Genomic DNA, 57,671 nt, shown 5'->3' with positions numbered 1-57,671 from the left:
GCAGCACCAAAAAAGTCAGTAACTTTGATGTTAGCTGGAGTTGTTGCTGAAACTATACCTCCATTAATGTCATATAAATTGTATGATTCTGGTTGACCTTCATTAATAGAAAAATTTTCATGACGGTATTCTGCACCAAAGGCAACATTTAATCCTTCTAAAACATCAAATTTTCTGTTCATGTCAAAATTAGTTGTGTTTTGGGCAAAAGCCAATCCACCCGCGTCAAATTCAGTAGGAGAGTTTTCTCTTAAAGAAGCATTAACGGTGTTTTCAACTCCATAATCAAAAGCATTTCTTCCGAAAGTGTTGCTTAAGTCAAAATTCCAATTTTCGAAAATAATACCTCTAAGACCAGCTGCTACAGAGACATCGTTGATTGTAGAATGTATTTCTGGCAAAAAACCATTTGGATACAATCCTGTATATGATCTGGATTGATTTGGTCTTCTGTAGAAACCGGCAGCTTCTCCATTTCTGTAACTAGTACCACCAAAAGCATACGCTTCCAGTTTATCATTAATAGGATAAGCCGCATTCAAAAAGAATTGAGCGCTTTTTAACGAAGATTGTCCCACTCTCATGTTGAAATCTTTTCTTTCAAGACCTCTATATGCTAATTCTCCTGCAGTTGCGTCTCCGATACCACTTAGGATACTTTGCATTCCAGGAACTGTAACTCCGGCAACAACAGTATTATACAAAGATGTAGCATTTGCAATGTCATTTTGTTGGGCAGGTGTAAAATAACCTACTTGAGGAGCATACATTTTAATGGTTGAAAGTATTTGGTTCGCTGTATTGGCTTCTAAAGGATCATTAATAGCGTATGGATTATTAATATTTCCAAAAAGCGCATTGATATTTGTTCCAGCTTCAGCTGCCCTTTGCTCAACTGCATTGAAAGCATTAAATAGAGTTCCTGTTGCATCTTTTGCTCTGCTGGTCGCATCTCTAAGCTGGAAACTTGCAGTTGCATTGATAAAGCTTTTCTCTTTACCTAGGCTTGTCCCGTAGTTTAAATCCAATTGATAATTTCCACCATCATAACCGCCGGAATGATCATTAGCACCTTTCGAAAGATTGCCTCCGCCAAAAATATTTACGTCTAATTTGTTCGTGTTTTTCTTAACATTAATATTAATAACTCCAGCAATAGCATCAGAACCATATTGCGCAGAAGCACCGTCTCTTAACACTTCTATTTTTTCTATTGCAAAAGCGGGAAGCGCATTTAAATCTGTTCCGACAGACCCTCTTCCTGGTGATCCGTTAATATTCACTAAAGAAGATGTGTGTCTTCTTTTTCCGTTTACCAAAACTAAAACTTGGTCTGGTCCTAAACCTCTTAATTGTGCTGGATCAATATGGTCTGTTCCATCAGCAACAGTTTGTGTATTTGACGTAAATGATGGCGCAACCATGTTCAAAATCTGGTTCAAATTGACTTGTGCTCCCTGAGAAGCAATTTCTTTCATAGAAATAACATCAATAGGAACCGCAGACTCGGTAACTGTTCTAGTAGGATTACGAGAACCTATTATGACAACATCCTGCAATGTTTCACCGCTTCCTGTTAAAGTGACGTTTAATGTACTTCCGGTTATTTTAACTGATTTTGTCTCCAATCCTACATAAGAGAATTGTAGAATATCTCCTATATTTGCAGTTATTGTATACTTACCATCTATATCTGAAGTAGTGCCTTTTGCAATTCCTTTTACCATAATGGTTGTTCCAGGTAAAGTGGCTTTGGAGTCGTCAGTAACAACACCCGATACTCTAATTTCCTGAGCAGTTATTCCTGCTGAAAAAATTAAAGTCAAAATAAAGAAAAGTTTTTTCATTTTTGGTTATTTAAAGTTAGAATCGTAAAAATACTACTTAAACAACGTTAATTTCAATAAAAACGATCAATATTTTTGTTAAATGACGAATAATTATCTATCTGCAGTTTTTTTTATACAAAAGCTTATTTGTGTTCTTTCCACTGATAATACAATAATTTGTTCGACCGCATTATTTTCTTCCCAATATGGTTGTGAAGGAATCTGTTTGCTTTAATCGAATTTCCAGGCTTGCTGTTGTGCTTCACTTAGGAAAGTCCATGCTACGATTCGGCTTGTTTTTTGGCCTTGAGCCATATCAATTGTTTTAATTTCGACTGCACTAACCTTGTTTAATGTTTTGTAAAGACTAGAAAGATTTTCTCTTTTAGAGACTAAAGTTGTGAACCATAAACACTGCATTGGATATTTGGCACTTTCATAAATCATCTGGGTAATAAAACCTAATTCGCCGCCTTCACACCATAGTTCCGCATTATGACCACCAAAATTTAAAACAGGTTTAGTTACCTTGTTGCTGGCGCTTCGGGATTCTAAATTATTGATTTTTCTAACCGTACTTTTAGTGGCTTCCTCTTGCGAGGCGTGAAAAGGAGGATTACAAATGGTGAAGGTAAATTTGTCTTCGGGAGTAATAATATTTTTAAAAATAAAACGCGATTCCGTTTGTTGTTGCAAACTTATGACGTCAATTAGTTTTGGATTATCTTCAATGATCGCACTACAATTTTTTATAGCTTTCACATCGGTATCAGTTCCTACAAAGCTCCATCCGTAGGCTGAATTACCAATTATTGGATAGATACAATTGGCCCCAACTCCTATGTCTAAACCTTGAACGGTTTCACCATCAGGAATGATTCCGTTGTTTCTTGAAGCTAATAAATCTGCTAAATAGTGAATATAATCAGCTCTTCCGGGAATGGGCGGGCAAAGATAATTTTTAGGAATGTCCCAGTTTTGAATGTCGTAATGGGATAACAATAATGCTTTGTTAAGTGCCTTTACAGCATCAGGATTACTAAAATCAATTGTGTTTCCCGCGACCTCAGGATTATGTTCATTCGCAGAAACAAACTGTTGTAATTCAGGAGATTTTTCTATTAACTGTTCAAAATTATATCCAAATCTATCTAGATTTCGGGGATGTAATTTGGTCTTTTCGGTAATCGTTTTCGCTTTCATTTTCTTTATTTCGATGCAAATATAAGCATAACTATTTTGTAAATGGATAAAGACAATTTTGACTCATGTAACAGATTGTAAATAAATCAGAAAAATAGATTACTACGGTTTTTTAAAATCATAAAAACGGTTACTTTTATAAAAAATACACATTGGATGACTTTTATGCCCGCTTCATTTCATTTTAAAAAAAGATATATTGCTTACAGTTTGCTGGTTTTGTATATCGTAATATGTCAGTCCTGTATGACGTTACGATTTTCTAATAAGGAAACAAAGAAATATTTTGAAGCTTCAAACACTGAATTTCAGGATAAAACAATTGTTTTTGAAGGGTTTAAAATACATTATTTAGAAACAGGTGCTACTCAAAATCCGACATTACTTTTTGTACATGGCTCGCCCGGAAGTTGGAATGCCTTCAAAGAGTATCTAAAAGACAGTTTATTGCTAAAAAAGTATCGAATGATTGCTATTGATCGACCCGGTTTTGGGTACAGTGATTTTGGTAAAGCTCAAAATTTACGTGTACAATCAAAAAGAATATCTGCATTTATTAAAATAATTGATAATAAAAAGCCGCTAATTCTAGTTGGACATTCCGTTGGTGGACCAGTTGTAGCTCAGTTAGCCGTTGATAATCCGTCTTGCTACAAGAACTTGGTGATACTGGCTGGATCATTGGATCCAAAAGCTGAAAAACCAGAAAAATGGAGAACTGTAATTAAGGTGTCTCCTTTGCGGTACTTGATTCCCGGAGCTTTGCGCCCTTCTAATGACGAATTGTGGTGGCTGAAGCAAGATTTAGTAGAATTAGAACCAAAATTGAAAAATATTACTTGTGATGTAACTATTATTCACGGAACAAAAGATGTTTTGGTGCCGTACAGCAATGTTGCTTTTATGAAAAAAATGTTTGTTAATGCAAAATCTATTGATACCATAACGATCGAAAAAGCGAATCATTTTATACCTTGGAGTCATTATGATATTGTGAGAAATGCATTGTTGACGATTCAATAAATGCTAATCCAGACATTCCATCATCAGTAAATCGCCGTCGTTATGTTCTATTGTTACGATGCCGTCTTTGATGACATGATTGCTACTTCCTGTTCTGTAACCAATAGTCAGACTATCATCTTTTAATGGGTAATGTAAATTATCAGAATGTATTCCTGTAACATGACCAACAGGAATTAATGAAATAGGAGTATTTGCTGTATACCATTTTTCGAATTTCTTGGGTAGTAAAAATACTTTAGAATGATCGTCCAGAATAACAATTTTTAATAAATTCCGGTAGCGGGTGATATTGGTCAAATTAGTAATTGTGTGGTCAGCTCTGCGTCCGGTTGCCCAAATTACATTTACAGCAGGAATTTTTCTTTCAATTAAATAGTCAAAAGCCTTTTCTAAATCGGTTTTATTTTGGTCTGGTGCATGAATAATTTCGATTGGGTATTGTGATGTTTTATAAATTTCAGGATCAAACCCTCTATCGAAATCTCCTAAAAGCACATCGACTTTAATGTCTAATTCCATGACGCGAACCATAGCAGAATCTAATACAACGACAAGTGGTGACCATTCCAGTAATTGACCTAATAGTTCTGGGTTGCAGGAAGCGCCATTGGCAATGATTAAAGCAGGTTCTTGGTCATCGCGAACGATATGATGTGAAGACATGATAGGTTATGAATTATAAATTTTGCTGTAAAAATAGATAAAAGTTCTCGTTTTATTTCTTGTGTATTAGCCCAGATGGCAATGTAAACCAAAACAAGTTGTAAACTTTAGTTTTCCGTCAGTAGAAGAGCGACCAAAGGAAGCTCCTTATACGGACTGGAAAACTGTTTAGAACCTGTTTTGGTTGCAATGAACAGCTGGATTAGCTCCTAATTATTCGATAGTATAATTTTTAACATCAACTTCACTGAGCGAGAAATATCCTAAAGGATAATTTGCCGCATCTGTGGCGTTGACAATGTTTCCTCTTACGGTTGCCGGTGGAGATTGGAAAGGCCCACCGCCATTATTACCTGCAATACTTACTAAAACGCTCATGTAATTGTAGTAGGCTTTCGAAATTCCAAAGTGGCTCACTTCAATTTTATCGTCTTTTTTTAAATCATCATTTTGCGAGATGCTAAAGAATTCGTTTCCGTTGAAGAACTCATCTTGGTCTACATAAAAATTAGATTTTACTTGGTTCGAATACACATATTTATAAAGATAATAATTAGGTTCATCGGCAGGATCTTGGTAAAATGTTTTAATTTCGACGTCAGTTCCAGTGAAACCACCTTCGTTATTTTGTACAATTTTTGTTATTGGCGTAACAGGTTTTAATGTTTCAGTTGCCGTGTAAGTACTACCGTTACTGACAATGGTTAAAATGTACGTTTCATTGTATACCGGAATAAAAGTAGAGCAAGTATATTCACCTGTGTTTTGAATTTCAGAAAAATTGAAAACTACATTAGCACTATTTTTTATGAAAACTGTAGCTCCGGAAACTTTTGGTATTTCAGTACTGTAAAAACCGGTTGTAGTGGTAAGTTTTATTTTTTGTTGATTTCCTGTAGTTCCTTTTTGCCAATTAATTGCTGCTTCAATAACCAGTTTTGGGGGTGCATTGTCTAGATCTACTTCGATTACATCTTCACAGCTTATCGAGAAGAGGGACATAAAAAGTACCAGATATAGTGTTGTTTTTTTCATGATTTCATGTTTTTATTTGTGCTCTTATCGAACGCTACCATTAAAATTTAAAGTTATAACTCACTGCTGGAACAACCCCGAAAATCGAAGTTTTTACAGCTTCGTTGCTGCCAGTATCTATATTTTGTCTAAAATTGATGGAAGCGGCATTTTTCCGATTGTATAAATTGTAAATACTAAAAACCCATTCCCCTTTCCATTGGCGATCTTTATTGCTTTTTGGTGTCAATGTAGCTGCAATATCTAGGTGATGGTAGGAAGGAAGTCTATTTTCATTTCGTAGTCCATAACTGGGTACATTGATTCCTAAATAATCATATTGTCCCACGGGATAGGTCACCGGTTGTCCGGTTTGTAGGGCAAAATTAGCTCCAAAAGACCATTTTTCATTCAAGTTATAAGAGGACGTTATAGCAATATTATGCAGTTTATCATATACGGAATTGTACCATTGGCCGTTGTTTATCCCAGTTTCTAGTGGTGTTCTTCCGGGAGTTTGCTGCTCTGATTTGGATAAGGTGTAGGAAATCCAGCCGTTAAATTTCCCTTCGTTTTTTCGGAACATGATTTCTAAACCGTAGGATCTTAATTGTCCATTCAGGATAATTTGTTCAATGGCTTTGTTGGCAATCAAATCAGCACCGTCAATATAATCTAGTCGATTTTGCACTTCTTTATAATAGGTTTCTACTTCAAGAGAATACATGTCGTTTTCAAAATTTTTAAAATAACCTAATGCTACTTGATCTGCAATTTGAGGTTTGATAAAACGATCGCTTGGTGTCCAAACATCAAGTGGAGTAGGTGATGAGGTATTCGAAATTAGTTGAAGATACTGTACCATTCTGTTATAACTCGCTTTTATGGATTGGTCATCATTGATTTGGTACGCCAATGAAAAACGAGGTTCTAAGTAATTATAACTTTGCATGACTTTGTTCTTGTTGTAAAACTTGCTGCCAATAGGAGTTGCTTTTTCATAAATCTGTAACTCGGAATTGAACGTTACAGGATTGTCATTTTCATAAATATTTACTGTAGATTGTCCCAAGCGGTAGAACATGCTATAACGTAATCCGTAGGAAAGGGCTATTTTATCTGATATTTCATGATCAGCATTAATATAAAGTGCCGGTTCAAAAGCATATTTTCTATCCAATTGGGCGAAATTTATTCCCGAATCTGAGTTAGAGGGTTTGATAGTTCCCGGATTAAACTCGTAATAAATTCCATTTACTCCATAATTTAATTTAAATCGATCTGAAATATAATTCTTGAAATCGTATTTTATATTGTAATTCTTGATTCCAGAATCCCATTTGAAACCTACAAAATCCAAATCTAAACCGTAATAATAATCGCTATAAATCAGTGATAGATTCGAAAATAATTTTTCAGAAAACAAGTGATTCCATCGCAGGTTCACGGTTGCATTTCCATAAATATTGGTAAAGCTTTTATTTAAACTAAAAACATCGCGGCCAAAATAACCCGATAAATAAAGGCTGTTGTTTGTATCTAATTTATAACTCAACTTAGTATTCAAATCATAAAAATAGGCCTTGTTATCTTTTTGCTCTTCGGAAAGTTTTAAAAATAGATGTGCGTAAGAACTTCTTCCGCCAATGAGAAAAGAACCTTTGTCTTTTACTAGTGGTCCTTCGGCCAAAATCCTACTTGAAATTAATCCGATTCCTCCATTGACATGAAAACTTTTACTGTTACCGTCTTTTTGATAAATATCTAAAACAGAAGAGGCTCTCCCTCCATAACGAGCTGGAATTCCGCCTTTGTACAGCTTTAAATCTTTGATGGCATCCGGATTAAAAACGGAGAAAAACCCAAAAACATGTGATGAATTAAAGATAGTAGCCTCGTCTAGTAAAATCAAATTCTGGTCCGCACCGCCACCACGAACATTGAATCCTGAAGCCCCTTCGCCAGCATTAGTGACGCCGGGAAGTAATAAAATGGATTTTAAAACATCAACTTCACCTAGGACTACCGGCATTTTCTTGATGGCTGAAATAGAGAGTTTGTTGACGCTCATTTCGGGTTTTTTGATATCTATTTTTGTTTTATTATCCGTAATAATAACCTCTTTCAAAGCGGTTTCATTACTGAATAAATTGAAATTGTTTTTTACGTTTTGGTTTAGATTGATTGACTCCTCCATTGTTTGAAATCCCAAATAGCTAATTTGTATGCTATAGATTCCTTTTGGGACAGTGATGGAGTAAAATCCATACTCATTGGTAGTTACGCCGGTTTTGAGTGCAGGAATTACAACATTGACACCTATTAAAGTTTCATTGCTGTTGGCATCAATAATAGTTCCGCTTAGCGTAAATTTTTCCTGGGAGAAGCCCGAGAATGAGAATAGTAATACAACTAAAAAGGTAATGATTTTCTTTGGAGTCATTGTTTATATTTTATCGAAATGAAAAAAAGCAAAGTACATTAAATAGAATAGCATTTGTCATATAACAACTGTTAAGGTATTGCTAAGGTAAAAAAAAAAGACAACCGTTTAGGGTTGTCTTTATTCTATAATCTAGAAAAATAATTAAACTAGTTTAGCATCTAAATTTTCTTTTATTGCTGCTAAGAAAGCTTCGGTAGTAAGATAATCTGCGGCAGTTAATCCTTCTGATTTTACTAACATCGCTAAATCTTTAGTCATTTTTCCGCTTTCAACTGTATCAATACATACTTGTTCTAGCGTATGACAAAAATCAATTAATGCTTGGTTTTCATCAAGTTTACCTCTGTGTTCCAATCCTCTTGTCCATGCAAAAATAGAGGCAATTGGGTTAGTGGAAGTTGCTTTTCCTTGTTGATGTTGTCTGTAGTGGCGTGTTACTGTTCCGTGAGCTGCTTCTGCTTCTACTGTTTTTCCATCAGGTGTTACCAGTACTGAAGTCATCAGTCCTAATGACCCAAAACCTTGTGCAACGGTATCTGACTGAACATCACCATCATAATTTTTACAAGCCCAAACAAATCGACCACTCCATTTCATTACAGATGCAACCATGTCATCGATCAAACGGTGCTCGTAGGTAATTCCTGCTTCAACGAATTTTGCTTTGTAAGTGGACTGATATACTTCTTCAAAAATATCTTTGAAACGTCCGTCATAAGCTTTCAAAATAGTGTTTTTTGTAGAAAGATACAAAGGCCATTTTTTTGTCAATGCCATTTGGAAAGAGGAATGTGCAAAACCATAAATACTTTCGTCCGTATTATACATTGCCATTGCAACTCCGTCTCCGTTATAATCGTATACTTCCCAAGTTTGAGTTTCTCCTTCTTCAGGAACAAAAGTCATCGTTAGTTTTCCTTTTCCTTTAATGACAGTATCTGTCGCTTTGTATTGGTCTCCAAAAGCATGACGGCCAATAACGATAGGTTGTGTCCATCCTGGAACTAATCGAGGAACATTTTTCATGATAATTGGTTCACGAAAAACGGTTCCGCCTACAATATTACGGATGGTTCCGTTTGGAGATTTCCACATTTTTTTTAGACCAAATTCCGTAACGCGGTCTTCATCTGGGGTAATGGTGGCACATTTAATACCAACATTGTATTTTTTTATTGCTTCAGCAGAATCAATAGTGATTTGGTCATTTGTAGCATCTCTGCTTTCCATTCCTAAATCGTAATATTTAATGTCTAAATCTAAATAAGGAAGAATTAATTTTTCTTTAATAAAAGACCAAATAATTCGTGTCATTTCATCGCCATCCAATTCAACCACTGGATTGACTACTTTAATTTTTGTCATAATGTATTGATATATGTAATTCTTGTTTTTAAAAGTGTCCACAAATGTAATAAAACGTTATCGTAAAAGAAAATTCGTTTTCATTTGTTTAAAATGAATTGTCAGATTGTTGTTTTAATATGGTCATAATAAGAATATGAGAAAAATAGTCCTTATTTGTTGTCAAAAAAAAGCCGATAAGGGCCCTGTAATAGTACTGAATTACTTGACTTTAAGCCAAAAAAAAAGTCCTAACATTGTCAGGACTTTTATGATAAAGAGATATTTGACTATCTTCTTTTGTCTTTAATTTTAGCTTTTTTACCGGTAAGTTCTCTAAAGTAGAAAATTCTAGCTCTACGAACTGCTCCTTTTTTGTTGATTTCAACTTTTTGTAAAGCAGGTAAGTTTACTGGAAAGATACGTTCTACCCCAATAGCACCCGACATTTTACGAATTGTAAAAGTTTCTGTATTAGCAGAACCTCTTCTTTGAATAACAACTCCTTTAAAAAACTGAGTTCTGGTTTTTTCACCCTCTCTAATTTCGTAGTAAACAGTAATTGTATCTCCAGCTGCAAAAACAGGGAAATCTTTTCTTGTTACGAATTCGTCTTGAACGAATTTCATTAAATCTGCCATGATAATTTTTTTAATTATGGTTGTATCAAATCAACATTCACGGATCTCGCCAGAGGTTGAATTAATCTGGGCGCAAAAGTAAATAAAAAAGTTTAAAGTTTAAAGTTTTTCTCGTTTAAAGTTCAGAAGTTCTTGAATGCCAACTTTAAACCTTAAACTTTAAACAAATTTTTAATCTTCCAGTAAATCAGGTCTTCTATTCTTAGTATGTTCGTACGCCATATCTTCACGCCACTTGTCAATTTTAGCAAAGTTTCCGCTGGTCAGCACCTCCGGAACTTTCCATCCTTTGTAATCTGCAGGACGGGTATATATGGGGCCTGACAATAATCCATCCTGAAAACTATCCGTCAATGCTGAAGTTTCATCACTTAGAACTCCTGGAATTAATCGGATTAATGCATCTGATAATACTAGTGCTCCTAATTCACCACCACTCAAAACGTAATCACCAATTGATATTTCTTTGGTAACAAAATGATCGCGAACGCGTTGATCTACCCCTTTATAATGGCCGCAAAGGATAATGATATTTTGATACATAGACATTGTATTTGCCATTTTCTGGTTCAAAGTTTCCCCGTCTGGCGACATATAAATGATTTCGTCGTAGGTCCTTTCGCTTTTCAAATGCGTAATGCAGGCGTCAATAGGCTGCACCGTCATTACCATTCCAGCACCACCACCGTACGGATAATCATCAACACTTTTTTGTCGGTTGGTTGTATAATCCCGTAAATTATGAAAATGTACTTCCACTATACCTTTGTCAATAGCACGTTTCATGATCGATGCCTCAAAAGGACTTCGCAATAATTCTGGTAGAACGGTAACGATATCAATACGCATAATTTTAAATCTTAGTTTGAAAGATGCAAAGGTACAAAGATGCTGAGGTTTTCAAATATGCAATTAATCAATTCAAGCATTAAACTTTTATTTAGGAGCTATTTCCAGCTTTACACTCTATCTTTCCTTGCTTAAAGAAAGCAAGAAAAGGATACCGTTTCAATCTGGGCTGGGCTTTTTCCGAATCGCGAAATTTAGAAAAACCAACAAAAATTTCTTTGATAGCGTGCTTTTCATATTAATTAAGCAATAAGAATAAAACAATGTTGCCTTTTTTTACCATATAAGTCATGTAAGTTTAAGTTTAGATTGTGTTAGCCTTATGTAACTTAAACAATAATAAGGTCATTTAAGGTTTAATTCTTATATGACTTATATGTTAAATATTATTTCACTCATTTTTTAGTATGACATTAAATACGTCCAACTATTTAAACCCGATTTATGATCCAAATAGTGTGCTTTTTTCTTTTAATATGATAGGTTGTCAAACATACAAATGATGCCAAAAGAAATAGTAGGAAAATAAATTGCGATTGCCAAAAACAAATGTTGCTCACAACAAGCAGAAGTCGGTTTTGTGTCGGAGTTGTTAAAACAAGTCCTAAAGTATTCTAAATTGTGTTGATTTAGAGTTTTTTAATGTTGAATTTTGATCCTCAAAGATAGATCATGAAAAAGAAAATTCAGGCTCTAGGAAGTCTAACACTGCTCTCGGTAACACTATTCGCAATCAATTCTTGTAGCTCTGCACCCAAAGGATTACAGGTTGTTCAAAATTTTAATAAAGAAAAATATTTAGGAAGCTGGTACGAAATTGCGCGACTTGACTTTGTTTTTGAAAAAAACTTAAACAACACTACTGCAGAATATTCACAAAATAAAGATGGAAGTATAAAAGTGATCAATCGAGGATACAATTTTTTAAAGAACAAATATGTAACCGCTACGGGCAAGGTGAAGTTTGCAGGAGATACAAACAACGGCAAATTGAAAGTGTCCTTTTTTGGTCCTTTTTATTCTGGATACAATATTGTAGCTCTTGATTCTGATTACAAATATGCGTTGATTGCAGGACAAAATCTAAAATGTCTTTGGCTTCTTTCACGAGAAAAATCAATGCCTCAAAATATAAAAGAAGCTTATTTGAAAACAGCCAAACAGCTTGGTTACGATGTTTCTCAACTCATTTGGGTACAACACGATTAATTCTCTACATTCTACAGCATTGCTCTAAACGGTATTTTGGCAGCAAAAGATATATGAAATCCATACAATTTAGTACATGTTTAGTCTGGTTTTAAAAATTTTTACTACGAATTTTACCAATTAATTCATACTATTTTGTCAAACTTGAAGCAAATAAGTAAATGATACCTCCGCAAATATTATAAGGTTGCTGTTAAAAGTGCGAACTTTTACTGGATTGTGTTTGCTTGATCTTGAAAATCGTATAGGATAGAAGGAGAAAAATATGTTTTTTAGTTTTTCGTAAAAAGTAGAGTAGTATTTTTGTCGCATGAATTTACCCAAATCGAGTGTTTTATTTATGGCTGCCTGTACGGGACTTATTGTAGCCAACTTATATTATTGTCAACCCCTAATTATTCTAATTGCAGCTGAATTTCAAATTCCCGAAACAGATTCTGGCACAATAACCTATTTTACACAAGCCGGCTACGCCATTGGGCTTTTTTTTATGGTTCCTCTTGGTGATAAAATTGAGCGCAAAAAACAAATTCTAATCACCACGTTTGCCTCCGTAATTGCATTGCTTATTGCAGCTACTGCGCAAAGTTTTTTAATATTAAAAATTGCGTCACTGTTAATCGGGATTACTTCCATTGTGCCGCAATTGATTTTGCCTTTAGCGGCCTCTTTAAGCAAGCCCGAAGAACGGGGCAAAGTAGTCGGTACAATTATGAGTGGTTTGCTTGTAGGTATTTTATTATCCAGAACTCTAAGCGGATTTATTGGCAATCTGTTGGGTTGGCGTGCCATGTTTTGGATAGCCGCCGGAATATGTCTTTTTATCTTTTTTGTGATCTACAAACAATTCCCCTACAACAAACCCGTTTTTCAAGGGACTTATGGTCAGTTAATTCAATCACTTTTTTCTTTGATAAAAACGCAACCGTTATTGCGGGAAGCAACCCTTATGAATGTATTTTGCTTTGCTCAATTTGGAGCTTTTTGGACTACAATGGTCTTGCTGCTTTCTGATGATCCCTTTAATTTTAACAGTGCAACAATAGGTCTTTTTGGAGTGGTAGGTGCTTCTGGTGCCTTAGCAGCTCCATTGGTAGGGAAAATAGGAGACAAAGGCAGTTCTAGAGTTGTTGTTGGATATGGCAGTTTATTAATGTTAATCAGTTTTGTAATTTTTTATTTTTCGGGACAAAGTGTTTTCGGAATAATCATAGGCATTATCTGTATTGATATTGGTTTACAAAGTGTTCATATTTCAAATCAAACACGAGTATATTCAATACTTCCTGAGGCACGCAATCGCATGAATACCGTTTATATGTCATTTAGTTTTTTAGGAACTGCGGCAGGTTCAGCTTATGGTTTGATGTTATGGAAATATGGAGGCTGGCATGCGGTTACTTTAGGATGTATTGTCCTATCCTTATTAGCATTGAGCGTTTATGCTGTTACTTACAAACGCAAATCCAAAGAGCAAAAAGTTTAAATGAAGTAAACAATAGCAAAAAAAGCGCAAAGTATTTCGACCTTGCGCTTTTCTTTTAGGATATTTTAAATGCTTTTTAAATAAAAAAGAATAGTTGTGTTACATTAGTTTGCCAAAGAAAACAGCATTCCAAAACAATTTTTCTGTTCCCAGCCAGAAGGCTCTAAAATTGGTGTTGTCTGTAAAAACTAAAATAGCTCCGTCTCCTTTTCTAAAAGCTTGAAACGGCACAGTTTCTTTTAATAATTCCAGTTTTGATTTCGAAATGTAACCGCTTAGCAAAGGGTTTTTTGTGTATTGTATTGGATTGCTAAAGCTGTTTTTATTGGGTTCAATAAATATTGAGGAATTTCTGAAAATGGGCATTGTACTTCGAGGCATTCCATAATTAATGGGATGTGACAAGTCTAATTTAGTTTCAAATATAGCTCCGCCAATTTCTTGTGCGCCCCTGAAGTCAGCGGTTTGCTCAAATGAAATCTCTTGAGCTTCATTTTTGTTAGCTTTAAAAGTTACCTCAATTAATTTGTTGTCATTGAGCCATTTAATAGCGTCTTGATACGCAATTAATGTCCCTCCGCCTAGCGTCCATTGTTCTATTTTAGTCGCAGTGGCTGCTGAAAGGCCACTGTAATTTCCATTGACCATGATCAAAGTCGTATAACCGCTTAGATTTACTCGTTGTAGTTGTTCCATGTCTATTTTAGTCAACGGAATAGCCGTTTTTTGATCAAATAAATGCCATAATTCTCCAGCGTCTGATGGATCAACACCGCGTCCCACAATCATAGCTACTTTTGGTATGGTAAGATTTACTAGATTGGGATTTCCTAAATTGGCACCATCAGTAAAACCGGTTTCCACTGCGGTAACAGCAATAGCGTACTCTGGTATGATTTGGCTCAGGAGGGTATAAATTTCATCGGAACTCATCGTCTGATTTTGCACGGGTACTAACAAACTCCCATAGGAAAAAGTTTTTCCGTTGTGAACAAATGGTTTTTTAGTAGTTTTTATGCGCAGTCCTTTGGACTGCAATTGGTATAAAAGTTTGGGAGCATTGTAGTCAGTCCATTCGATCAGGTATCCCACCTCACTTTTTTGATTTACCAATCCGGGTTTCAATACATTTTCGTACCGCGCTCCAGCCTGTGAAAGGGAATTCATCGCTTCAAAATTTAAATTGAAAGCCAAATCAAAATTCCATGCTGAAATGTCATAAAAGATGCTGTCTTTAAACTTAGTTTGTCTATCAAAAATAGCATGTATCAGCTTTGAGTTTTTTTGTTCCAAAGGTATTATAACACTCAAATCTTTACTAAATTTCTTTTTGTTGATTGTGACATCTTCTTTTAATTGTACCATTTCAATTTTATGCTGACTAAGAATTTTAGCTAGTTCTTTAACTTTAGTGGCATCTTTTTCGTCCCCAAAAACATAGCCTTTTACTTTATCTTTTTTACTTTCGGCACTGGAATTAGTGAAAAAATCGCGCTGGTATTCTAGCAACTCTTTTCGCATTTCATACGAAGCCTGTAATGATGACAAGCTGGTTGTAAATTGATTTTTGATGGTAAAGGGAAACGTGATTATTCCGTTGACACTTTGTTGAGCATGTCCTCTTGAACTCGCTTGTTCAAATAAAATACCGATACCGCCATTGATGTCTGGATAGGTAGAGCCTTTGCCGTAATAAAAGTCATCAAAACCCTCTTCGACATAATAAAAACTGCCAATTTTATCCAATGCTTTTGCATGATAGCCTGCAATTTTTTTAGTAAGTTTTTGATTTAATTCTGGAGTGAGCGGGTTGGTGCGGCTTTGCACTCCCGGCTGAAAAAAGTAGGTCGAATTAGTTCCCATTTCATGAAAATCACACAATACATTAGGCATCCATTTTCTAAAAGTTCTAATGCGTGCCTGACTTTCCGGAAGTTGAACAGGAAGCCAATCTCTGTTCATATCAAACCAATAATGATTAAATCGTCCCCCTGGCCAAGCTTCGTTAAATTCACGGTCATTGGGATCGGTTACTAGATTTTTACTTTTATGGCTGTTTACCCAAGTAGAAAAACGATGTAATCCATCTGGATTTAGACTAGGATCCAATAAAATGATCGTAGTATCAAGCATTTTTTTTAATTCAGGACTTTCTGAAGCTGCAAGATAATAGGCCAATGCAATTGCGGCTCCGGTTCCGCTGGACTCATTTCCATGAATGGAATAGCCTAAATAAATCACAATTGGCAAGTCGGATACGTCTGCTGATTTGGTGTTTGAATCTGTTAAAGCAAGGTGTTTTTTATTAATTTCATCTAGTTTTGCTAAGTTTTCAGGGCTTGAAATCGTAAGTAATTGTAAAGGACGATTTTCATAAGTATATCCCGTTGTTTCTAGATGTACCCGGTCAGAAGTTTTTGCAATGGCTTCCATAAAACGAATTACTTGATTGTGATCCGAGTGCATTTCTCCCAATTCAAAATTAAAAATACTTTTAGGAGTTGGGATACTTGTGTTGTAAGTTTCATTTTGCGGCAAAAAATAGGATAATGGTTCCGGCCGCTGTTGCGCATTGATGATCAAGCTAAAAAAAAATAATAGGTGATAAATTGATTTCATAGATAAGTAGGTTTTTAGTAGTAACGCAATAAAAGGATGATTTGAAGTCCAATTGTATGAGCAATGCTTCAAATATTAGTGTTAAATGACTTCCAGCAAGATTTTTACAGTCAAAAAATGGAAGAAATTTCAATATGATTTATCAAATGTAACGTTTTAGTGAATAGGTTCAAATAAATTAATTTTGTAAATTTGCATTTCAATAAAAAATTAAAAAGCAATGGAAAACGGAATATATGCTAAATTTAATACCATAAAAGGTTCTATTTTAGTAAAACTAACACACGATTTGACTCCTGGTACAGTTGGAAATTTTGTTGGATTAGCGGAAGGTAATTTAGAAAATAAAGTAAAACCACAGGGGGTTAAATTCTATAATGGATTAAAATTTCACAGAGTAATTCCTGATTTTATGATTCAAGGTGGTTGTCCACAAGGAACAGGGACAGGGGATCCAGGGTACAAATTTGATGATGAGTTTCATCCAAGTTTGAAACATGATCGTCCAGGTGTTTTGGCTATGGCTAATTCAGGACCGGGAACTAATGGCTCTCAATTTTATATCACGCACATTCCTACGGAGTGGTTGGATAACAAACACACTGTTTTTGGTCATGTAGTCGAAGGTCAAGACGTTGTAGATACTATTGCTCAAGGTGATATTCTAGATACTTTAGAGATTGTTAGAGTAGGTGATGAGGCTAAAAATTGGAATGCAATTGAAGCTTTCATAACTTTTAAAGGTTCCCGTAACAAAAGAGATGCTGCTTTGAAAGCAGATGCTGAAGCGGCGATGGAAAAATTGGCAGCAGGTTTTGAAAAAACAGAAAGCGGGTTGCGTTACCAATTCATTCAAAGAGGAGAAGGTAAAAAAGCAGAAAGCGGAAAAACAGTTGCCGTTCACTATGAAGGTTCATTAGAGAATGGGAAAGTTTTTGATTCATCTTATCCAAGAAAAAAACCAATTGAATTTAAATTGGGTCAAGGTCAGGTAATTGAAGGTTGGGATGAAGGAATTGCCTTGTTGCGCGTAGGTGACAAAGTACGTTTCGTGATTCCATCTCATTTAGGATACGGATCTCGTGGAGCTGGAGGAGCAATTCCGCCAGATGCTACGCTGATTTTTGATGTAGAATTAATGGAAGTAAAATAGCTTTCAGTACTTTTTTAGCTAATAAAAAGGCAAATACTAAAAATCCCAAAACGATAGTTTTGGGATTTTTTTGTGCTGTTTCTTAAAATATTTTATGTTTTAAGTAGTTGGACCTATTTAATGTCGTACTAAAAAAGGAGTGAAATAATATTTAACATATAAGTCATATAAGAATAAAACCTTAAATGACCTTATTATTGTTTAAGTTACAGAAGGCTAACACAATCGAAACTTAAACTTACATGACTTAAGTAGTTGGCCCTATTTAATATCATACTAAAAAAGGAGTGAAATAATATTTAACATATAAGTCATATAAGAATTAAACCTTAAATGACCTTATTATTGTTTAAGTTACATAAGGCTAACACAATCGAAACTTAAACTTACATGACTTATATGGTAAAAAAAATGCAACATTGTTTTATTCTTATTGCTTATCTCTTTTTTAAAGCTTCTTTTTCACTGTCCCCGCTGTCAATGTTTATTCGCACCTCTTGATAGTTTGCATCATAACGCCAGGAAATTCCTATTCCTCCATAAAGTGCAGAGGGTGTGTGTTTTAGGCTTGTGCTAATCGAGGCATCAATTTGGAGATCTTTATTTAACAAATAAGCCGCACCACCACGAACAATCGCATCACTGTAAAAATCACTTTTAAACCCTTGATTTTCAATGAATCCCGACCATTTGTCATTAAATCCTCTAGTCAAAGTCAACACGTAGCCATAACTTGGAAAATCGGTCGTTACATAATCAGCTATTATATTTGTTACAAAAACCCACCTGCCATCACCTAAATGATTTTGCGTGATCAACATTATTTTTGGTGATATATTAGAATCCGGAGAAAAAGAATACGGATTGTCTGCCATTGTAAAATTAGCTCCTGCAAATACAGAAACCGCAGGAATCAGCTGGTGCCAGTCAAAACTGCGATTGGCTTTCCAGCTGTAAATATTTACTTTTTTCTCATAATTTTTGAAAGGATCATACACTAAATACTTGGCTCCCAAAACAGTTTGCTTGAAGTCAGCTCTATTAATTTTGTTGAATAATGAAGTGTATTGTTCGTTTTGGTACTGTATGTCGGCTATCAGTTCTAATTTTTCCATAAATAAACCCCATCGCAAAGTGGCATCAATACCAAATCCGTTTACATCATAATTCAATAAACGATGGTTTTGTTTGATTCCGTAAACGCCAGTTTCTATTTGGATTACGGATTTTCCAACTGCAAAAGCGGACATGGTTTCACCAGGTCTGTTTGAGTTAATTTGGTCGGTATGTTGTCCATAATGTAGACTTGGGAATAGTAAAAAGGCGAGGGCGAATGCGATTTTGATTGTGGACATAATAATTTTTTATAGTTATAAAGTAACAATGCATATCAAATGTACTATATTTTATTATTTATTTAAGAGAGATAACTTAATTATGAACGGCTGATTTATTAATTTTGAAAAAAATTAAATATTTATGCAAATAGCTTCATTTTCTGGTTTTATAAAAGCAATTTTTTATATGATCGCTTTTTATTATATTTTTAGATTTTTGGCAAAATTATTTCTACCATTATTAGTAAAAAAAGTAGTGCAGAAAGCAGGAGAAAATATGCAGAAACAACAACAATCTGCACAAGACGATACGTGGCAAAAAACACAATCTAAGGATGAAGTACAATATAGCAAAGCAAACACTAAAAATCCTCGTGAAACCAAAAAAGTAGGAGATTATGTGGATTACGAAGAAATAGATTAGATTTGTCGTTTTTAGCGTTATTTTATCTTTTAATCCAAACTTTTTTAAATTGAAAATAATAAATAAGTTCTATCCTCACGCACTTGCCATTCTTGGTTTCATAGTTATTTCTTTACTTTATTTTTATCCTGTGTTGCAGGGAAAACAAATCTTCCAATCCGATATTGTTCAATATACTGGTATGGCTAAAGAGCAAAATGACTTTAGAGCCACGGATCATGTAGAACCGTATTGGACAAATTCAGCTTTTGGAGGTATGCCAACTTATCAATTAGGAGCAAAATATCCGCATGATTATATTGGGGTTATTGATGATGTATTGCGTTTTTTACCTCGACCAGCAGATTATTTATTTCTATACTTTCTCGGGTTTTATGGACTAATGCTTGTTTTAAAAGTTGATCCTTTGAAAGCATTCTTTGGAGCATTAGCCTTTGGATTATCAACTTATTTGATTATTATATTGGGTGTAGGGCATAATGCCAAAGCACACGCCATTGCATACATGCCGATGGTTGTTGCCGGATTTATTTTGGTGTATCAAAAAAAATATATTGTGGGAGGATTGATTACACTTTTTGCGACAGCATTAGAAATCAATGCCAATCATTTCCAAATGACTTATTATTTATTGATTTTCTTACTGATCCTTTCCTCGTATTTTTTATGGGTAAAAATTAAAGAAAAAGATTATAAATCTCTTGGGTATTCTTTTGGGATACTTATTGTTGCCGGAATATTTGCAATTGGTGCCAATGCAACAAATTTATTAGCAACTGCAGAATATGCAGATTTTAGTACTCGAGGAAAAAGTGAGTTGACCTTTAATCCTGATGGTTCGACAAAAGAGACTACTAGTGCGTTGACGTATGATTACATAACGGAGTACAGCTATGGAATTATGGAAAGCTTTAATCTCATTGCGCCCCGTCTTTTTGGAGGTTCTAATAATGAAGCCGTTGGAAAAGACAGTGCTATGTATGAATTAATGGTAGGCAAAGGAGTACCAGAAGATCAGGCTACTGATTTTGTTTCAGGAATGCCAACATATTGGGGAGATCAGCCTATAGTTGCTGCTCCTGCTTATATTGGCATTGTCGTTTTCTTTTTAGCAGTTTTGGCTCTATTTATTGATAAACGCCGCATAAAATATGTGTTTCTTTCCGGAGCTGTAGTTGCTTTGATACTGTCATGGGGAAAAAATTTTCCTACACTAACGGATTTTTTTATTGATTATATTCCGATGTATAACAAATTCAGAGCAGTTTCATCCATACAAGTTATTCTTGAATTGTGTCTTCCTGTTCTAGCGATTATGGGATTGCAGTCCTTTTTTATATTGGACAAAAAACTACAAAAGAAAGCTGTTCTAGAATCTGGTATTTTAGCGCTGGGAATCATAGTAATCTTGTTTTTTAGCAAAAGTATGTTCCATTTTTCTGGAGGTAATGATGCGTATTATCAAGAAAGTTACGGGCCTGACTTTGTAGAGGCCTTAATTCAGGACCGAATGAGTTTGTTTAGCGCTGATTTATTGAGATCAGGTTTCTTGATAGTCGTAACAGCGGGCGTTTTATGGTTGTTTGTTAAAGATAGATTTGCTCAGAAAACTGCCATTATACTAGTAGGTTTGTTGATGGTGTTTGATTTGTTTTTTGTGGATAAAAATTATGTTTCAGGAAAAGATTTTGTAAGCGGAAGAGAAGTAGAAATCCCATTTCAGGAAACAACCTCAGATATTGAAATTTTGAAAGACACAACTAATTACAGAGTTTTTGAAGTAAGTGGAAACTTATCTAGTGCAAGAGCCTCTTATTTTCATAAATCAATTGGAGGGTATAGTGCCGTGAAACCCCGCAGAATGCAACAATTATTTGATTACCAAATTGCCAATAACAATATGGAGATCTTAAATATGTTAAATGTCAAATATGTTATTCAAACGGATAAAGAAGGAAATGAATTTCCAACTTCGAATCCAAATGCTAATGGAAATGCTTGGTTTGTGCGCAGTGTGAAAGTGGTGAATACTCCGGATGATGAGATGAAATCTTTAGGAGAACTTGATACTAAGGAAGTTGCTATATTTAACAGGCATGAGCATGGATCTAAGTTTAAAAGTGTTGGACTGAAAAGAAGATGGGATATGAACGGAACCATTCAGTTAGACGTTTACAAACCCAATTACCTTCAATATACTTCTAATAACAGTAAATTTGCTTTAGCTGTTTTTTCTGAAATTTATTATGAAAAGGGATGGAATGCCTACATTGACGGGGTAAAAACAGTTCATTTTCCTGTTGATTATGTATTGCGAGCACTAGTCCTTCCTGCAGGTAAACATAAAATCGAATTCAAGTTTGAACCGCAAGTCGTAAAAACTGGAAGCACGATTACGTTGATTAGTTCTATAGGAATGTTGTTGCTTTTGATTGGTGGGATTTATTTTGAAAGAAAGAATAAGGAGTTAACTGTCTGATTTTTATTTGTAAATTTGATATAATAAATTTCGAATACTTTCTAAATTTTAAATGAAATGGGTAAAGTCAAATTAAATCATGCGCCTCCAACAATTATGGAAGTAAGATATCTTGAGGAAACAAGACAATTGACCTATCAACAACGTTTTGAAAAACTGATTGCAATAATCGAAATATCTTGTTTATTAAAGTCTGCAAAAAAATATTCAAAATCAAAATAATTTGAAATGAATATGCATAAACAAATAATAGATGTTTGGAAGTACTTGTCAGAAAACAATGTAAACTATTTAACCATCGGTGGATTTGCAGTAAATATTTACGGCTACGGAAGAAACACAGGAGATATTGATATTTTCATTGAAGATTCTATTGCTAATCGTAGAAATTTGAGAAATGCCATCAAACAAATAGGTTTAGGTGATTTTGAAAGTATTAATACAATGCAATTTATTCCTGATTTGACAGATTTTACTCTAAATATTAATTTTAGATTGGATATTATGACTTCTGTTAAAGGTTTAGAAAATCAGCCTTTTGCCGTACTTTTAGAAAAAGCAAATATCATAGACATAGATGGGATTGCAGTGTTTTTTATTGATTATGATAGTTTGATTATTTCCAAAAAAGCAGCTAATAGACTAAAGGATCAACTAGATATTGAAGAGTTGGAGAAACTGAATAACAAAAATATTTATTAAAATTATGAAAAAATTATTTGGTTTAAAATCGTTTCAGCAAATGTTGTTGTTACTTTTTTTATTAGGTTTTATTTTTGGAGTATTGTTTGGTATTTACTTATTTATACCTGACAAATTTAAATATTATATAATAATTCCCTCTTTACCGGCTTTATTTTTTATTTCAAGAGGATTGTATAAAAACAGTAATTTGTTTTTTATGGATTTAAAATCAATTACTATAAAATCCTAACTTTGAAATCAAAGAAAATTTTAATAATTACCTATTATTGGCCACCTGCCGGAGGACCAGGCGTACAGCGCTGGCTAAAGTTTGTCAAGTATTTGCCAGATTTTGGCATTCAGCCTATCGTATATATTCCGGAGAATCCAACGTATCCTATCATTGATGAAAATTTGGTTAAACAAGTTTCGGATAAAGCAATTATATTGAAACATAAAATTTTTGAACCGTATCAATTGGCTTCTTTTCTTTCGAAAAATAAGACCCAAAAAATCAGTTCAGGGATTATTCCAAATCAGAAAAAGCAATCTTTTCTGGATAAAACTTTTCTTTGGATTCGCGGGAATCTTTTTATTCCGGATGCACGTGTTTTTTGGGTAAAACCATCAGTTGCTTATTTGGAGAAATATATTGTTGACAATAATATTGATACGATTGTTACTTCGGGACCACCGCACAGTTTGCATTTAATAGGGTTGGAATTAAAGCAGAAATTAAATCTAAAATGGTTTGCTGATTTCCGTGATCCGTGGACCACTATTGGCTATCACAAATCCTTGCGGCTGTCTAGTTTTGCTGCCAAAAAACACAAAGCATTGGAACATCAGGTTTTGAATACAGCCGATACGATTATCGTAACAAGCAAAACCACCAAAACCGAATTTCAGGTGATTACCAATAAACCCATTGCGGTTATCACCAATGGTTATGATACGGAAGAAGTTGAAAAACAAACTCTAGATTCTAAATTCTCTTTGGCGCACATTGGTTCCTTTCTTTCGGAGCGAAATCCTCTTATTTTATGGGAAAGTTTGGTTGAACTTATTGACGAGATTCCAGATTTCAAATCGCATTTAGAAATAAAACTTATTGGAGCAGTCAGTCAGGAAGTTTTAGAGACCATTTCTCAATTCCGATTAAATCCATATTTGAATAACTTGGGTTATGTTTCACATGCAGAAGCGATTGCACACCAGCGAAAATCTCAGGTTTTACTGCTTATCGAAATCAATTCTGAAGAGACAAAAAGCATTATTCCTGGAAAATTATTTGAATACATGGTTTCAAACCGTCCAATTATTGGGATTGGTCCTATAGGTTCAGATTTTGCCGAGATAATTACGACTACCAACACGGGCGTATTTTTAAATTATTCGGAGAAAATGAAACTAAAAAGTGTAATTTTGGATTTTTATAATCAGTTTTTGGCGGGTAAATTACAATCAAATGGAGTGGGTTTACAAAATTATTCCAGAAAAAACCTAACCAGAGAATTGGTTGAGTTGCTTAACAAAATCTAAATTAAAAGTGAGATTACTTCGTATCTCGCAATGAAAAAATAATGGGAATAGTATTAAATCAATCTTTAAAGAATACGATAATTACCTATTTGGGTTTTGGCATTGGCGCAATAAATACCTTGTATTTGTATCCTATATTTTTAGGGGCTACTTATTACGCATTGACTAATTATATCCTTTCTGTTTCTAATGTGATCATGCCTTTATTTGCAATTGGAATGCAAAATACTTTAGTAAAATTTTATTCGCAATATCAAACCGATGAAGAGCGATCCCGGTTTTTATCCTTTACCGTTTTATTTCCTTTGCTTTTATCAATTCCTTTAATTCTGATTGGATTTATCTTTTTTGATGATATTTTGTTTTTTGTATCAAAGAAGAATCCCGTGGTTAAGGATTTTATATGGCTGATTCCATTTATTGGATTGTGCATGGCTTATTTCGAAATTTTTTACGCTTGGGCTAGAGTTCACATGCACTCCGTTTTTGGGAATTTTGTCAAAGAAGTAGGACTCAGACTGTTTTCTTTGTTGGCGTTAATAGGCGTCTATTACAAATGGCTAACAGTTGTTGATTTTGTTTATATCACGGCAGGAATTTATTTTTTGGCATTAATTATAACAATGGGATATGCTTTTTACATTAAAAGACCAAGTTTTCAATTTGCTATTCCTGCTAACGTGAAAGGTTTACTCGAGTACACTTTTTACATTATTTTATCAGGAAGTGTAGCTAATTTATTATTGGATGGAGATAAAATTATGCTTAACCAATATATGGTCATCGAAAATATTGCTTATTATTCTATCGCAACATTTATTGCTTTAGTTATATCAGTTCCAAGTCGTGCAATGCATCAGATTGTCTATCCAATTACAGCAAAGCTAATGCACGAAAATAAATATGATGCGTTGAATGATTTGTACAAAAAAACATCTATTAATTTACAAGTAGTTGGTGGTTTTGTAATGTTGGGAATTTTTGTTAACATCAATCAATTGTACGAAATAGTTCCAAAAGAGTACAGTGGTGGAATTTTAGTAGTTTTTATGATTGGGTTGTCTAAATATTTTGATTTGATATTAGGTAACAACAATGCTATTATTTTTAATACAAAATACTACCGAGCCGTATTGTTTCTTGGTGTTTTTCTCGTAGCTGTAGCCATTGCATTGAATGCGATATTTATTCCTTTGTACGGGATTATGGGGTCTGCTTTTGCTACCTTAGTATCAATAACTTTGTATAGTATTGCCAAGTTACTTTTTGTGGTAAAGCGTTTGCATCTGTATCCGTTCACTAAACAAACTTTGTATTCTCTGGGAATAACACTGTTACTTTTTTTACTGTTTTATTTCTGGGAATTTCCTTTTGAGCCCATTTTTAATATTATTTTAAAATCTATTTTGATTACGATTTTGTATGTATACATTAATTATAAATTCGTTATTTCCATAGAAATTAATGAAGCTTTAGATGTTGTTCTACAAAAAATAAAATAATTTTGAGGTAGTTTTTTGTTTTTAAACTCCTTATTATTAAGTTTTTACAGGTATTTGTACGTTTTATAAGAAAAATAAAAGTGAAATATCACTAAAAGTGGGTATTGTGCAGCTCTTAAATTGCTATTATTTTTGTGTAAAGCGTTTTTAACACTACTAGTTAAAGAATGCAGTTACATTACACAAAAAAATATGAAGAGCAATACCAGCATAACCGATGAAAATCTAAGTAAGTTTTCATCCGTTCTAGAAAATAAAACAAACCATGGATTTATAGTAGTAGAACGAAATGATAAATTACCTTTCGCTGTTTTAATGAAAAAAAAACAAAAAGTAAATCATTTTTTAAATTTCTTTATCTGTTGTGCAACATTAGGTTTATGGTCTTTCGCTTGGATCTATATCACGCGAGTTTCATCAAAAGCTAGAAAAATTGTCGTGGCAATTGATGAAGATGGAAATACTTTTGAAGAAAAATGCTACATGGGATAATTTAGTTAAAATTTATCTTTCAAATAGTGCCCAGTAACAGATCCTTTTATTTTAGCAACTTGTTCCGGAGTTCCTACCGCTAATAACTTGCCGCCATTTTCTCCGCCTTCAGGACCTAAATCAATAATCCAATCTGCGCATTTTATCAAATCAAGGTTGTGTTCAATAACAATAATTGAATGTCCTTTGTCTATCAGGGCATCAAAAGAAGCCAGTAGTTTCTTGATGTCATGAAAATGCAATCCGGTTGTAGGTTCATCAAAAACAAATAAAGCTTTGTCTTTTGTAATTCCTTTTACTAAGAATGAAGCCAGTTTTATACGTTGCGCTTCTCCACCAGAAAGGGTAGAAGATGATTGTCCTAATTGCACATAACCCAATCCCACATCTTGCAATGGCTGTAATTTTTGAGTGATTTTAGTCTGTTTATTTGCTGTAAAAAACGCTATTGCATCATCGATGGTCAGCGATAGAATGTCGTGAATATTTTTACCGTCAAACAGGACTTCCAGTACTTCTTTCTTGAATCGTTTTCCATTGCAGGTTTCGCAAGGCAATTGTACATCAGCCATGAAAACCATTTCTACATTTATAGAACCTTCTCCTTTGCAGGTTTCACATCGTCCACCATCTACATTAAAAGAGAAATGTTTGGCCTGATACCCTCTTATTTTTGATAGCTTTTCCTTAGCATACAATTCCCGAATATCATCATACGCTTTGATATAAGTTACGGGATTAGAACGGGAACTTCTTCCTATTGGGTTTTGATCTACGTATTCAATGTGTTTAATTTGAGCGAATGAACCACTCATTTCAGTAAATTGTCCTGCTTTTTCACCTGCATTATCCAGTTTTTTCTGCATGGCCGGAAAAAGAATTTTCTTTACCAAAGTACTTTTTCCGCTTCCAGAAACTCCGGTAATGACTGTTAAAACATCTAGAGGAAAAGTAACATCAATATTTTGAAGATTGTTTTCTCGAGCTCCTTTTATATCAATGAAATTCTTAAATAATCTTCGTTTTTTAGGAACTGTAATTTCTAAATCTCCGTTTAAATATTTTGCCGTCAATGAAGTTGATTTTAATATCTCGTCATACGTTCCCTGAGCTACTAAATGACCTCCTAAAGTTCCCGCTTCTGGACCAATATCTATAATCATATCAGCGGCTTTCATGATATCTTCATCGTGTTCTACTACAATAACTGTGTTTCCTAAATCGCGTAAGGAAAGCAGTACTTTTATCAAGCGCTCTGTATCTTTTGGGTGTAAACCAATACTTGGCTCATCCAGAATATACATAGAACCCACTAAACTACTTCCAAGTGAAGTTGCTAAGTTGATGCGTTGCGATTCTCCTCCAGAAAGTGTTGCTGAATTCCTGTTTAATGTCAGATAATCCAATCCTACTTCGGTTAGAAAGGCCAAGCGATTATTGATTTCTACCATTAATCGTTTGGCAATTTGTTTTTCATACACATCCAAATCAACGTTTTTGAAAAAAGTAACTAAATGTTTTATAGGTAAATCAACTAAATCAGAAACTGTTTTTTCGTTAATTTTCACATAAGAAGCCTCAATTCTCAAACGTTTACCTTTACAGGAATAGCATTTAGTTTTGCCTCTATAGCGCGAAAGCATTACTCTGTTTTGTATTTTATAATTTTTTGCCTCTAGTTCTTTGAAAAAGTCATTCAGTCCCTGAAAATAGCTATTTCCATTCCAGATTAGCTCTTTTTGATCTTCGGATAATTGGTAGTATGGTTTGTGTATTGGAAAATCAAATTTGTAAGCGTTATTTACTAATTCGTCTCTAAACCAACTCATGCTTTCTCCTCTCCAAGGGAAAATTGCATTTTCAAAAATAGATAAAGTGGTATTTGGCACCACTAATTCGGCATCAATGCCTATGATATTTCCATAACCTTCACAAACGGGACACGCTCCATACGGATTGTTGAAACTAAACAAATGAACGTTTGGTTCCAGGAATGTGATTCCATCTAATTCAAAATTATTGGAATAAGAATACTTTTTATCCGAGTTTAATTCCTGTAAATGGCAAATTCCTTTTCCTTCAAAGAAAGCAGTTTGCACCGCATCAGCCAATCGATTGTAGAATTCTTCTTCTCCTGAAGTTTCGTGATTAACCACAATTCGGTCAACGATTAGAAAGATTTCTTTTTTCTCTAGTGAATCCGGTAAATCATCCAGACGAACCATTTCATTATTGACTAATATTCGGGCAAATCCTTGTTGTAAAAGGACTTTTAGTTTGTCTTCCAGTTTTCGTCCTTCTTCCAATTGGATGGGTGCCAGTAATAGCCATTTGCTGTCCAATTCAAATGTTTTTACATCAGAAACAACATCTGTCACGGTATTTTTTTTGACTTCACGACCAGAAATAGGAGAATAAGTTCGTCCTATTCTGGCAAAAAGTAATTTTATGTAATCGTATATTTCTGTTGACGTTCCTACCGTAGAACGGGCATTTGTGGTATTTACCTTTTGTTCAATAGCAATTGCTGGAGCAATTCCCTTGATATATTCCACTTTTGGTTTGTCTAATCGTCCAAGAAATTGTCTTGCATACGAAGATAAACTTTCTACATATCGGCGCTGTCCTTCGGCATACAAAGTATCAAAAGCCAAGCTTGATTTTCCAGAACCCGAAAGTCCTGTTATAACCACTAATTTATTTCGGGGAATGGCGACATCTACATTTTTTAGGTTGTGTACTTGTGCGCCTTTTATGATGATATTTTTCTTTGGATCTAATTTCGAAAGGTCAACTTGCATAAAAATGATAATTTGCACAAAAGTAATCAATTTTCAACAGAGAAAAGGGAATGAACAACTCACAAATAATCATAAAAAGCACTACTGAAAAGTGTTTTTCCCCCTAACATCGTTTTAATGTTTTCATTCCAATAAATAAATACTATTTTTAACTTTATTTTGAAAAAATTAACAGCAATATCCCATTGAAAACAAAACTCAACATTTTTCTTTTTTTAATATCTTTTTGTGCTTTTTCTCAAGAGTTGCCGCCAATTGTAAAATACTCTTCGACCACCTATGGCGCAGGAAATCAAAACTGGATGATTTCTCAAGGTCAAAATCATTTTGTTTTCTTTGCAAACAATGAGGGTTTATTAGAATTCAATGGATCCAACTGGGAGTTGTATCCATCACCAAATGAAACTATTATTCGTTCTGTGAAAGTGATTGGCAATAAGATTTTTACGGGTTGCTACATGGAATTTGGTTTTTGGACCAGACAAGCAAATGGCAAACTTAAATATACCTCACTCAGCAAAACAATAAAAAATAAGATTCTTGATGACGAACAATTTTGGAATATATTAAATTATGATCAATGGGTTATTTTTCAGTCCCTAAATAGAATTTATATTTATGATACTGTAACGGGAGGATTCAAAATCATTGCTCCCAATAATGAAATCACGAAGTCATTCCGAACTAAAAATGCGATTTACTTTCAAACCATAAAGGAAGGACTTTTTGAAATTGAAAGTGGAAAAGGACATTTAGTATCTAATAATCCAATTTTACAAACCAATAAAATTGTCAATGTTTTTGCCATTGATGAAGGACTTTTAATCCAAACGCAGCAAAATGGATTTTATAAACTGGTAGGAACTGTTTTGACAAAATTTGTTACCGAAGTTGATTCTCAATTAGCTTCTAGTAGTGTGTATAGCAGTCAATTGCTTAGTGATGGAAGTTTTGCTTTAGGCACTGTTTCCAATGGGATTTTTATAGTAAATAGTAGCGGAAAAATTAAATATCATATCACTCAAAACAAAGGATTGAGTAATAATACGGCGCTCTCCCTATACGAAGACGCCGATAAAAATCTTTGGGTAGGACTGGATAACGGAATCAATTGCATAAATCTGCAATCACCAATACAAAATTTTGTTGATGACACTGGAATTCTTGGAACCGTATATACCTCTAAATTATATAATGGCAATTTGTACGTGGGAACGAATCAAGGCTTATTTTACAAAAATTACTTGACTAATAATGAATTCGCGTTTATAACGGGAACAAAAGGGCAGGTTTGGTCTTTGTTTGAGTACGATGGAACTCTTTTTTGTGGTCACGACTCGGGAACGTTTATAATAGATAATGCTGTTGCAAAAAATATATTTTCAGCATCAGGAACTTGGAAATTTGAAACGGTTCCCAATCAAAAAGGACTTTTGCTTCAAGGGAATTATTATGGGATTTCAGTTTTGGAAAAATCAAATAATAAGTGGAGTTTTAGAAACAAAATAGCTGGATTTGATTATTCTTCTAAATATTTTGAAATTACAAACAGCTTGAATGTATTCGTTAGCCATGAATATAAAGGCGTTTTTAGATTGGAATTAGATCGTAAATTGTTGAAAACGAAACCTTTTATCACCTATAAATCACCCACAAAAGGAAAGAATGCCAGTTTAACAAAGTTTAATAATAGTATTTATTATGCAAATAAAGAAGGTATTTTTAAACTCAATGAGAAAACCAAACAATTTAGTAAAGATATTGTATTGAGTTCTGTTTTTGAAAAAGACGAGTATACTTCAGGTAAATTAATTGTAGATAATTCCAACAAAATATGGTTGTTTTCAAAAAATTACATTCATTATTTTTCATTGAGTAAATTAAGCAATCAACTAAAACAAAATGTGATTCCAATACCCGCTTCATTGACGAATTCGATGCTGGGCTATGAAAATATTACTCAAATTTCGAATTCTAATTATTTAATAGGAACTACTGATGGTTATTATATTTTAAATCTGAATGAATTAAGTTTTAAAAACCATAGGGTTTCAATATCTGCCATCACAACTAATAAGTTGAATGAAAGTCTTGAAAACCGTTCTATTAACGAAGATGGCAATTTTGAGTATGATGATAATAATATCAATATCAATTATACAGTTCCGGAATTCAATAAATACATTAATGCGGAATTCCAATATTTGTTAGAAGGTTTTCAAGACGAGTGGAGCGAATGGAGTGCAAGACCATCCGTAAGTTTCAAGAATTTGCCCTCAGGAAATTATAGTTTTAAGGTAAGAGCTAAATTTGCAAATTCAACTTTAGAAGAAACAGCAGAATATACTTTTACAGTACAAAAACCATGGTATTTAACTTATGGTGCGCTAGTGGTGTATTTCATTTTTATAATTATAATGGCACGATTTATCCATAAAACTTATAAAACGTACTATCAAAAACAAGAACAAAAATTAATCGAGGAAAATAATTTGTTGTTAGAGATTAAAGAGCTTGAAAACGAACAAGAGCTAATGCGCATTAGAAACGAACAGCTTTCAATAGACGTTGATACTAAAAATAGAGAGCTGGCTGTTTCCACAATGAGTTTAAATAGTAAAAATGAGTTGCTGGCTTTTATAAAAGACGATTTAAAGAAAACACCGGATGATGGCAACAGAAGTATAAAATCAGTAATTTCCACAATTAATAAAAATATTAGCGAGGGGGACAGTTGGAGCGTTTTCAAAGAAGCTTTTGACAATGCTGATAAAGACTTTTTGAAAAAAATTAAATTGATTCATCCATCTTTGACTCCAAATGATTTGCGATTGTGTGCCTATCTGCGATTGAATCTTTCCTCGAAAGAAGTTGCTCCTTTGTTAAATATTTCTGTACGGAGTGTTGAAATAAAAAGATATCGTTTGCGTAAAAAAATGGATTTGTCGCATGAACAAGGACTTGTTGAGTACATTTTAGCTGTATAGTTTTCTCGAACTCCTGTGAATAAAACTATACATTACCACAACAATACCGTTATTGTTGGCGTTTTTTAGTTTGTTGTGGAAAAACATTCTCTTAATTTCTTCTTAATTCGCTGTATTTTTTTGAGAATTAGGAATAAAGTATACAATTTATTGCGTTGTATGTTTTTTGTTGTGGTTCTTTTTGATTTATTGGTGGTACTTCCGATTAATTTTATCATTCACAAAAAACATAAATTATGAAGTCACACTATCTACTAATCCTTTTTCTGTTTCTATCCTCTTTTGGTTTTGCCCAAGGATATGATGTTGGAGGCGTTGTTAAAGAAGCAAGTTCTGGTTTACCAATTCCAGGAGTAAATGTTAAAGTCAAAAATGGAACAATAGGATCAGCAACAGATATGGATGGTCGCTTTAACTTAAAGGAAGTTCCCTCTGGTGCAACACTTGTATTTTCTTATTTAGGATTTAAAAATCTAGAATATAAAGTGGTTTCTAATAATAGTTCACTTTCTATCTCTTTGCAGGAAGATTCTAATACATTAAACGAGGTGGTTGTTATTGGTTATGGAACCCAGAAAAAGCGAGAAGTAACAGGAGCTGTTTCTGTTGTAGATAGCAAAACCTTGGAAGCTTTGAAACCAGTAAAAATTGAACAAGCATTACAGGGTACTGTTTCAGGTGTGAATGTGACTACTACATCAGGTGCTCCAGGTGCAGCTTTGGATATTCGTATTCGTGGTATTGCCACTAATGGGGATAACAGACCACTAACCATTATTGATGGTTATATTGGGGAACTTGGATTGCTTAATCCAAATGATGTTGAGTCTATCACAGTTCTTAAAGATGCGCAGGCTGCAATTTACGGTTCTGCTGGTGCCAATGGTGTTATATTGATTACCACAAAAATGGGGAAAAAGAATTCGAAAGCAAAGATCAGTTACAATACATATACTGGTTTTCAAGAAACTTCAAGAACTTTGCCTTTATTGAATGCTACAGAATATGCTCTGTTATTGAACGAAAGTTATGCTAACGGTGGTAATTCACTTCCTTATCCTAATGTTTCAGGCTTAGGCAGTGGGACAAATTGGCAGAATGAAGTTTTCAGTACTAGTGTGCCTATTATCAATCACGACATTTCTTTTTCAGGTGGTTCTGACAAAATTACTTATGCTATAAGTGGTTCTCATCTGGATCAAGAAGGAATTATTGGCGGAGACAAATCTGGGTTTTTACGGAATACAGCAAGAGTGTCTTTAGGAGCCGATGTTACCGATAAATTAAAATTAAAAACAAACGTAATCTATACTTATTTTAATAGAAAATCATTAAACGAAAGTGGTTTGGGTTCTGTTTTGTTTAATGCTTTGAATACACCAGCAACGCTAAATCCTTATGATGCTAGCGGTGATTTCACGAAAGTGCCTACAACTACAGGATTAGGAATAGAAATTATAAACCCATTGGCTCAAATGGCCAATACCTATAATGACTATAACTTCAAAAAAATAAACGGTAATTTTGGATTGGATTACAAGCTTTTCAAGGATTTCACGATTACAAGTTCAATTGGTTTTAATACTTCAAATAGTGAATCTAAATCTTTTGCCAAACAAATTTTGTATTGGATAGAGCCTGCGGATAAAATCTTTGATGTATTGAGAAGCTCTGTTTCTCAAAATGCAATTAATGACAATGACTATTCATTCGATTTATTTGGAACTTACACCAAGAAAATTGGGGAAAACCATAATGTCGTTGGAACAGTAGGAAATACTATTTTTAAACAGTTTGGAAACGGATTGTATGCTACTGGTTTTGATGTTCCATATAATTCATGGGAATTTGCTGATATTGGCTTGACAAAAGGAATTACAGAAACAGTAACCAATAGCTCTTATAATTATGACGAAAGAAGGCTTTCTTATTTTGCAAGAGGACAATACGACTACAAAGGGAAATATCTTTTTTCGGCCATGATTCGTCGTGATGCTTCAACTAAATTTGGACCCGGAAACACAGTAGGATACTTTCCATCTTTTACAGCGGGTTGGGTAATTTCAGATGAAGGTTTTTTTGGAGAAGATAAAATACTAAACTTCATGAAATTAAGAGGTAGTTACGGTACTTTAGGAAATGACCAAATTCCTAATAATGGCTATATCTCACAATTGACAGGGGAAGCAACTTATGTTTTTGATGGTGCATTGGTCAATGGATTATCAGTTGGACAAATTCCAAATCCAAATTTAAAATGGGAAGAAGCCAGAAAATTTGATGTTGGTTTAGATCTTAAACTGATCCAAAATAAAGTGTCTATTGTTGCCGATTATTTTATTGATACCCGTGCGGACCTATTAATCCCAAACATTCCTGTTTCAGGAATTAATGGAACGGCAGCACCAGGATCCGCATCTCCAACAATTAATGCAGGAACGGTAAGAAACTCAGGATTAGAGTTTTCGGTAGATTATAACAATAAGTTTTCAGATAACTTTTCGATGAGTGTGGGATATAATGTTACTTTTCTTAAAAATGAAGTATTGGCGGTTGAAAATGGAACTGGATTTATTGAAGGTGGTTCTTTTGGCGTAGGCCAACAAGCACCGTCAAGAATGGAAGTAGGACTTCCGATTGGTTATTTTTATGGCTATAAAACAGATGGTATTTTTCAAAATCAGGCAGAAGTTGATGCGCATCCGTCTCAATTATCTCTGGGTGCTGATGCAAGTCCGGGCGACCTTCGTTTTGTAGATGTCAATGGGGATGGAATCCTTAATGCGAGTGACAGAACGAATATTGGAGATCCAATTCCTGCTGCTACTATGGGTTTCAATTTACAAATGAATTATAAAAACCTTGATTTTGCAGTCTACACATTTGCATCTGTAGGGAATGATATGGTTCGAAATTATGAAAGAAATCTTACTGATGTCAATCGTCTTAATTATGTTCTTGACCGTTGGACCGGTGAGGGAAGTACTAATACGACTCCAAGAGTAACTACAAGTGCTACAGGGAATTCTACTTTTAGCAGTTATTTTGTGGAAGATGCTTCTTATCTAAGAATCCAAAACATACAATTAGGCTATACATTAGATTCTAAATATTCTGAAAAAGCAGGAATTACAAAACTACGATTGTATGCTGGTGTCAATAACTTGTACACGTTTACAAAATATAAAGGTTTTGATCCGGGCGCTTCTAATGGAGCTCCAATTGGCGGCGGAATTGACTATGGTTTTTATCCAATCCCAAGAACCTATTTGTTAGGTTTAAACATTAATTTTTAATTCATATTAAAATGAAAAAGTATCTAATTATTACCCTTGTAACGATAACAGTCTTCTCAACGGTAACCATTTCCTGTAGTGATGATTTTGTAGATCGACCTGTAGAATATTCAATTGATTCTGAGAATTATTTCAATTCAAAATCAGATTACGATAATGCTTTGATTGCAGCGTATGATTTGTTGCAATCCACATATCTCAATGTAATATTAGGCGAAATAGCCTCAGATAATACCTTGGCCGGAGGCGAAAGTCAATCAGACACTCCTGGTTTTCAACAAATTGATGATATGATTCATACTCCTGTCAACAGTAATCTGAAAAACTTGTGGGACTGGATGTTCGCCGGAGTACAAAGAGCCAATTACATTTTAGAATTCAAAGACAAAACAGATTTTGAAGGAAAAAATCAAGTGATTGGTGAAGCTCGTTTTCTTAGAGCCTATTATCATTTTGAATTAGTAAAATGGTTTGGTGGAATCCCATTGAAAGGAGATGCAAGATTCAGTTCTGGTGACGAGAAAATAATTCCCAGATCTTCAGTTGCAGAAGTATACGCTTCTATTGAAGCGGATTTAATCTTTGCTTCTCAAAACTTATCTGCAACAGCAGCACAAAAAGGGAGAGCAACTAAGGGCGCTGCTTTAGCATTATTAGGGAAAGCGTATTTGTACCAAAATAAATATCCACAAGCAGCCATAGCGCTTGAAAGTGTGATTTCAGCTTCGTCTTATTCATTGGTTTCGGATTATAATAGCATATTTGAAAATGACGGTGAAAATGGTCTAGAATCAGTTTTTGAAGTACAATATACAGATGTGGAAGGGGCAGGTTTTACATGTCTCCAATGTAGTGAAGGTAATGTAGCTGTAGGTTTCAGTGGTCCAAGAAATTATTCTGGTAATTTATTTACTTCAGGTTTTAGTTTTAATGTTCCAACTCAAAAAGTTGTAAATGCTTTTGAAGCGGGCGATAACAGAGAAGCGGTAGCAATATTAGACATCGAGGCTTGGGCAACAGCAACTGGAGCTACATTTGGAAAAGGGTATGAGCATACTGGTTATTTTAACAGAAAATACATTCCAAGAAAAAGACGTACTGATGCACAAGGTGACCTTAACCTAACAAATCCAAATAATTACAGAGCCATACGTTATGCTGATGTTCTTTTGATGGCAGCCGAGGCATACAATCGTGGAGGGCTTGATGATAGCAAGGCCAGAGGATATTTAAACCAAGTAAGAAGACGTGCTTTTGATGATTTAAATCATGATATTTCATCTTCTGGTGCTGCTTTGACGGACTTTATTTTAGCAGAAAGAAGAGTTGAATTAGTAGGTGAAGGACACCGTTTCTTTGATTTAGTACGAACTGGTAAAGCAGCTCAGGAAATTACTGGATTCACAGCTAACAAAAATGAATTGTTTCCAATTCCTATCGAGGAAATTCAATTTGCAAATGGAAATTGGACACAAAATCCTGGATACTAAAAACTAATATTATTTAAATATGAAAAACTTAAAATTAATACTAAGTCTTTTTGTTCTAACTATCTTTTTGGGATGTTCGGACGAAAATAATGACGTGGATCTGGATAGTGTGAATGCACCTTCAAATATATCTGCTCTGACTACAATTACACAGGATAACTCTGGAAATGTTACCTTTTTGCCAAAAGGGGAAGGTGTAACTCAATTCGAAATTTATTTTGGGGATGCTACTACAGCACCTGCTTACGTAAATCCGGGAGGTACAGTTACCCATAAATATGCAGAAGGTAAATTCCAGGCCAAAATTGTAGGGGTAACTTTAAATGGAAAAAAAACAGAAACAATTCAGGAAGTAACAGTTTCGTTTTTAGCACCAACAAGTTTTGAACCAACGATAACAATTGGAAGTAACCTTTCAGTTAATGTGACTGCTACAGCGGAGTTAGAAACGTTCTTTCAGGTTTATTTTGGAGATGTAGCTAATGAAGTTCCAGTAGATTTCATGCAAGATGAAGTTATAACACACACGTACATTAATCCGGGAACGTATCAAGTAAAAGTGGTGGCCTTGAGTGGAGGTGTTGCTACAACAGAAAAAACACAAAGCGTTACAGTAACTAACTTATTTGCTGCTCCAGTTCCTACGATTCCAGCGGCTAATGTTATATCGATGTTTAGCGACAGTTATACTAATGTTGCTGTTGACACATGGAGAACTTCTTGGTCACAAGCAAATTTAGAGGATATCGACATCAGCGGTAACAAAACTAAAAAATACAGTGCCTTGAATTTTGTAGGTATAGAAGCGACTTCTTCTCCAATCAATGCTTCGGCAATGACTTTCTTTCACATTGATATTTGGTCCTCCGATTTAACAGAGTTTAAAGTTAAATTAGTCGATTTTGGAGCTAATGGAGCCTTTGGTGGTGGAGATGATAAAGAACATGAAATCACAATCTCAAATCCGGAGAAGGAAAAATGGGTAAGTTTAGATATTCCGTTAAGTAACTTCACGGGATTGACCACTCGTTCTCACATAGCCCAATTAATTCTAGTTGGAGCTCCTTCGGGAAGCACTACAGTTTATGTGGATAATGTTTTCTTTTACAATCAAGCGGGTTCAATTACAGCATCGCCAACTCCAACTGTAGCGGCATCTAAAGTGATTTCTATGTTTAGCGATGCTTACACAAATGTAGGAGTTGACACTTGGAGAACTTCTTGGTCAAGTGCCACATTGACGGATTTAAGTATTAATGGGAATGCTACAAAAAAATATAGTGCTTTAGATTTTGTGGGTATTGAAGCAACAACAACTCCTATAAATGCGTCTGCAATGACCCATTTTCACACAGACGTTTGGTCCTCAGATTTTACGCAATTGAAAATAAAATTAGTCGATTTTGGGGCTAACGGAGCTTTTGGCGGTGGAGACGATGTTGAACACGAAATAACTGTTGCATCACCAGCCAAGGGAATGTGGGTAAGTTTAGATATTCCGTTGAGTTCTTTCACGGGATTAACCACAAAAGCACATATTGCACAGTTAATTTATGTAGGATCTCCTGCAGGAAATACGACCGTTTATGTTGATAATGTATATTTTCATAATTAATAAAAAATAGATAAAATCAATTCCTTACGAATTTAAAATGAGTGCGTACGTAAAGAGTATCGCAACTGGATTTTTTAAAAAATAGTAAAAATGAAAAAAATAATAATAAACATAGTATCCGTTTTTGTCCTTCTTTTGATGGTCAATTGTCAGGAGGATAATTTGGGTTTTGGAGCGTTAGACACGCCAGCAAATCTTCAGGTTACAGCAGAAATTCTCGGCAAGACAACGGCTTTACCAAACGGGGATGGTTCGGGGAAGGTAAAATTCACGAGTACGGCGGAAAATGCTATCTCATACAAATACGTTTTTAGTGATGGAACTTCGCAGAATTCGCCAAGTGGTATTCTTGAAAACACGTTTGCAACACCAGGTACTAATACGTACACAGTGACTGTTATTGCTTCTGGAGCAGGAGGGATAGCAACTAATATGACTTTAGAAGTGACTGTTTTTAGTGATTTCAAAGATGAACAAGCGGTACAATTCTTAACAGGCGGTGCGTCTAGAAAATGGTATTGGGCACAATCCGAAGATGGTCATTTGGGTGTTGGTCCAAACGTGGCATGGTCGGATCCTACTTTTGGCACCAAAAATTACTACCCTGATTTCTACTCTGCAAAAGCAAATGAAAAATCAGCAACTTGTTTGTACAACAGTGTAATGACTTTTTCATTAGTTGGAGGCCAAATGAAATTTGAATTGGATAACAAAGGGCAGACTCTTTATAACGGTGCTTTAAAAGGTGGTGGCGATGATGCTTGCTACGATTTAAACACCAGCGGTGCAAAAACAGTAACCTTGAGCAAGTCAGAATCTTTTATTACTAAGAATCCAGATAACGCTACTCAAACTAGAGGTACAATGATCAATATTGCAGATAGTGGTTTTATGGGTTATTTCGTCGGAACTAGTTCTTACGAGATTCTATCAATCACTGATAACCGTATGGTAGTTCGAGTGATTCAGTCAGGAAATCCATTTTTAGCATGGTATCATACTTTTACAACAACAGCTCCTGGATCAGCTGGAACGACAACACCAACGGATTATACTGTTTTAAAATTTAGTGATGAGTTTAATGTAGACGGTGCTCCAGATCCTACAAAATGGGGTTATGATCTGGGCACAGGAGATAATGGTTGGGGTAATGGCGAAGCGCAAACCTATACAAATGCAGCTGATAATGTGATTGTTCAGGGAGGAAATCTAAAAATCACAGCAAAAAAATCAGGAACAGGTTATACTTCCGCACGATTAAAAACAGAAGATAAATTTGAATTTACTTATGGTAAAATTGAGGTAAAAGCAAAATTGCCTGTTGGTGGAGGAACTTGGCCTGCAATTTGGTCTTTGGGACAAGATTACAAAACAAATGCGTGGCCAAAATGTGGTGAAATTGATTTCATGGAGCACAGAGGGAATGATCCAAATGTCATTCACGGAACATTACATTATCCAGGTAATTTTGGCGGAAACGGAAACACAGCTAAAACAACAATAACAAATGCGGCTTCAGAATTTCATATTTATAAAACAATTTGGAGTCCAACTTCTATTCAGTTTTATGTAGATGATAAACTTTTTCATACCTTTTCTAATAGTAGTTCAGTGCCGTTTAATAGTGATTTTTTCATGATTTTGAATGTGGCAATGGGAGGAACTTTTGGAGGAGCGATTGATTCTGCTTTTTCACAATCTTCTATGGAGATTGATTATGTAAGGATTTATCAATAAAATATGTAAGAAATTTATAAAGGTCGGTTTTATACCGGCCTTTTAATTATAATAAAAAGTTTGAAGATGAAAAATAAATCCCTCTTAGCATCATTTGCAATAGCTGCTTTAATTATTGCCGGCTGTAGTAATAAAATCTTGAAATCGCCTGTTTCTTATTCTAAAGAAAATGTGTTGGACACAAAAGTAGATTCAGTTCTCCAATTGATGACTTTGGAAGAAAAAGTGGGTCAACTTAATCAGTATAATGGTTTTTGGGATATTACAGGTCCAACTCCAAAAGAAGGTCAGGCGGCTAAAAAATACGAAGACCTGAAAAAGGGTTTAGTAGGTTCGATGCTGAATGTAAAAGGAGTTAAAGATGTAAAAGCATTGCAAAAAATAGCGGTGGAACAAACCCGATTGGGGATTCCATTACTTTTTGGGTTTGATGTTATTCACGGTTATAAAACTATTAGCCCAATTCCGCTTGCTGAAGCAGCAAGTTGGGATTTAGAGGCGATAAAAAAATCGGCTGCAATTGCGGCAGAAGAAGCTGCTGCTGTAGGATTGAACTGGACTTTTGCTCCAATGGTTGATATTGCACGCGATGCCCGCTGGGGGCGCGTTATGGAAGGAGCCGGTGAGGATCCATTTTTAGGAAGTAAAATTGCAGTTGCGCGTGTACAAGGTTTTCAAGGTGAAGATTTAGCAGCGACGAATACTATTTTGGCTTGCGCCAAACATTTTGCAGGATATGCTTTTGCTGAATCTGGAAGAGATTACAATACCGTTGATATAAGCGAAACCGTGTTGCAAAACACCATTTTTCCACCTTTTAAAGCGGCAGTTGATGCTGGTGTGAGAACATTTATGAACTCTTTTAATGAACTGAATGGAATTCCCGCAACAGGAAATGCTTATTTACAAAGAGAAGTATTAAAAAGAGATTGGAAATTTGATGGTTTCGTAGTTTCGGATTGGGGTTCTATCAACGAAATGATCCCACATGGCTATGCAAAAGACAGTAAGCAAGCAGCTGAAATAGCAATTAATGCAGGTTCAGACATGGATATGGAATCCAGTGCGTATGTGGAGCATTTAGTGGCATTGGTTAAAGAAGGTAAAGTCAAAGAAAGTGATATTGATGATGCTGCAAGACGAATATTGAAAGTAAAATTCGAATTGGGTTTGTTTGATGATCCTTATAAATACTGTGATGAAAGTAGAGAATTAGCAACCGTTGGAAAAGCAGCCTTTCAAGAAGGAGTTTTGGATGTAGCCAAAAAGTCTATCGTACTTTTGAAGAATGAGAAGGAATTATTGCCTCTTAAAAAATCTGGCCAGAAAATCGCTTTAATTGGTGCTTTGGCAAATGATAAAACGAGTCCGTTGGGAAGTTGGAGAATAGCTGCTGATGATAATTCGGCTGTTTCGGTTCTGGAGGGACTACAAAAATATTCAGGAAATCAACTCACTTATGTTAGAGGAGCCGATGTAACCGAGGGAAGAACACAATTCATTTGGGAAACTAAAATCAATACGACTGATAGAAGCGGATTTGCAGAAGCTATTTCAGTTGCAAAACAAGCTGACGTCGTTGTGATGGTTTTAGGAGAACACGGTTTACAATCAGGCGAGGGCAGAAGTAGAACTGATTTAGGGCTACCAGGTGTTCAACAAGAATTATTGGAAGCAATTTATAAGGTCAATCCTAACGTGGTTTTGGTTTTAAATAATGGTCGTCCATTAGCGATTCCATGGGCTGATGAAAATATTCCTGCAATTGTAGAAGGGTGGCATCTAGGAACACAAAGTGGGAACGCCATTGCGCAGGTTTTGTATGGAGATTACAATCCAAGCGGAAAATTACCAATGACTTTCCCAAGAAACGTAGGTCAGATTCCTATTTATTACAATTATAAAAACACTGGAAGGCCAGTAATGAACGAACCTGAAAGTGTGTTTTGGTCGCATTATATTGATGAGAAAAATTCGCCTTTGTATGCTTTTGGTCACGGTTTAAGTTACTCTAAATTTGAATATTCGGATTTGCAATTATCATCCAAAGAATTTGCTAAAAACGGTAGAATTGAAGTTTCTGTAAATTTAAAAAATACAGGAAAAGTCGTTGGAAAAGAGGTAGTTCAATTGTATATTAGAGATTTGATAGGTAGTATTACGCGTCCCGTAAAAGAGTTGAAAGGATTTGAAATGATCGAATTGCAACCTAACGAAACTAAAAAAGTAGTATTTACCATTGATGAGAAAACAATCGAATATTTCACTGCCAATAAAAAATGGGAAGCAGAAGCAGGAGACTTCAAAGTGTTCATCGGCGGAAGTTCAGTAACAAAATTGGAAGGAGATTTTCAATATTCTAATTAAACTAAAATGAAAAAAATACTAATACTATTACTTGTGGTCAATTTTTCTTTTGCACAACAAAGCAAAAGGAAACTGGTCTGGGAAGAAAATTTTGACGGAACCACATTAAATGAAAAAAGTTGGAATTTTGAGCTTGGGGATGGCTGTCCTAATTGTGGTTGGGGAAATAACGAACGACAATTGTACACAAAACAAAATCATAAGATTGCTAAAAACAAGTTAGTCATTACTGCTAAAAAAGAGGGTGATAAATACACTTCGACACGAATTACCACCCAAGGCAAAAAAGAGTTTCAATACGGTCGTTTCGAGGCCAGAGCAAAGTTGCCTGTTGGACAAGGAGTGTGGCCTGCTTTGTGGATGTTAGGTTCAAATATAAATCAAGTTGGCTGGCCTAAATGTGGTGAAATTGATATTTTAGAATACGTTGGGAAAGAACCCAATATGGTTTTTACTTCTTTGCATACGCAAGACAGCCACGGAAATACTATCAACACAAAGAAAACAAGATTTGATAATATCGAGGAAGGGTTTCATGTTTATGCAATGGAATGGACCAAAGACAAAATTGATTTTATTGTAGATGATATTTTAGTATACACGTTTCAACCTGAAACTAAAACAGAGGCGATTTGGCCGTACAATCAGCCATTTTATATTATTGTCAATATGGCGATAGGTGGAAATTTTGGAGGACCAGAAGTAGATGACACTATACTTCCGCAAGAGTTTATCGTTGATTACATCAGAGTTTATCAGTGATTTTTAAAATAGTTAAAACTAAAATAAGGTTTTGTATTGTGTTGTACAATCACAAAACCTTGTTTTAGTTTTTTTTTATATTTAAGAAATTTTTAATAATAGGATCCTATTTTTGATGCATCAATGTGCTATTTGTGTTTTGAATGTGAAAAAACAAAATAAACTTTAACAAATTTTAACGAACGTTTGTTAAAATTTATTAATTTTACTTGGATGTTAAAATATTAATTAGTTAAATTTGAAAATCTTAACCAACTAAACACACTTTAGCCTATACTACAAAACTACTTTTTAGAGAAAACTCTCCAATTTTAATTAAAACTAAAAAGTAAAATTATGGTTACTATACAACACCCAGACGCATTATTGGTAAAAGAATACGTCGCAGGTAATGAGGATGCCTTAGCTAAATTGATAGAAAGACATGAATCAAAAATCTATGGTTTTATATATTCTAAAATCCCAGATCGAGATATTACAAAAGACATTTTCCAAGACACTTTTATAAAAGTTATAAAAACTTTAAAATCAAATTCTTATAATGAAGAAGGTAAGTTTTTGCCTTGGGTCATGCGTATTTCCCATAATCTCGTAATTGATCATTACCGAAAAACTAAGAAAATGCCAATGTTTAGAGAAACAGAGGAATTTTCGATTTTTTCTATAATGTCTGATGATTCCTTAACGATCGAAAATAAAATAATTTCGGAACAAGTTGTTATGGATTTAAAAAAACTGATAGAAGAACTTCCTGTTGATCAAAAGGAAGTCTTAGTAATGCGAATGTATCAGGATATGAGTTTTAAAGAAATTTCAGAAACAACGGGAGTTAGCATTAATACTGCCTTAGGCAGAATGCGTTACGCCTTAATGAATTTGAGAAAAGTAATTGATAAACATCAAATTGTTTTGACCAATTAACAATATCTTGAAAATTGCTGCGTTGTAATACAAAACAAATAGGTATTACTTTATGGCAAAAATTTACTCAAAAAAATCGCTAGTTTCTCAAAAAATGAAACCAAGTAAGGAAACAGTTTCTTTTCTATTAAGCTATTCGAAGGCATTAATGATAATAAAAAAAGACAATATAATTTTCGAAATTATATCAAATTAGAATTAAATTGATTTACAAAAAATGTTTTCAATTTTTTAGATCATAAAAGTAATAAAGCCGCTAATTCTCCTTGGAAATGGCGGTTTTTTCTTTTCGTTTTATTTTTTATAATACGTATCAAGTACTGATTTCCTGCCAATTGTTTTGGTAATAATATCTTTATCTAAATCCCAGCCACGAGCCGGAGAATATTCTCTTCCGTACCAAATAATTTGCAGGTGTAAATCATTCCAAGTATCCTCAGGAAAAAGGCGTTTAGCATCCTTCTCTGTTTGTACTACGTTTTTTCCATTGGTTAAATTCCAGCGGTACATCAAGCGATGAATGTGTGTATCTACGGGAAAGGCAGGTACGCCAAAAGCTTGTGACATCACAACGCTGGCCGTTTTATGTCCCACCGCAGGTAATTCCTCTAGAAATTCAAAACTTTGCGGTACTTCTCCCCCATGTTTGTCTATTAAAATATGCGATAAACCATGAATTCCTTTTGATTTCATTGGCGATAAGCCACAAGGACGAATAATTTCCTTAATCTCCTCTACAGACATTTTGATCATATCATAAGGATTATCCGCTTTTGCGAAAAGCAAAGGTGTAATCTTGTTCACGCGCACATCCGTGCATTGTGCAGATAGTAAAACCGCAATCAATAAACTATAAGGATCCTTATGATCTAGTGGAATTGGGATGGTGGGATATAATTCTTTTAACGTATTTATAACAAAAGTTACACGTTCTTGTTTATTCATTATTTGTTAAATTTGAATGGTAAAGAAAAACAATTTCAGTGCCAAAAGCAAAAAATCAATTTGTATTCAAATAAATAAAAAAGTTAAAGAATGACAACATTAAAAAAAGGAGATAAAGCACCAAGTTTTGCTGGTCTGGACCAAGACGGTAAATCACATCAACTAGCAGATTACGAAGGAAAAAAATTAGTCGTTTTCTTTTATCCAAAAGCAAATACACCAGGATGCACGGCGGAAGCTTGTGATTTGAGAGATAATTTTGAGAGATTTCAAGCCAATAATTATGAACTTCTGGGAGTTAGCGCTGATCCACAAAAAGCACAAGCTAAGTTTAAGGAAAAGTATGACTTCCCGTTCCCATTATTAGCAGATGAAGATAAATCAGTTATTCAGGCATTTGGGGTTTGGGGACCCAAGAAATTCATGGGAAAAGAATACGATGGAATTCATAGAACTACATTTGTTATCGACGAAAACGGAATCATCGATGAGGTTATTTCCGCTGTAAAAACTAAAGCACATACTGCTCAAATACTTAAATAAGAAATTTGTGGTTAGTTTTGTGTTCTTAGTTACAGCTAAATTAGATTAGGTTTCCAAACCTTTAAGTCAGATTATTAAACAAAAATTAAAGTCCAGAATAACGGTTTTTTTCTACCGCTGTTCTGGACTTTTTTTTATAATTGAATTCGCTATTCGATTACTAATTTTGATTGGTATCAAAACAGCTATTCACAACTCAATACACATTATTGAAAACTTGTATTAATTTATTTCTTTCAAAACCTTATTTGGATCAAATCCAAAGAGTCGGTATTCTTTAATTATTTCTGCAATACCAGGTGGAAGCATTGTTTCCCAGCCTGGTTTGCCATTATTAATCATATTTAGAACTTCACGAGAAAAAACTTCTAAAATAGAAGGATCGTAGTCAGTTATATCAACTACTTTTCCATTGAATTTAAAGAATTTGTAAAGTTCTTTCATTCTTGGATGTACTTTTAAATTTTCGGATGTGATGATTTCTCCATTTTCGTCAATCATTGGGTATAAGAATACTTTCATATCGCGATAGAACAATTTTCCAAAAGCTTCCAGAATTCCACCGCTCAAATGACGATAATATTTTTCATCAAAGATATCAACTAAATTATTTACACCCATAGCTAATCCCATTCTGGCTTTGGTATAATTAGCAAAATATTCCACTACTTTATAATATTCCTGGAAATTTGAAATCATTACAGTTTGTCCAAGAGAGCATAATAATTCGGCGCGATCCATAAAATCTCGCTCGTCGATTTCTCCATCAGATCGTAAATTGGATAAAGTAATTTCAAAAATCACTAATGTATTTTCGGGACTTACCTTGCTCTCATTTAAAAACATTTTTAGGGATTTTTCGTACATATCCATGTTGACTTTTGTAACTGGACGGAAACTTCCTCTAAAAGCAAGAATATTTTTTTTGTATAAAATGGCTGCAGGAAGAATGTTTTTGCCGTCAGGGTTAAACATCACAGCATCAGTCATTCCGTTTTTGACTAATTGTAAACTCATTAAACGATTGTCTACATCAGCAAAACGTGGACCTGAGAAATTAATAGTGTCAATTTCCAATTGATCTTTGTCTAAATGGTCGTACAAATAGCGCAAGATACGTTTAGGGTCGTTGTATTTGTAATAGGCACCATAAATAAGATTCACGCCAAGAATACCAAGTGTTTCTTGCTGCAAACGAACATCCGTTTCTTTAAACCGAATGTGCAAAATAATTTCGTTGTAATCCTCATCAGGTTCAATTTGGTAACTAATTCCAACCCAACCATGTCCTTTGAATTGTTTGGCAAAATCAATGGTTGCAACGGTATTGGCATAACTAAAAAACATTTTGTTAGGATGTTTTTCTCTGCTCAATCTTTTTTCTATGAGGTTTACTTCATGTGAAAGCATTTTTTTGAGTCGGCTTTCAGTGACGTAACGCCCATCTTCTTCAATCCCGTAAACGGCATCACTAAAGTCTTTGTCATAGGCTGACATTGCTTTTGCAATTGTTCCTGACGATCCACCAGATCTAAAAAAATGTCGTACAGTTTCCTGTCCTGCTCCAATCTCAGCAAAAGTTCCGTAAATATTTTCGTTCAAATTTATGCGGAGCGCTTTGTCTTTAATTGAAGGGATTTGTTCGATGATTTTATCACCTTTTAATTTTATTTCTGTATCCATTTTCTTTTGTGATGGCTAATTTTTGCAAAGTTAACGAATTAGGCTTCTAATGAAAGGGAATTAACCCTATTTTTGCAAATAAAAGCAATAAAATTGAAGGTATATTTTTTAGGAACTGGTACATCACAAGGCATCCCCGTTATAGGGAGTAATCACCCTGTATGCAGAAGCACTGATTTTAAGGATAAAAGGCTCCGAGTTTCTGTGTGGATTTCGTGGGAGAATTTTTCATTTGTGATTGATTGTGGACCGGATTTCAGACAGCAAATGCTCGCATCAAATTGTCTTGCGGTGGATGCAATACTCTTTACCCATGAGCATTCTGATCATACAGCGGGAATTGATGATATCCGTCCTTTTAATTTCAAACAGGGAGAACTACCTATTTATGCGCACCAGCGAGTGATACATAATTTGAAGAAACGTTTTGATTACGTATTCGAGACGGTTAACAAATATCCAGGAGCTCCAGCAGTAAAAACGAATGAAGTCATCAACAACCAACCGTTTGCTATTGGTAACAAAATGGCTATTCCAATCAACGTAATGCACGGGAATTTACAGGTTTTTGGATTCCGAATTGATGATTTCGCTTATTTAACAGATGTAAAAACTATTGATAAAGCAGAAATTGCGAAGCTTAAAAATTTGAAAGTACTGGTTATAAATGCATTACGAGAAGAGCCTCATGACACACATTTTAATTTGAAGGAAGCGTTGGATTTTATAGCTTTGGTGCAACCAAAAAAAGCCTATCTCACACATATTAGTCATATTATGGGATATCATGAAGAAGTTCAAAAAAACCTTCCAGAACATGTTTATCTCGCGTATGATAATCTAGAAATTAATATTTAATTGTAATTAAAATGAAAAAATCATTCTTACTTTACCTCACGATCCTGGCAGTACTTTCTACTATTTTTACGTACATGTTTTTAAGCAAGCAGGTCGCATTTGAACAAAAAAGATACGAAAAAACCACGAAAAAATTGAGAGATAGTTTGAGTTTAGTTTCGAATCAAATAGCGGATGCCAGCTATTTTTCTTTGGAAAAAAACGAAAACGCGCAAAATTATTTTGATACTTCTAGTTCAGAAAAAACAATTCAGTACGAAAAATTAATTCCTTTTGTTACTGAAAAATTATTGGATCTTAATTCCAACCCAAAAGGAAATCCCTATACGGGTCAGGACCAAATTGGTGCTAACAAATTTATTATAAACAAGGTAAGAATCCTAAATCACAGATGGATTATTGCGGATTTTAGCGACGGTGAAATTTGGGGAGAAGTTTTGTTGAAGTACTTTGTCAATCCGGATGATAGTATCTCATTTGAAGTAAATCAATCTTTATTGTATCAGAAATAAATAATCTGTCGCCGTTTTCATGAATTATGCCTTGAAAATGGCGACAGCATGTTGAAAGTTATTTTTCCTGAAGCCAATTTTTAAAATCGTAAAAATTTTGTGGAGCTACGCCATGACCAATGGGATATTCCTTGTAGGTTATATTTATTCCTAAATTTTCTACGATTGCCGGTGTTTTTCTAGCCCATTCTACTGGAATAACCTGATCTACCGTTCCGTGTGAAGCAAATATTTTTAGGTTGGTAAAGTTATTTTTCAAATAATCATCAGCCATAATTTCTAAATTCAAATAGCCACTCATAGCAACTACTTTCTGAACTTTTTCTGGGTAGGAAAGTGCAACAGCGTAGCTAAGTATAGCTCCTTGGCTGAAGCCAACTAAAGTAATTTTTTGCTCATCAATGGGGTAATTATCAAGTAACTCATCAATAAATTTCGCGATTAGATCCCTTGAAATTTTGGCTTGCTCGTGGTCTGAAAATTTGTTCTCGTCGGCATCAAAGTTGATGGCGTACCATGCATAAGCACCGTATTGCATATCATAAGGAGCACGCGCGGAAATAATATAATATTCTTCTGGAAGTTCAGTAGCAAATGAAAATAAATCATCTTCATTGCTGCCGTATCCATGCAGTAAAAGGATAAGAGGATTTTTGTCTAATTTTATTTTAGGTTCTCGTATTTTATATTCTAAAGATAAATTCATTGTAGTTATGATATGTTTGATAGCCATTTTTGATAATAAGCTCCCAATAAAGGAACTGGTTTTGTTTCGCCTTTTATAGCACTGCTAATGCCGTAAGACCACAAAACAAATATAAAAATCCACATAGGAGCTGAAATCATTAAGCTGTCAAAATGGCTGATAATTAAACCTAATGATATAAAAGTTAATGTGAGTCCAAGGCCTTGACGAATATGAAATGATGCAAACGCATTTTTGTCTTCGGAGTTCATAGACATTGCAATAAAAACGCCAATCCCTAAAATATAGCTTGTTATCGCAGCGGTTTTTCCTGATTCAGAATTATTATTATTATTATTATTATTCATTTTTCTATGCTAAAATTAATTTTCCTTGATTTATAATTCCGTACACTTTCCCTTTTATTTCAGTACCTAGAAAAGCAGAATTTTTAGATTTGGATAAAATGCAGGACTTTGTAAAAATACTTTTTGGTTCTGGATTAAATAAGGTAATATTTGCCTTCGAACCTTCATTAATCGTTTCTGTTTCGATTCCAAAAGTTGTTTTTCCAGATGTCAATTTATCTATTACAGTTTCTAACGGCAATACAGTCATCAAAGCACCAAAAGCACTTTCCAATCCAATAGTTCCGTTTTTAGCACCGTCAAATTCCATTTTCTTGTGTTCAATGTCCATCGGATTATGATCGGATGTAATCATATCGATCGTTCCGTCTTTTATTCCTTTTAACAATGCTTTTCTATCGGATTCAGTTCGAAGTGGTGGTGAAACTTTATAGCGGGTGTCAAAACCTTCCAGTTTTTCATCTGTTAAAACTAAATGATGTACAGCTACACTACAGGTTACATTTAGTCCATTGGCTTTAGCCTCTTTGATTAATTGAACTGATTTTTTAGTTGAAATGGTCGGAATGTGAAGTTTTCCGCCGGTATATTCTAACAAAAATAAATTGCGTGCTATTTGTAATTCTTCGGCAAGATTTGGAATTCCTTTCAAGCCTAATCGGGTAGAAACTGTACCTTCATTTGCCACTCCGTTTCCTTTTATATTTTCGTCTTGGCAAAAAGCAAGAATCAATCCATCAAAATCCTGAACATATTGTAATGCTATTTTTAGCAAATTAGCATTATCCAGACTTTTATTATAATCACCAAAAGCAACCGCTCCGGCTTTTTTCATATCATATAATTCGGCCATGTCTTTTCCCGCACTTTCTTTGCTCAAAGCGCCAATAGGATACAGTTGAGTTGCAAATCCTAGTGCTTTGTTTAATACAAAATTCACTTGAGATTGATTATCAATAATAGGGAAGGAGTTGGGTTGTAAAACGATTGCGGTAAAACCGCTTTTAGCTGCAACATTGAGACCGTTTGATATGGTTTCTCGGTCTTCAAAACCAGGCTCTCCAAGCGAAACGCTGCTGTCAAACCAGCCTTGCGAAACATGCAAATTATCAAGTTGTATTTCCTCTGCTTTATCTGGATTTGGAAGTGATGTTCCAATTTTTTTTATAAAACCATCAACAATTAAAATATCTGTAGTCTTATTATGAAAGGGACTTTTTGAATCGATAATTTTTGCGCCTCTGATGATTAATTTCATATGTAGATAATATTTGTTTTTTTTAATGGAATATAGAATTCGTATTACTGTATTAACTTTTGAAAACAGACTAATTTCATATTAATTTTTCAAGTATTTAACCTCCGTTATTTACTTTACGAATCGTATAATTGCCATTTCGCTAATCAGAAATAACAGTGCAAAGATAACAAACCATTTCCAAATTTGATTGTCAGTCCTGTCAGTTTGTAAAGTGTTATATAGCGATGGGATGGATTCGATTGTTTTATAGTCAGAAAAAATATTTTCATTGGCTGGAGCCAAATCACTCTCGGTTCTGTTGTAGTTGAAACTGATGTTTTCAATCCACTCTTTTTTATTGTAAATACTAAAATTCCCCGCTTGTTCCGGATAATCAGTGAAAGTCATTTTGACTTTATTATTCAGAATTTGTTGGATAGGAATAAATTGTTCGTCCAAGCCTTTTACCGTTAAAATAGCGTCTTTGTTTAAGGATGCTTCTGTCAAATGAGGGTTGTTATTCCCGATTGTCAAAGCATTTACACCGTTGTTTTGATTGTTCATCGCCATCTTGTAAAATGTAGGTACAATTAATGGAGATTGCTGAAAATTAGAATTTTCGGTATTGATAGGGGCTGCAAAAACGGCAACTGCTGAAACCGAATTTGCTATCGATGTCAAGAAAACACTTTGGTCTTCATAAGATAAAGCAGCAGGGCTTGAACTTGATAATACAAACGATTTTTTTGTTTTTGGATATTGAAAATTAGTCACTTTATTTTCAAAAACATTATTGAATATAGGATGATTAAAGTTGATTTTAGTAATCAGCTTTTCTCTGTTTTCTAAAGAATTGAATTTCAGGTTTCCAAAATTAGAAATAAAAGAATTCAAATTTGGAATTGAACTTATCGCCGAAGGAATCACAATTAAATTGCCGCCCTTCTCTACAAAAGATTTCAATGTGGTTGACAAAGCTTGCGGGATTTCATCTAATTCATTGAGAACTATTGCATCTTGTCCCTCCAGTTTATTGTAGTCTAATGCGCTTAAAGTATAATTGTTAAAATTGAATTCTTCACGGGTGTAAATGCGGGAAAGGAAGTTGCTTTTTGCAGGTTCTCCAATACTGATAATGTTGGTTTTCTTAGTTTTTGAAATACTAAAATATAACGTGTTATCATAAGTCAACCCATTGTCAACTATCGAAAAATAACCATGAAAATCTTGTTTTGGAATCGTAAAATTGAGGTTTTTTTTCTTTGTTTCTAAAGTTACTATCGTTTTAGCAATAAGCTTATTTTGATTGTATAGAGAAATTGGAATCGGTTTGAAATCATCTCCATAACCGGATATTTGGACGCTAATTTCATAAAAATTGTCCAATGTTTTATTGATGAAAACGCTGTCAATAGAAACATTGTTTTTTTGTTCTGCTTTTGGGATTATAAATAAGGGTAAATTAGTTGCATCACTATTTTTCAGTTGTTTTTTATCAAGACCAACAGCATCGGTAATGATAACGATATCCTTTTTAAAAGCCGATTTATGCGCTTTTATTTTGGCCATTATATTGTCCAATTGGAACGGAGTAGCGCTGTATTTTAGATTTTGCAAAGCACTACGAATTGACTTTATATCGGTGTTCCAATAATTTTCGGAATTGGTGAGCAAAGAAAAATTTACGTTTTCAGGCGTTTCTTCAAGGAGTTCCTGAACGGCTCTTTTTAGCAATTCCCCTTTTTTGCCTTTGGCTTGCATACTAAAAGAATTGTCTAAAATAATATACAATTCATTGTTGGCATTTTTGCTGTCTTTGGATTCAAAAAAAGGCTGCGCAAATGCTAAAACAATGCAAGTTAACAGCAATAAACGACAGGCGAGAAGCAGCCATTTCTTAATTTTAGAGCTTTTTCTGGTTTGAATAGAAAGTGCCTTTAGGAAACGAACATTAGTAAAATATTCTTTTTTGAAACGGCGTAATTGAAATAAATGAACCAAAATTGGAACAATCAACAAGAACAGAAAGTATAAAATTTCGGGATGTTTAAAATGCATTCTAATTTTAGTTTACTTCACTGGATTTTATTTTCAATGAAGTTCAGTGATTTTCGTGATTCAAAAATACAAATTTGTTGACAGTTTTAGATCAAGTTGTTATAATTTTTCAAACGAATAAACAATTGACATTCATTATGAATATAATGTGTATTTTAGCTTTCTAATAAATTTTAAAAACATGAAAAAGCGGTTTGCTGTTGTTCTATTAATTTTCATTTTTACAAGTGTTCAGGCACAAAAAAATAAATTCAATTTACTCATTGGAACCTACACTCAAAGCTGTGATAGCAAAGGAATTTATGTATATGATTTTAATTCGAAGACAGGGGATTTCAGTTTTAAAAATGCGACTGAAAAAGTTATAAATCCAAGTTATTTGGCGGTTTCAAAAGATAATAATTTTGTTTATTCCGTAAATGAGTTTGGTGCTGAAAGTACGGTAAGTTCTTTTAGTTACAATTCGTCAAGCGGAAAATTAGACTTAATCAACAAGCAAAGTTCGAAAGGTGCTGATCCTTGTTACATTATAAACGATGATAAAAATGTAATCGTTGCCAATTATTCCGGTGGTAATATTTCTGTTTTTGGTAAAAATAGTGATGGAAGTCTTACTAAAGCCAAGCAAGTAATCCAGCATTATGGAAAAGGAATTAATAAGCAAAGACAAGAAGGTCCGCACGTACACATGGTTCATTTTTCTCCAGATAAAAAGTTTGTTTTATCCAATGATTTAGGGAATGATAAAGTGTATTCTTATGCCTATAATCCTATTGCTGAACATAATGTTTTAGAATTGAAAGATAGCATTTCAGTGAGGTCTGGAAGTGGACCCAGACATTTGACGTTTAGTAAAAACGGGAAGTTTGTTTATCTTTTACAGGAACTGGATGGCGCGTTAACGGTATTTAGTTACTCAAACGGAACATTGACAAAGATTGATGAAACGACTATTTTAGCAAAAGATTTCAAAGGAACGTTCAGTTCTGCAGATATTCATATTTCGCCTGATGGGAAGTTTTTATATGCTTCTAATCGCGGTGAAGCCAATAACATTACAATTTTTAAAATTTTAAAAAATGGAAAATTACTACTGAAAGGACAAAGCAACACGTTAGGAAAAGGACCTAGAAATTTCGTCATTGATCCAACGGGTAATTTTCTTTTGGTAGCACATCAATATACCAATGATATTGTAATTTTTAAAAGAAATAAAAAGACGGGATCACTTACTGATACCGGTAAAAAGATACCATTATGTTCTCCGGTTTGTTTGGTTTTTACCAAGAATTAAACTTGAAAATTCAAAAAAAAAAGGCTAAAAATGAGAATCATTTTTAGCCTTTTTTTTTTGAATTCAAATCCCAAATAGTCAGCAAAAATACGTGTTTAGAATTTGAACGCTAAGCACTAAATACTGGTCACTATTTATTCTTGTCTTTTCTCTTTTTGTCTCTGGTTTTTACCATGTTTCTATTTACGGAACCATGCGTTTTTTTCTTGGTTACTCCAGGACCCCCTAAATTTACTTTCTTATTCTTTTTGCTTTTCTCTTGAAAAGCACCGTCACCGTCAAGTTTTTGTTTTTTCATCATAAACTTTATCGGCTGTCTGTCTTTTTCAGGTTCGATTAATTTAGAGGATACTTCAACAGTTTCCGGGAAAGGTTCAATTGCTAATTCCATCTTCATTAGCATTTCTATTTCCGATTTAGATTCTTCTTCGCGAGCCGTGATAAGACTTATAGCGGTTCCTGTAGCGTCGGCACGACCAGTTCTACCAATTCGGTGCATATACAATTCGGGCATTTCGGGCATTTCAAAATTGACAACATGAGTAATATTGGAAATATCCAAACCTCTGGCCATAATATCCGTAGTTATCAAGCCGCGTAAATTTCCTTCTTGGAAAGAAGCCATCGTACTCAATCGGTAATTTTGTGATTTATTTGAGTGAATTACGCCAAACTGATCTTCAAAATCTTCCTCAATTCGTTCATGAACCATGTCGGAAATTTTCTTGTTATTTACAAAAACTAAAACACGACTCATGTCTTCGTTATTTTGCAATAAGTATTTCAAAAGATTAATTTTGGTATTGAAATTTGGAACTTTATAACTAATCTGTTTGATGTTTTCCAATGGTGTTCCTGATGCCGAAAGCGTAACTTCTTCTGGGTAATCAAAATAATCATTTAAAATTGCATCTACTTCATCCGTCATTGTTGCTGAAAATAGAATATTTTGACGTTTTTTTGGCATCATAGCCAAAATAGAGGTTAACTGAACTCGGAAACCTAAGTTCAGCATTTCATCAAACTCATCAATAACCAGCTTTTGCATGTCTTCAAAACGAATTACATTATCCAGCGTTAAATCCATGATTCGTCCTGGCGTTCCCACCAGAATGTCGCAACCTTTATAAACAGTTGTTTTTTGGGTATTAATATTGACACCACCAAAAATCCCAATAGTTCGAACTGACATATATTTTGTCAATTTTTCTACTTCTTCTACTACTTGCACTACAAGTTCACGAGTAGGAACCAGAATAACTATTTTAGGGGTGTGTCCCGGAGTAAATTTATATAGTTTTAATAGCGGCAATAGATAAGCAAATGTTTTACCAGTACCTGTTTGAGCGATTCCCATCATATCCCTTCCTGACATAATCACAGAAAAAGTTTTTTCCTGAATAGGAGTAGGAGTTGTAAAACCTAAATCATCTATCGCTTTTTGTACGGATTTAGGAAGATTGAATTGCTCAAAAGTAGTCATTTGCTTAAATTTTTTGCAAAGATAGTCTTTTTGAATGTAATGGTCTAAAAGCGATACTTTTCAAAGCATAGTTTTGTTAATTTAGTATTACGATTTACCCAACAATCGCTTGACCCGAAGCACTAATTCATTTGGATTAAATGGTTTTGCAATGAAATCATCGGCGCCCAGCTTGAACGCTTCACTAACGGAATTTTCTTCTTCACCTAATGACGATAAGACAATAATTGGTTTATCTTTAAAATTATCCTTAACAAAGCTAATAATTTCAAGCCCGGATTTATACGGCAATAGTAAATCAGTTATTACCATGTCAGGATTTATGTTATGTAATTGTTCAATAGCACTCAAACCATCTCTAATTACGCTCAATTGATACCCTTCTTTACTAAGTATAAAAGTAAGGATCTTTATCATTAACTCATCATCTTCAATAATTAGTATTTTTTTATCGCTATTCATCTTGAGATATTTTTTTGTTATAAAGCTCAATCTCATCAATCATTACCATTGGTTTTTTATTTTTTCTTTTTCTCCAAATGGGTAGATCTTCTTGATTCTGTACTATCAATTTTATTTTTTCAAAAGTGCCGAAACTTGGATCTTCAATTTCGATCTCATTTGAATTTACATCATAATCTTCTATTAAATTTACGATTTTTTTTTCAGTAATCAGATTCCATTTTTCATTTTTATAGCCAAATAAAGTCACTTTTTGCGGAATAAAAATCCAATTTCTCTGGTTGTTCAAAAAGCGCATCCGTATGCTATTAAAATCTAAATTATTTGTAATTATTTCTATTTCAGGATTGTTACCATACCAGCCAATCCAATTAATGTTGTAGTCTGTATGCCCTTGAATTCCATCAACAAGTGCTGCACTTCCTTTGCCTGAATATTCTTTGGTTGGTGGCGTCAGGAAATTAATTTCTAATTTTTCTCCAAGATGGGTTGCGGTATTTTTAGTTATTTCAAGCCAATTTTGATAATATTTATCGGGAGATAAACCGTCTTCGCTCAGTTCGTAAATTCCAAATTCATTACACATAGTAGCAAATTTCAAGACTCTTTCGTTGAGTCCGGGTTTTACTTCTTTTTCTCCATTTATATTTACGGTGAACATCCCGTGCTGTTCTTTGCCATAAAACTTGGATTGTTCGAAAAAAACATATTCTAATGCAAGTCGTAATTCTTTTATACGAGAATATAAAACGGGATCTTCATTCACTGACATCGCTGCTTCATCGAGTAATTGATCATACTGATCCATTGCTTTGGGGGTTAAAAAAGTATTTCTAGATGGAATGGGACCGGAATATATATCTAAATTTCGATTTGAATTTTCCTGATTCTGTGTCAATACAGTCAAATATTCTTTAATTGACGGCGCGGCATTACCATAGAAACCTTTTAAAAAATCATTGGTGGTTGCTTCGATGTCAATTTCGGTATTCCATAATAATTTAGCTAAAAGATACTGTCTTAGTTCCGAAAAATCTCCGGGAACATCAGCATAGCCTTGAACAAATAACCCTTTTACATTATTTTTTTTAAAAAACTTGTAATTGTCAGAAAAAGTATGAATGTTAGGAAATGGAGATAAATAGCTTGAAAATTGCACTGTATAATCCCATAGATATAAATTGGAAGCCGTTTCCCCCCATTTTTGCATTATTTTGACAAAGGATTTGTTTGCAGGATCTTTAAGAATTGATTTTCCCCTGTTCAATTCGATAGGGCAAAATAAAGTATAGATGTTAGGTTCAATTTTTAAGTAAAGCGGTGGTTTGTAAGTATGTTGGTACGCCAGGGTTGCTATTTTTGTTTTTGGAAAATATTTTGCAATTTTATTCATGAAAAAATACAAAGAGCCCTGTGGCCCGCCGTATTTTTCATTCAATGATTTGCATTTATCGCACTCACAGTAAACTGCATCATCATTTTGACTGACTGAGATAAATGTTGCTTTTGGATTGTCTGAGATAATTTGGTTCATTTTTTTTATCACATTTTTGACAACGGTTTCGTTAGTCATACAAAGTGATTCAGGTCTTCGTTTGCCTTCGTATAAAGCAAAAAAATCA

Annotated in this window: 43 protein-coding genes (2 of these 43 cut by a window edge); 23 read left to right on the top strand and 20 right to left on the bottom strand. The window is 34.2% G+C overall.

Annotated elements, in window-relative coordinates:
• Positions 1 to 1,847: the 5' portion of a TonB-dependent receptor gene (locus ACEN2F_RS07430; protein ID WP_441737515.1), read on the bottom strand. Its footprint begins 1,261 nt before the window's first position; only the first 1,847 of its 3,108 coding nucleotides appear in the window; it begins with the start codon at positions 1,845 to 1,847; its stop codon lies beyond the left edge, outside the window.
• A gap of 213 nt (positions 1,848 to 2,060) precedes the next feature.
• Positions 2,061 to 3,032: a 23S rRNA (adenine(1618)-N(6))-methyltransferase RlmF gene (rlmF, locus tag ACEN2F_RS07425; RefSeq protein WP_441737514.1), complete on the bottom strand. Its 972-nt coding sequence runs from the start codon at positions 3,030 to 3,032 to the stop codon at positions 2,061 to 2,063.
• Between the two features lie 156 nt (positions 3,033 to 3,188).
• Between rlmF and ACEN2F_RS07420 the strand changes: the two genes are divergently transcribed.
• Positions 3,189 to 4,055, top strand: coding sequence for an alpha/beta fold hydrolase (locus ACEN2F_RS07420; protein ID WP_441737512.1), 867 nt, complete (start codon positions 3,189 to 3,191; stop codon positions 4,053 to 4,055).
• A 3-nt stretch (positions 4,056 to 4,058) separates the two neighbouring features.
• On the opposite strand, the gene ACEN2F_RS07415 is transcribed toward ACEN2F_RS07420, so the two are convergent.
• The 6 genes from ACEN2F_RS07415 to trmD form a co-directional block, all read right to left on the bottom strand.
• Positions 4,059 to 4,721, bottom strand: a complete 663-nt coding sequence (locus ACEN2F_RS07415; protein ID WP_441737510.1) for a thiamine diphosphokinase — start codon at positions 4,719 to 4,721, stop codon at positions 4,059 to 4,061.
• A 213-nt stretch (positions 4,722 to 4,934) separates the two neighbouring features.
• Complete coding sequence (locus tag ACEN2F_RS07410; protein WP_441737508.1) at positions 4,935 to 5,756, bottom strand: DUF4249 domain-containing protein; 822 nt, start codon at positions 5,754 to 5,756, stop codon at positions 4,935 to 4,937.
• A gap of 40 nt (positions 5,757 to 5,796) precedes the next feature.
• Positions 5,797 to 8,178, bottom strand: coding sequence for a TonB-dependent receptor (locus tag ACEN2F_RS07405; RefSeq protein ID WP_441737506.1), 2,382 nt, complete (start codon positions 8,176 to 8,178; stop codon positions 5,797 to 5,799).
• A 144-nt stretch (positions 8,179 to 8,322) separates the two neighbouring features.
• The gene (locus tag ACEN2F_RS07400) at positions 8,323 to 9,546 is read right to left on the bottom strand and encodes an isocitrate dehydrogenase (NADP(+)) (protein WP_441737504.1); all 1,224 of its coding nucleotides are present in this window, start codon (positions 9,544 to 9,546) and stop codon (positions 8,323 to 8,325) included.
• 269 nt (positions 9,547 to 9,815) lie between these two features.
• Positions 9,816 to 10,166, bottom strand: a complete 351-nt coding sequence (gene rplS, locus ACEN2F_RS07395) for a 50S ribosomal protein L19 (protein ID WP_126454599.1) — start codon at positions 10,164 to 10,166, stop codon at positions 9,816 to 9,818.
• 171 nt (positions 10,167 to 10,337) lie between these two features.
• A complete protein-coding gene (gene trmD / locus ACEN2F_RS07390) occupies positions 10,338 to 11,015 on the bottom strand; it encodes a tRNA (guanosine(37)-N1)-methyltransferase TrmD (protein WP_441737503.1) in 678 nt (225 codons plus the stop codon).
• A gap of 672 nt (positions 11,016 to 11,687) precedes the next feature.
• On the opposite strand from trmD, the gene ACEN2F_RS07385 reads away from it, so the two are divergent.
• Together ACEN2F_RS07385 and ACEN2F_RS07380 are read left to right on the top strand one after the other, a co-directional pair.
• Positions 11,688 to 12,224 carry a lipocalin family protein gene (locus tag ACEN2F_RS07385; protein WP_441737501.1) on the top strand — a complete coding sequence of 179 codons (537 nt, stop codon included), beginning with the start codon at positions 11,688 to 11,690 and terminating at the stop codon, positions 12,222 to 12,224.
• 310 nt (positions 12,225 to 12,534) lie between these two features.
• Positions 12,535 to 13,710, top strand: a complete 1,176-nt coding sequence (locus tag ACEN2F_RS07380) for an MFS transporter (RefSeq protein ID WP_441737499.1) — start codon at positions 12,535 to 12,537, stop codon at positions 13,708 to 13,710.
• Between the two features lie 99 nt (positions 13,711 to 13,809).
• Here ACEN2F_RS07380 and ACEN2F_RS07375 read toward each other — a convergent pair whose 3' ends face one another.
• Positions 13,810 to 16,329 (bottom strand): M14 family zinc carboxypeptidase, encoded by a 2,520-nt coding sequence (locus ACEN2F_RS07375; RefSeq protein WP_441737497.1) that lies wholly within the window; start codon positions 16,327 to 16,329, stop codon positions 13,810 to 13,812.
• Between the two features lie 220 nt (positions 16,330 to 16,549).
• Here ACEN2F_RS07375 and ACEN2F_RS07370 point away from each other — a divergent pair, with 220 nt between their 5' ends.
• Positions 16,550 to 17,482 carry a peptidylprolyl isomerase gene (locus ACEN2F_RS07370; protein WP_441737496.1) on the top strand — a complete coding sequence of 311 codons (933 nt, stop codon included), beginning with the start codon at positions 16,550 to 16,552 and terminating at the stop codon, positions 17,480 to 17,482.
• A 437-nt stretch (positions 17,483 to 17,919) separates the two neighbouring features.
• Here the strand turns inward: ACEN2F_RS07370 and ACEN2F_RS07365 are convergent, their stop codons facing one another.
• Complete coding sequence (locus ACEN2F_RS07365; RefSeq protein ID WP_441737494.1) at positions 17,920 to 18,837, bottom strand: transporter; 918 nt, start codon at positions 18,835 to 18,837, stop codon at positions 17,920 to 17,922.
• Positions 18,838 to 18,961: 124 nt separating this feature from the next.
• Here ACEN2F_RS07365 and ACEN2F_RS07360 point away from each other — a divergent pair, with 124 nt between their 5' ends.
• From ACEN2F_RS07360 to ACEN2F_RS07330, 7 genes are all read left to right on the top strand, one after another.
• Positions 18,962 to 19,243: a DUF4834 family protein gene (locus ACEN2F_RS07360; RefSeq protein WP_441737492.1), complete on the top strand. Its 282-nt coding sequence runs from the start codon at positions 18,962 to 18,964 to the stop codon at positions 19,241 to 19,243.
• 49 nt (positions 19,244 to 19,292) lie between these two features.
• A complete protein-coding gene (locus ACEN2F_RS07355) occupies positions 19,293 to 21,722 on the top strand; it encodes a YfhO family protein (RefSeq protein ID WP_441737490.1) in 2,430 nt (809 codons plus the stop codon).
• 57 nt (positions 21,723 to 21,779) lie between these two features.
• A complete protein-coding gene (locus ACEN2F_RS07350) occupies positions 21,780 to 21,944 on the top strand; it encodes a hypothetical protein (protein ID WP_441737488.1) in 165 nt (54 codons plus the stop codon).
• A gap of 6 nt (positions 21,945 to 21,950) precedes the next feature.
• Positions 21,951 to 22,424, top strand: coding sequence for a nucleotidyltransferase (locus ACEN2F_RS07345; protein WP_441737487.1), 474 nt, complete (start codon positions 21,951 to 21,953; stop codon positions 22,422 to 22,424).
• A gap of 234 nt (positions 22,425 to 22,658) precedes the next feature.
• Positions 22,659 to 23,948 (top strand): glycosyltransferase family 4 protein, encoded by a 1,290-nt coding sequence (locus ACEN2F_RS07340; protein ID WP_441737485.1) that lies wholly within the window; start codon positions 22,659 to 22,661, stop codon positions 23,946 to 23,948.
• Between the two features lie 41 nt (positions 23,949 to 23,989).
• A complete protein-coding gene (locus ACEN2F_RS07335; protein ID WP_441737483.1) occupies positions 23,990 to 25,450 on the top strand; it encodes a lipopolysaccharide biosynthesis protein in 1,461 nt (486 codons plus the stop codon).
• A gap of 192 nt (positions 25,451 to 25,642) precedes the next feature.
• A complete protein-coding gene (locus tag ACEN2F_RS07330) occupies positions 25,643 to 25,942 on the top strand; it encodes a hypothetical protein (RefSeq protein WP_441737481.1) in 300 nt (99 codons plus the stop codon).
• A 5-nt stretch (positions 25,943 to 25,947) separates the two neighbouring features.
• On the opposite strand, the gene uvrA is transcribed toward ACEN2F_RS07330, so the two are convergent.
• Complete coding sequence (uvrA, locus tag ACEN2F_RS07325) at positions 25,948 to 28,743, bottom strand: excinuclease ABC subunit UvrA (protein WP_441737479.1); 2,796 nt, start codon at positions 28,741 to 28,743, stop codon at positions 25,948 to 25,950.
• Positions 28,744 to 28,928: 185 nt separating this feature from the next.
• Here uvrA and ACEN2F_RS07320 point away from each other — a divergent pair, with 185 nt between their 5' ends.
• From ACEN2F_RS07320 to ACEN2F_RS07285, 8 genes are all read left to right on the top strand, one after another.
• Positions 28,929 to 31,730: a triple tyrosine motif-containing protein gene (locus tag ACEN2F_RS07320; RefSeq protein WP_441737477.1), complete on the top strand. Its 2,802-nt coding sequence runs from the start codon at positions 28,929 to 28,931 to the stop codon at positions 31,728 to 31,730.
• Between the two features lie 236 nt (positions 31,731 to 31,966).
• A complete protein-coding gene (locus ACEN2F_RS07315; protein WP_441737475.1) occupies positions 31,967 to 35,026 on the top strand; it encodes a SusC/RagA family TonB-linked outer membrane protein in 3,060 nt (1,019 codons plus the stop codon).
• A gap of 11 nt (positions 35,027 to 35,037) precedes the next feature.
• Entirely contained in the window at positions 35,038 to 36,516 is a 1,479-nt protein-coding gene (locus ACEN2F_RS07310) for a RagB/SusD family nutrient uptake outer membrane protein (RefSeq protein WP_441737473.1), read from the top strand.
• A 19-nt stretch (positions 36,517 to 36,535) separates the two neighbouring features.
• Positions 36,536 to 38,131: a hypothetical protein gene (locus ACEN2F_RS07305; RefSeq protein WP_441737471.1), complete on the top strand. Its 1,596-nt coding sequence runs from the start codon at positions 36,536 to 36,538 to the stop codon at positions 38,129 to 38,131.
• A 90-nt stretch (positions 38,132 to 38,221) separates the two neighbouring features.
• The gene (locus ACEN2F_RS07300) at positions 38,222 to 39,868 is read left to right on the top strand and encodes a family 16 glycosylhydrolase (RefSeq protein ID WP_441737469.1); all 1,647 of its coding nucleotides are present in this window, start codon (positions 38,222 to 38,224) and stop codon (positions 39,866 to 39,868) included.
• 66 nt (positions 39,869 to 39,934) lie between these two features.
• Positions 39,935 to 42,235: a beta-glucosidase BglX gene (gene bglX / locus ACEN2F_RS07295; protein WP_441737468.1), complete on the top strand. Its 2,301-nt coding sequence runs from the start codon at positions 39,935 to 39,937 to the stop codon at positions 42,233 to 42,235.
• Positions 42,236 to 42,241: 6 nt separating this feature from the next.
• The gene (locus tag ACEN2F_RS07290; RefSeq protein ID WP_441737466.1) at positions 42,242 to 42,997 is read left to right on the top strand and encodes a glycoside hydrolase family 16 protein; all 756 of its coding nucleotides are present in this window, start codon (positions 42,242 to 42,244) and stop codon (positions 42,995 to 42,997) included.
• Between the two features lie 336 nt (positions 42,998 to 43,333).
• Positions 43,334 to 43,918, top strand: a complete 585-nt coding sequence (locus ACEN2F_RS07285) for an RNA polymerase sigma factor (protein WP_441737464.1) — start codon at positions 43,334 to 43,336, stop codon at positions 43,916 to 43,918.
• Between the two features lie 294 nt (positions 43,919 to 44,212).
• On the opposite strand, the gene ACEN2F_RS07280 is transcribed toward ACEN2F_RS07285, so the two are convergent.
• The gene (locus ACEN2F_RS07280) at positions 44,213 to 44,863 is read right to left on the bottom strand and encodes an endonuclease III domain-containing protein (protein ID WP_441737462.1); all 651 of its coding nucleotides are present in this window, start codon (positions 44,861 to 44,863) and stop codon (positions 44,213 to 44,215) included.
• Between the two features lie 90 nt (positions 44,864 to 44,953).
• Here ACEN2F_RS07280 and bcp point away from each other — a divergent pair, with 90 nt between their 5' ends.
• Positions 44,954 to 45,406 (top strand): thioredoxin-dependent thiol peroxidase, encoded by a 453-nt coding sequence (gene bcp / locus ACEN2F_RS07275; RefSeq protein WP_441737460.1) that lies wholly within the window; start codon positions 44,954 to 44,956, stop codon positions 45,404 to 45,406.
• Positions 45,407 to 45,628: 222 nt separating this feature from the next.
• Here bcp and ACEN2F_RS07270 read toward each other — a convergent pair whose 3' ends face one another.
• On the bottom strand, positions 45,629 to 47,089 hold the full coding sequence (locus ACEN2F_RS07270) for a TonB-dependent receptor (protein WP_441737458.1): 1,461 nt from the start codon (positions 47,087 to 47,089) through the stop codon (positions 45,629 to 45,631).
• A 93-nt stretch (positions 47,090 to 47,182) separates the two neighbouring features.
• Between ACEN2F_RS07270 and ACEN2F_RS07265 the strand changes: the two genes are divergently transcribed.
• Both ACEN2F_RS07265 and ACEN2F_RS07260 read left to right on the top strand, forming a co-directional pair.
• Positions 47,183 to 47,947: an MBL fold metallo-hydrolase gene (locus tag ACEN2F_RS07265; protein ID WP_441737457.1), complete on the top strand. Its 765-nt coding sequence runs from the start codon at positions 47,183 to 47,185 to the stop codon at positions 47,945 to 47,947.
• A gap of 11 nt (positions 47,948 to 47,958) precedes the next feature.
• A complete protein-coding gene (locus tag ACEN2F_RS07260; protein WP_441737456.1) occupies positions 47,959 to 48,459 on the top strand; it encodes a hypothetical protein in 501 nt (166 codons plus the stop codon).
• Between the two features lie 58 nt (positions 48,460 to 48,517).
• Here ACEN2F_RS07260 and ACEN2F_RS07255 read toward each other — a convergent pair whose 3' ends face one another.
• The 4 genes from ACEN2F_RS07255 to ACEN2F_RS07240 all read right to left on the bottom strand — a co-directional run bounded on the left by ACEN2F_RS07255 (position 48,518) and on the right by ACEN2F_RS07240 (position 52,810).
• Positions 48,518 to 49,165: an alpha/beta hydrolase gene (locus tag ACEN2F_RS07255; RefSeq protein WP_441737550.1), complete on the bottom strand. Its 648-nt coding sequence runs from the start codon at positions 49,163 to 49,165 to the stop codon at positions 48,518 to 48,520.
• 5 nt (positions 49,166 to 49,170) lie between these two features.
• On the bottom strand, positions 49,171 to 49,512 hold the full coding sequence (locus tag ACEN2F_RS07250; RefSeq protein ID WP_441737454.1) for a hypothetical protein: 342 nt from the start codon (positions 49,510 to 49,512) through the stop codon (positions 49,171 to 49,173).
• A 4-nt stretch (positions 49,513 to 49,516) separates the two neighbouring features.
• Entirely contained in the window at positions 49,517 to 50,770 is a 1,254-nt protein-coding gene (locus ACEN2F_RS07245; protein ID WP_441737453.1) for a dihydroorotase, read from the bottom strand.
• A 111-nt stretch (positions 50,771 to 50,881) separates the two neighbouring features.
• Entirely contained in the window at positions 50,882 to 52,810 is a 1,929-nt protein-coding gene (locus tag ACEN2F_RS07240) for a BatA domain-containing protein (protein WP_441737451.1), read from the bottom strand.
• Positions 52,811 to 52,991: 181 nt separating this feature from the next.
• Between ACEN2F_RS07240 and ACEN2F_RS07235 the strand changes: the two genes are divergently transcribed.
• Complete coding sequence (locus tag ACEN2F_RS07235) at positions 52,992 to 54,104, top strand: lactonase family protein (RefSeq protein ID WP_441737449.1); 1,113 nt, start codon at positions 52,992 to 52,994, stop codon at positions 54,102 to 54,104.
• A gap of 130 nt (positions 54,105 to 54,234) precedes the next feature.
• Here ACEN2F_RS07235 and ACEN2F_RS07230 read toward each other — a convergent pair whose 3' ends face one another.
• The 3 genes from ACEN2F_RS07230 to ACEN2F_RS07220 all read right to left on the bottom strand — a co-directional run.
• A complete protein-coding gene (locus ACEN2F_RS07230) occupies positions 54,235 to 55,587 on the bottom strand; it encodes a DEAD/DEAH box helicase (RefSeq protein ID WP_441737448.1) in 1,353 nt (450 codons plus the stop codon).
• Between the two features lie 87 nt (positions 55,588 to 55,674).
• Positions 55,675 to 56,049 (bottom strand): response regulator transcription factor, encoded by a 375-nt coding sequence (locus ACEN2F_RS07225; RefSeq protein ID WP_441737446.1) that lies wholly within the window; start codon positions 56,047 to 56,049, stop codon positions 55,675 to 55,677.
• On the bottom strand, positions 56,042 to 57,671 hold the 3' portion of the coding sequence (locus ACEN2F_RS07220) for a DUF4838 domain-containing protein (protein ID WP_441737444.1). 560 nt of this gene lie beyond the right edge of the window; the window shows 1,630 of its 2,190 coding nt (coding positions 561-2,190); its start codon lies off the right edge, out of view — the gene reads right to left on this strand; it ends in the stop codon at positions 56,042 to 56,044. The genes ACEN2F_RS07225 and ACEN2F_RS07220 overlap by 8 nt, the downstream gene beginning before the upstream one ends.

This window comes from Flavobacterium sp. W20_MBD1_R3 (assembly GCF_052119725.1).
In the GTDB taxonomy this organism is placed as follows: Bacteria; Bacteroidota; Bacteroidia; order Flavobacteriales; family Flavobacteriaceae; genus Flavobacterium.
The sequence above is the reverse complement of the archived record's forward strand: the minus strand, read 5'-3'. Positions and strand labels throughout refer to the sequence as shown.

What these genes read in the sequence shown, in the direction of transcription:
- rlmF (WP_441737514.1), bottom strand. Translation starts at nt 3,032, where the DNA reads ATGAAAGCGAAAACGATTACCGAAAAGACCAAATTACATCCCCGAAAT.
- ACEN2F_RS07420 (WP_441737512.1), top strand. Translation starts at nt 3,189, where the DNA reads ATGACTTTTATGCCCGCTTCATTTCATTTTAAAAAAAGATATATTGCT.
- ACEN2F_RS07415 (WP_441737510.1), bottom strand. Translation starts at nt 4,721, where the DNA reads ATGTCTTCACATCATATCGTTCGCGATGACCAAGAACCTGCTTTAATC.
- ACEN2F_RS07410 (WP_441737508.1), bottom strand. Translation starts at nt 5,756, where the DNA reads ATGAAAAAAACAACACTATATCTGGTACTTTTTATGTCCCTCTTCTCG.
- ACEN2F_RS07405 (WP_441737506.1), bottom strand. Translation starts at nt 8,178, where the DNA reads ATGACTCCAAAGAAAATCATTACCTTTTTAGTTGTATTACTATTCTCA.
- ACEN2F_RS07400 (WP_441737504.1), bottom strand. Translation starts at nt 9,546, where the DNA reads ATGACAAAAATTAAAGTAGTCAATCCAGTGGTTGAATTGGATGGCGAT.
- rplS (WP_126454599.1), bottom strand. Translation starts at nt 10,166, where the DNA reads ATGGCAGATTTAATGAAATTCGTTCAAGACGAATTCGTAACAAGAAAA.
- trmD (WP_441737503.1), bottom strand. Translation starts at nt 11,015, where the DNA reads ATGCGTATTGATATCGTTACCGTTCTACCAGAATTATTGCGAAGTCCT.
- ACEN2F_RS07385 (WP_441737501.1), top strand. Translation starts at nt 11,688, where the DNA reads ATGAAAAAGAAAATTCAGGCTCTAGGAAGTCTAACACTGCTCTCGGTA.
- ACEN2F_RS07380 (WP_441737499.1), top strand. Translation starts at nt 12,535, where the DNA reads ATGAATTTACCCAAATCGAGTGTTTTATTTATGGCTGCCTGTACGGGA.
- ACEN2F_RS07375 (WP_441737497.1), bottom strand. Translation starts at nt 16,329, where the DNA reads ATGAAATCAATTTATCACCTATTATTTTTTTTTAGCTTGATCATCAAT.
- ACEN2F_RS07370 (WP_441737496.1), top strand. Translation starts at nt 16,550, where the DNA reads ATGGAAAACGGAATATATGCTAAATTTAATACCATAAAAGGTTCTATT.
- ACEN2F_RS07365 (WP_441737494.1), bottom strand. Translation starts at nt 18,837, where the DNA reads ATGTCCACAATCAAAATCGCATTCGCCCTCGCCTTTTTACTATTCCCA.
- ACEN2F_RS07360 (WP_441737492.1), top strand. Translation starts at nt 18,962, where the DNA reads ATGCAAATAGCTTCATTTTCTGGTTTTATAAAAGCAATTTTTTATATG.
- ACEN2F_RS07350 (WP_441737488.1), top strand. Translation starts at nt 21,780, where the DNA reads ATGGGTAAAGTCAAATTAAATCATGCGCCTCCAACAATTATGGAAGTA.
- ACEN2F_RS07345 (WP_441737487.1), top strand. Translation starts at nt 21,951, where the DNA reads ATGAATATGCATAAACAAATAATAGATGTTTGGAAGTACTTGTCAGAA.
- ACEN2F_RS07335 (WP_441737483.1), top strand. Translation starts at nt 23,990, where the DNA reads ATGGGAATAGTATTAAATCAATCTTTAAAGAATACGATAATTACCTAT.
- ACEN2F_RS07330 (WP_441737481.1), top strand. Translation starts at nt 25,643, where the DNA reads ATGAAGAGCAATACCAGCATAACCGATGAAAATCTAAGTAAGTTTTCA.
- uvrA (WP_441737479.1), bottom strand. Translation starts at nt 28,743, where the DNA reads ATGCAAGTTGACCTTTCGAAATTAGATCCAAAGAAAAATATCATCATA.
- ACEN2F_RS07315 (WP_441737475.1), top strand. Translation starts at nt 31,967, where the DNA reads ATGAAGTCACACTATCTACTAATCCTTTTTCTGTTTCTATCCTCTTTT.
- ACEN2F_RS07310 (WP_441737473.1), top strand. Translation starts at nt 35,038, where the DNA reads ATGAAAAAGTATCTAATTATTACCCTTGTAACGATAACAGTCTTCTCA.
- ACEN2F_RS07305 (WP_441737471.1), top strand. Translation starts at nt 36,536, where the DNA reads ATGAAAAACTTAAAATTAATACTAAGTCTTTTTGTTCTAACTATCTTT.
- ACEN2F_RS07300 (WP_441737469.1), top strand. Translation starts at nt 38,222, where the DNA reads ATGAAAAAAATAATAATAAACATAGTATCCGTTTTTGTCCTTCTTTTG.
- bglX (WP_441737468.1), top strand. Translation starts at nt 39,935, where the DNA reads ATGAAAAATAAATCCCTCTTAGCATCATTTGCAATAGCTGCTTTAATT.
- ACEN2F_RS07290 (WP_441737466.1), top strand. Translation starts at nt 42,242, where the DNA reads ATGAAAAAAATACTAATACTATTACTTGTGGTCAATTTTTCTTTTGCA.
- ACEN2F_RS07285 (WP_441737464.1), top strand. Translation starts at nt 43,334, where the DNA reads ATGGTTACTATACAACACCCAGACGCATTATTGGTAAAAGAATACGTC.
- ACEN2F_RS07280 (WP_441737462.1), bottom strand. Translation starts at nt 44,863, where the DNA reads ATGAATAAACAAGAACGTGTAACTTTTGTTATAAATACGTTAAAAGAA.
- bcp (WP_441737460.1), top strand. Translation starts at nt 44,954, where the DNA reads ATGACAACATTAAAAAAAGGAGATAAAGCACCAAGTTTTGCTGGTCTG.
- ACEN2F_RS07270 (WP_441737458.1), bottom strand. Translation starts at nt 47,089, where the DNA reads ATGGATACAGAAATAAAATTAAAAGGTGATAAAATCATCGAACAAATC.
- ACEN2F_RS07260 (WP_441737456.1), top strand. Translation starts at nt 47,959, where the DNA reads ATGAAAAAATCATTCTTACTTTACCTCACGATCCTGGCAGTACTTTCT.
- ACEN2F_RS07255 (WP_441737550.1), bottom strand. Translation starts at nt 49,165, where the DNA reads ATGAATTTATCTTTAGAATATAAAATACGAGAACCTAAAATAAAATTA.
- ACEN2F_RS07250 (WP_441737454.1), bottom strand. Translation starts at nt 49,512, where the DNA reads ATGAATAATAATAATAATAATAATAATTCTGAATCAGGAAAAACCGCT.
- ACEN2F_RS07245 (WP_441737453.1), bottom strand. Translation starts at nt 50,770, where the DNA reads ATGAAATTAATCATCAGAGGCGCAAAAATTATCGATTCAAAAAGTCCC.
- ACEN2F_RS07240 (WP_441737451.1), bottom strand. Translation starts at nt 52,810, where the DNA reads ATGCATTTTAAACATCCCGAAATTTTATACTTTCTGTTCTTGTTGATT.
- ACEN2F_RS07235 (WP_441737449.1), top strand. Translation starts at nt 52,992, where the DNA reads ATGAAAAAGCGGTTTGCTGTTGTTCTATTAATTTTCATTTTTACAAGT.
- ACEN2F_RS07230 (WP_441737448.1), bottom strand. Translation starts at nt 55,587, where the DNA reads ATGACTACTTTTGAGCAATTCAATCTTCCTAAATCCGTACAAAAAGCG.
- ACEN2F_RS07225 (WP_441737446.1), bottom strand. Translation starts at nt 56,049, where the DNA reads ATGAATAGCGATAAAAAAATACTAATTATTGAAGATGATGAGTTAATG.